This window comes from Amycolatopsis sp. NPDC005003 (assembly GCF_053600695.1).
The window spans coordinates 43,407-100,430 of sequence record NZ_JBSGAI010000002.1 but is presented as its reverse complement, the minus strand read 5'-3'; the positions used below and the strand labels follow the sequence as shown (position 1 = coordinate 100,430).

General features: G+C 72.5%; 50 protein-coding genes, 1 other RNA gene and 1 pseudogene (1 of these 52 cut by a window edge). 37 read left to right on the top strand and 15 right to left on the bottom strand.

Going from position 1 to position 57,024, the window contains the following annotated elements:
- On the top strand, nt 1-492 hold the 3' portion of the coding sequence (locus ACWED2_RS02845) for a potassium channel family protein (protein ID WP_449688726.1). The gene continues 588 nt to the left of window position 1, outside the view; only the last 492 of its 1,080 coding nucleotides appear in the window; the start codon falls outside the window, past its left edge; the stop codon is at nt 490-492.
- Nucleotides 493-573: 81 nt separating this feature from the next.
- On the top strand, nt 574-1,008 hold the full coding sequence (locus tag ACWED2_RS02840; RefSeq protein ID WP_449688994.1) for a hypothetical protein: 435 nt from the start codon (nt 574-576) through the stop codon (nt 1,006-1,008).
- On the opposite strand, the gene ACWED2_RS02835 is transcribed toward ACWED2_RS02840, so the two are convergent.
- Nucleotides 1,001-2,023 carry a neutral zinc metallopeptidase gene (locus ACWED2_RS02835; protein ID WP_449688725.1) on the bottom strand — a complete coding sequence of 341 codons (1,023 nt, stop codon included), beginning with the start codon at nt 2,021-2,023 and terminating at the stop codon, nt 1,001-1,003. The two genes, ACWED2_RS02840 and ACWED2_RS02835, sit on opposite strands and share 8 nt — an antisense overlap.
- A gap of 250 nt (nt 2,024-2,273) precedes the next feature.
- On the opposite strand from ACWED2_RS02835, the gene ACWED2_RS02830 reads away from it, so the two are divergent.
- The 5 genes from ACWED2_RS02830 to ACWED2_RS02810 all read left to right on the top strand — a co-directional run bounded on the left by ACWED2_RS02830 (nt 2,274) and on the right by ACWED2_RS02810 (nt 7,599).
- A complete protein-coding gene (locus tag ACWED2_RS02830) occupies nt 2,274-3,458 on the top strand; it encodes a hypothetical protein (protein WP_449688724.1) in 1,185 nt (394 codons plus the stop codon).
- A complete protein-coding gene (locus ACWED2_RS02825) occupies nt 3,452-4,093 on the top strand; it encodes a DUF4129 domain-containing protein (protein WP_449688723.1) in 642 nt (213 codons plus the stop codon). Before ACWED2_RS02830 ends, ACWED2_RS02825 begins: the two co-directional genes overlap by 7 nt.
- A 113-nt stretch (nt 4,094-4,206) precedes the next feature.
- Nucleotides 4,207-5,343: a DUF4350 domain-containing protein gene (locus ACWED2_RS02820; RefSeq protein WP_449688722.1), complete on the top strand. Its 1,137-nt coding sequence runs from the start codon at nt 4,207-4,209 to the stop codon at nt 5,341-5,343.
- A complete protein-coding gene (locus tag ACWED2_RS02815) occupies nt 5,340-6,305 on the top strand; it encodes an AAA family ATPase (RefSeq protein WP_449688721.1) in 966 nt (321 codons plus the stop codon). The genes ACWED2_RS02820 and ACWED2_RS02815 overlap by 4 nt, the downstream gene beginning before the upstream one ends.
- A 1-nt stretch (nt 6,306) precedes the next feature.
- Nucleotides 6,307-7,599 carry a DUF58 domain-containing protein gene (locus ACWED2_RS02810; RefSeq protein WP_449688720.1) on the top strand — a complete coding sequence of 431 codons (1,293 nt, stop codon included), beginning with the start codon at nt 6,307-6,309 and terminating at the stop codon, nt 7,597-7,599.
- On the opposite strand, the gene ACWED2_RS02805 is transcribed toward ACWED2_RS02810, so the two are convergent.
- Nucleotides 7,596-8,603, bottom strand: a complete 1,008-nt coding sequence (locus ACWED2_RS02805) for a stage II sporulation protein M (RefSeq protein ID WP_449688719.1) — start codon at nt 8,601-8,603, stop codon at nt 7,596-7,598. The two genes, ACWED2_RS02810 and ACWED2_RS02805, sit on opposite strands and share 4 nt — an antisense overlap.
- 33 nt (nt 8,604-8,636) lie before the next feature.
- Here ACWED2_RS02805 and ACWED2_RS02800 point away from each other — a divergent pair, with 33 nt between their 5' ends.
- Nucleotides 8,637-9,629, top strand: coding sequence for an RDD family protein (locus ACWED2_RS02800; protein ID WP_449688718.1), 993 nt, complete (start codon nt 8,637-8,639; stop codon nt 9,627-9,629).
- Between the two features lie 6 nt (nt 9,630-9,635).
- Here the strand turns inward: ACWED2_RS02800 and ACWED2_RS02795 are convergent, their stop codons facing one another.
- On the bottom strand, nt 9,636-10,838 hold the full coding sequence (locus ACWED2_RS02795; protein WP_449688717.1) for a neutral zinc metallopeptidase: 1,203 nt from the start codon (nt 10,836-10,838) through the stop codon (nt 9,636-9,638).
- Nucleotides 10,839-11,242: 404 nt separating this feature from the next.
- Here ACWED2_RS02795 and ACWED2_RS02790 point away from each other — a divergent pair, with 404 nt between their 5' ends.
- From ACWED2_RS02790 to ACWED2_RS02740, 11 genes are all read left to right on the top strand, one after another.
- A complete protein-coding gene (locus ACWED2_RS02790) occupies nt 11,243-12,955 on the top strand; it encodes a DUF2207 family protein (RefSeq protein WP_449688716.1) in 1,713 nt (570 codons plus the stop codon).
- A gap of 14 nt (nt 12,956-12,969) precedes the next feature.
- Entirely contained in the window at nt 12,970-14,478 is a 1,509-nt protein-coding gene (locus tag ACWED2_RS02785) for a DUF2207 family protein (protein WP_449688715.1), read from the top strand.
- 63 nt (nt 14,479-14,541) lie between these two features.
- The gene (locus ACWED2_RS02780) at nt 14,542-15,834 is read left to right on the top strand and encodes a M16 family metallopeptidase (protein ID WP_449688714.1); all 1,293 of its coding nucleotides are present in this window, start codon (nt 14,542-14,544) and stop codon (nt 15,832-15,834) included.
- On the top strand, nt 15,831-17,210 hold the full coding sequence (locus ACWED2_RS02775; RefSeq protein WP_449688713.1) for a M16 family metallopeptidase: 1,380 nt from the start codon (nt 15,831-15,833) through the stop codon (nt 17,208-17,210). Before ACWED2_RS02780 ends, ACWED2_RS02775 begins: the two co-directional genes overlap by 4 nt.
- Nucleotides 17,210-18,229: an NAD(+) diphosphatase gene (gene nudC / locus ACWED2_RS02770; RefSeq protein ID WP_449688712.1), complete on the top strand. Its 1,020-nt coding sequence runs from the start codon at nt 17,210-17,212 to the stop codon at nt 18,227-18,229. The genes ACWED2_RS02775 and nudC overlap by 1 nt, the downstream gene beginning before the upstream one ends.
- Before the next feature lie 250 nt (nt 18,230-18,479).
- Nucleotides 18,480-19,685, top strand: coding sequence for an ROK family transcriptional regulator (locus tag ACWED2_RS02765; protein WP_449688993.1), 1,206 nt, complete (start codon nt 18,480-18,482; stop codon nt 19,683-19,685).
- Between the two features lie 11 nt (nt 19,686-19,696).
- A complete protein-coding gene (locus tag ACWED2_RS02760; protein ID WP_449688711.1) occupies nt 19,697-21,055 on the top strand; it encodes an extracellular solute-binding protein in 1,359 nt (452 codons plus the stop codon).
- Nucleotides 21,052-22,083 carry a carbohydrate ABC transporter permease gene (locus tag ACWED2_RS02755; protein WP_449688710.1) on the top strand — a complete coding sequence of 344 codons (1,032 nt, stop codon included), beginning with the start codon at nt 21,052-21,054 and terminating at the stop codon, nt 22,081-22,083. Before ACWED2_RS02760 ends, ACWED2_RS02755 begins: the two co-directional genes overlap by 4 nt.
- Entirely contained in the window at nt 22,080-22,970 is an 891-nt protein-coding gene (locus tag ACWED2_RS02750) for a carbohydrate ABC transporter permease (protein ID WP_449688709.1), read from the top strand. Before ACWED2_RS02755 ends, ACWED2_RS02750 begins: the two co-directional genes overlap by 4 nt.
- Nucleotides 22,967-24,232 carry a 6-phospho-beta-glucosidase gene (locus ACWED2_RS02745; RefSeq protein ID WP_449688708.1) on the top strand — a complete coding sequence of 422 codons (1,266 nt, stop codon included), beginning with the start codon at nt 22,967-22,969 and terminating at the stop codon, nt 24,230-24,232. Before ACWED2_RS02750 ends, ACWED2_RS02745 begins: the two co-directional genes overlap by 4 nt.
- On the top strand, nt 24,229-25,197 hold the full coding sequence (locus ACWED2_RS02740) for an N-acetylglucosamine kinase (RefSeq protein WP_449688707.1): 969 nt from the start codon (nt 24,229-24,231) through the stop codon (nt 25,195-25,197). Before ACWED2_RS02745 ends, ACWED2_RS02740 begins: the two co-directional genes overlap by 4 nt.
- 79 nt (nt 25,198-25,276) lie before the next feature.
- Here the strand turns inward: ACWED2_RS02740 and ACWED2_RS02735 are convergent, their stop codons facing one another.
- From ACWED2_RS02735 to ACWED2_RS02720, 4 genes are all read right to left on the bottom strand, one after another.
- Nucleotides 25,277-25,783, bottom strand: coding sequence for an SRPBCC domain-containing protein (locus ACWED2_RS02735; RefSeq protein ID WP_449688706.1), 507 nt, complete (start codon nt 25,781-25,783; stop codon nt 25,277-25,279).
- Nucleotides 25,780-26,103, bottom strand: coding sequence for an ArsR/SmtB family transcription factor (locus tag ACWED2_RS02730; protein ID WP_093948599.1), 324 nt, complete (start codon nt 26,101-26,103; stop codon nt 25,780-25,782). Before ACWED2_RS02730 ends, ACWED2_RS02735 begins: the two co-directional genes overlap by 4 nt.
- Nucleotides 26,104-26,188: 85 nt before the next feature.
- On the bottom strand, nt 26,189-27,556 hold the full coding sequence (locus tag ACWED2_RS02725) for a GntT/GntP/DsdX family permease (protein WP_449688705.1): 1,368 nt from the start codon (nt 27,554-27,556) through the stop codon (nt 26,189-26,191).
- A complete protein-coding gene (locus tag ACWED2_RS02720; RefSeq protein ID WP_449688704.1) occupies nt 27,553-28,050 on the bottom strand; it encodes a gluconokinase in 498 nt (165 codons plus the stop codon). The genes ACWED2_RS02725 and ACWED2_RS02720 overlap by 4 nt, the downstream gene beginning before the upstream one ends.
- 103 nt (nt 28,051-28,153) lie before the next feature.
- On the opposite strand from ACWED2_RS02720, the gene ACWED2_RS02715 reads away from it, so the two are divergent.
- Together ACWED2_RS02715 and ACWED2_RS02710 are read left to right on the top strand one after the other, a co-directional pair.
- Nucleotides 28,154-28,858, top strand: a complete 705-nt coding sequence (locus tag ACWED2_RS02715; protein WP_449688703.1) for a FadR/GntR family transcriptional regulator — start codon at nt 28,154-28,156, stop codon at nt 28,856-28,858.
- Between the two features lie 42 nt (nt 28,859-28,900).
- Nucleotides 28,901-29,791, top strand: coding sequence for a cobalamin biosynthesis protein CobD/CbiB (locus ACWED2_RS02710; protein WP_449688702.1), 891 nt, complete (start codon nt 28,901-28,903; stop codon nt 29,789-29,791).
- A gap of 1 nt (nt 29,792) precedes the next feature.
- Here ACWED2_RS02710 and ACWED2_RS02705 read toward each other — a convergent pair whose 3' ends face one another.
- From ACWED2_RS02705 to ACWED2_RS02690, 4 genes are all read right to left on the bottom strand, one after another.
- A complete protein-coding gene (locus tag ACWED2_RS02705) occupies nt 29,793-30,410 on the bottom strand; it encodes an FMN-binding negative transcriptional regulator (protein WP_449688701.1) in 618 nt (205 codons plus the stop codon).
- A gap of 50 nt (nt 30,411-30,460) precedes the next feature.
- Nucleotides 30,461-31,312, bottom strand: a complete 852-nt coding sequence (locus tag ACWED2_RS02700; RefSeq protein WP_449688700.1) for an SURF1 family cytochrome oxidase biogenesis protein — start codon at nt 31,310-31,312, stop codon at nt 30,461-30,463.
- Nucleotides 31,313-31,361: 49 nt separating this feature from the next.
- Complete coding sequence (locus ACWED2_RS02695; RefSeq protein ID WP_449688699.1) at nt 31,362-31,823, bottom strand: low molecular weight protein-tyrosine-phosphatase; 462 nt, start codon at nt 31,821-31,823, stop codon at nt 31,362-31,364.
- A gap of 222 nt (nt 31,824-32,045) precedes the next feature.
- Nucleotides 32,046-32,612: a chorismate mutase gene (locus ACWED2_RS02690; protein ID WP_449688698.1), complete on the bottom strand. Its 567-nt coding sequence runs from the start codon at nt 32,610-32,612 to the stop codon at nt 32,046-32,048.
- Between the two features lie 31 nt (nt 32,613-32,643).
- Here ACWED2_RS02690 and ACWED2_RS02685 point away from each other — a divergent pair, with 31 nt between their 5' ends.
- The 4 genes from ACWED2_RS02685 (at nt 32,644) to ACWED2_RS02670 (ending at nt 37,309) form a co-directional block, all read left to right on the top strand.
- Nucleotides 32,644-33,474 (top strand): Nif3-like dinuclear metal center hexameric protein, encoded by an 831-nt coding sequence (locus ACWED2_RS02685; protein WP_449688697.1) that lies wholly within the window; start codon nt 32,644-32,646, stop codon nt 33,472-33,474.
- Between the two features lie 10 nt (nt 33,475-33,484).
- Nucleotides 33,485-34,222, top strand: a complete 738-nt coding sequence (locus tag ACWED2_RS02680) for a zinc ribbon domain-containing protein (RefSeq protein ID WP_449688696.1) — start codon at nt 33,485-33,487, stop codon at nt 34,220-34,222.
- Nucleotides 34,219-35,382: a bifunctional RNase H/acid phosphatase gene (locus ACWED2_RS02675; RefSeq protein WP_449688695.1), complete on the top strand. Its 1,164-nt coding sequence runs from the start codon at nt 34,219-34,221 to the stop codon at nt 35,380-35,382. Before ACWED2_RS02680 ends, ACWED2_RS02675 begins: the two co-directional genes overlap by 4 nt.
- A 184-nt stretch (nt 35,383-35,566) precedes the next feature.
- On the top strand, nt 35,567-37,309 hold the full coding sequence (locus ACWED2_RS02670) for a hypothetical protein (protein ID WP_449688694.1): 1,743 nt from the start codon (nt 35,567-35,569) through the stop codon (nt 37,307-37,309).
- On the opposite strand, the gene ACWED2_RS02665 is transcribed toward ACWED2_RS02670, so the two are convergent.
- From ACWED2_RS02665 to ACWED2_RS02650, 4 genes are all read right to left on the bottom strand, one after another.
- Nucleotides 37,293-38,534 carry an SLC13 family permease gene (locus tag ACWED2_RS02665; RefSeq protein WP_449688693.1) on the bottom strand — a complete coding sequence of 414 codons (1,242 nt, stop codon included), beginning with the start codon at nt 38,532-38,534 and terminating at the stop codon, nt 37,293-37,295. The two genes, ACWED2_RS02670 and ACWED2_RS02665, sit on opposite strands and share 17 nt — an antisense overlap.
- Nucleotides 38,535-38,868: 334 nt before the next feature.
- A complete protein-coding gene (locus ACWED2_RS02660) occupies nt 38,869-41,706 on the bottom strand; it encodes an AAA family ATPase (protein WP_449688692.1) in 2,838 nt (945 codons plus the stop codon).
- A 31-nt stretch (nt 41,707-41,737) separates the two neighbouring features.
- The gene (locus ACWED2_RS02655; protein ID WP_449688691.1) at nt 41,738-42,265 is read right to left on the bottom strand and encodes a hypothetical protein; all 528 of its coding nucleotides are present in this window, start codon (nt 42,263-42,265) and stop codon (nt 41,738-41,740) included.
- A complete protein-coding gene (locus ACWED2_RS02650) occupies nt 42,262-42,840 on the bottom strand; it encodes a sigma-70 family RNA polymerase sigma factor (protein ID WP_449688690.1) in 579 nt (192 codons plus the stop codon). Before ACWED2_RS02650 ends, ACWED2_RS02655 begins: the two co-directional genes overlap by 4 nt.
- A gap of 248 nt (nt 42,841-43,088) precedes the next feature.
- On the opposite strand from ACWED2_RS02650, the gene ACWED2_RS02645 reads away from it, so the two are divergent.
- From ACWED2_RS02645 to ACWED2_RS02590, 12 genes and pseudogenes are all read left to right on the top strand, one after another.
- Nucleotides 43,089-43,757, top strand: coding sequence for a DUF4142 domain-containing protein (locus ACWED2_RS02645; protein WP_449688689.1), 669 nt, complete (start codon nt 43,089-43,091; stop codon nt 43,755-43,757).
- A gap of 8 nt (nt 43,758-43,765) precedes the next feature.
- A complete protein-coding gene (locus ACWED2_RS02640) occupies nt 43,766-44,578 on the top strand; it encodes a ferredoxin (protein ID WP_449688688.1) in 813 nt (270 codons plus the stop codon).
- A complete protein-coding gene (locus ACWED2_RS02635; protein ID WP_449688687.1) occupies nt 44,575-45,810 on the top strand; it encodes an NAD(P)/FAD-dependent oxidoreductase in 1,236 nt (411 codons plus the stop codon). Before ACWED2_RS02640 ends, ACWED2_RS02635 begins: the two co-directional genes overlap by 4 nt.
- A 19-nt stretch (nt 45,811-45,829) precedes the next feature.
- Nucleotides 45,830-46,225: RNase P RNA component class A (gene rnpB / locus ACWED2_RS02630), an RNA gene on the top strand.
- 242 nt (nt 46,226-46,467) lie between these two features.
- Nucleotides 46,468-47,322, top strand: a complete 855-nt coding sequence (locus ACWED2_RS02625) for an SCO6745 family protein (RefSeq protein ID WP_449688686.1) — start codon at nt 46,468-46,470, stop codon at nt 47,320-47,322.
- Nucleotides 47,323-47,777: 455 nt separating this feature from the next.
- Nucleotides 47,778-48,044 (top strand): hypothetical protein, encoded by a 267-nt coding sequence (locus ACWED2_RS02620; RefSeq protein WP_449665586.1) that lies wholly within the window; start codon nt 47,778-47,780, stop codon nt 48,042-48,044.
- Nucleotides 48,045-48,054: 10 nt separating this feature from the next.
- Nucleotides 48,055-48,618, top strand: coding sequence for a hypothetical protein (locus ACWED2_RS02615; RefSeq protein ID WP_449688685.1), 564 nt, complete (start codon nt 48,055-48,057; stop codon nt 48,616-48,618).
- A gap of 3 nt (nt 48,619-48,621) precedes the next feature.
- Nucleotides 48,622-51,573 (top strand): ATP-binding protein, encoded by a 2,952-nt coding sequence (locus ACWED2_RS02610; RefSeq protein ID WP_449688684.1) that lies wholly within the window; start codon nt 48,622-48,624, stop codon nt 51,571-51,573.
- 94 nt (nt 51,574-51,667) lie between these two features.
- Nucleotides 51,668-53,731, top strand: coding sequence for a magnesium transporter (locus ACWED2_RS02605; RefSeq protein WP_449688683.1), 2,064 nt, complete (start codon nt 51,668-51,670; stop codon nt 53,729-53,731).
- Between the two features lie 3 nt (nt 53,732-53,734).
- Complete coding sequence (locus ACWED2_RS02600) at nt 53,735-54,337, top strand: hypothetical protein (protein ID WP_449688682.1); 603 nt, start codon at nt 53,735-53,737, stop codon at nt 54,335-54,337.
- A 2-nt stretch (nt 54,338-54,339) separates the two neighbouring features.
- Nucleotides 54,340-55,341: a C40 family peptidase gene (locus ACWED2_RS02595; protein ID WP_449688681.1), complete on the top strand. Its 1,002-nt coding sequence runs from the start codon at nt 54,340-54,342 to the stop codon at nt 55,339-55,341.
- A 97-nt stretch (nt 55,342-55,438) separates the two neighbouring features.
- A pseudogene (locus tag ACWED2_RS02590) lies at nt 55,439-57,024 on the top strand (hypothetical protein); the annotation flags it as partial.

Genomic DNA, 57,024 nt, shown 5'->3' with positions numbered 1-57,024 from the left:
TCGGCCACCCGGTCGGACGTCCTGCGCGTCGCCGCGGTGCAGCACGCGCGCGCGGTCGTGGTCGCCCCGAACCGCGACGACACGGCGGTGCTCGTCACGCTCACCGCCCGCGAGCTGGCGCCCAAGGCGCACATCGTCGCGTCGGTGCGGGAGGCGGAGAACGTCCACCTGCTCAAGCAGTCCGGCGCCAACCAGGTCGTCGTCTCCAGCGAGACGGCCGGGCGGCTGCTCGGCATGGCGACGTCGACGCCGCTGGTCGTGGACATCATGGAGGACCTGCTGACCCCCGAATCGGGCCTGGCGATCGCCGAGCGGGCGGTCGAACCGTCCGAAGAGGGCGGATCGCCGCGGCACCTGTCCGACCTCGTCCTCGGCCTGGTGCGCGACGGCGTGCTCTACCGCGTCGACGCCCCGCAGGCCGACGCCATCGAGCCGGGCGACAAGCTGCTGTACGTCAAGAAGGTGACGCAGGCGGAGAAGATCGAGCGCTGACCAGGGCACCTGGGTTTCTCCCGCGGGATCTGGAACCATGACCAGGTGCCCCCGCGACCCCTCGCCCTCACGTGGCCCACGGTGGCGATCCCCGCCGCGGCGGGCGTGCTCGTCGTGCTGCTCGCCTGGCTGGCCGGGCCCGGGCTGCTGGGTATCGGCAGCGAAGTCCTGGGCGCGCCCGTGCAGGCGGAGGTCACCAAGCCGGCTCCGTGCGACAAGCCGGACGCCAAGGAGACCGTGAAGTTCACCGTCGCCGGGAAGGCCCACGAAGGCACCCTCGACGGCTGCGGGCACGGCCAGGGCGAACGCGTCGAGGTCGCCGTCCCGGACGTGCTGCCGGACCAGGGCCCGGCCGTCGTCCACGCCGCCGACACGTCGATGGGGGCGTCCGACGCCCGCCGCCCGCTCGGCCTGGCGCTGCTGGTGTTCGCGTGCTTCTCCGGCGGGATGTTCGTCTACCTCTGGCTGAGCATCCCGCTGCGACGCGGAACAGCCGGCCCCAAAACCGCTAGCTGACCTCGGACGACGGCGCCGCGAAGGTGTTGCAGTCGGCGATCCGGTTGCTCGTCGCGCCCGCCCGCCACCAGGACGCGTAGTGCGCGTTCGTCCCGTGGTCGTGGCTGCGGGAGGTGTTGTCGCCGCGGGTCTCCTGGTCGTTCCAGGCCTTGTTGTACATGTCGCGGCTGATCGTGCCGCCCTGGTCGACGTGGGCGCCGAGGAACATCCCCGAGAAGCACTGGGCCTGCAGCTCCTTGCGCCGCGACATCTCCAGCCCGGCCGGGCTGTTCTGGCCCGCCTCGTAGATCTTCTGCCAGGCCGCGTCCATCAGGCCGGCGACCTCCTGCACGTGGTGGCCGTACTCGTGGGCGAAAAGAGCCAGGTAGACGCCGGGGTTGTTGCCGTACTGGTCGGTCTGCAGGCCGCGGAACGGGACGTACAGGTTGTTTTCGCAGTAGTACGCGGCCGTCGCGATGCCGACCTGGATGGTGCCGCACTCGGTTTCGAAGCTCGCGCCGGTCGGGAAGTGCAGCGACGGCGGGGTGAACGGCAGGTGGTAGGCCTCGAGGAACGGGCCCCACGCGGCGTCGAGGCACTTGCTGGCGGCGGTGAAGAACGCTTCCGCGCCCGCTTGCGTGCTCTGCCAGGCCGGCAGCGTGCAGACGCGGTTCTGCAGGCCGGCGTTCGGGTCCTGCAGGATCGGGTGGTCGGCCAGCTTGAGGACCTTCTGCGGGCCGGTCGCGCTGGGCGCCGACGGCTCGGTCGCCGGGTTCGACGCCGAGGCCGGGGCACCCGCGCCGCCGGGCGGCAGCTGCTGCGGGGGGACGTCCTGCGACGACGGGACGTCACGCAGGTTCGGGTTGGCCAGCGGGGTGTCGTCGCGGTTGAGGGCGACGATCGCGACCAGTCCGAGCACCAGCACGGCCACCGCGCCGAGGCAGACGCCGACCACCGCCGCCGGCGAACGGCGCTTCGGTGCGGACACGGTGTGCGGACGGCCCAGCCACGGGAGATCCGGTTGCGCATCCGGCACCGGCGGCGGCTGGACGGTTCCGCGGGGCGGTACCTGGCCGGGGGGCGGTTGCGTCACTAGGCAGTCCCGAAGGGTCTCGGTACGGACCGGGGGTACCCGATCCCGCCATTCAGCATATCGGGGGAATGGGTCGTCTCGCACCCGTCCGTGCGCACCGCGTCACGACGCACCGACGTCACCCCAGGTCTGGCCGGGTGCAAGTGGCTCTGGAAGAGTGTTGCCGACCAGGTACTGCAGGCGAGGGGCTTCGATGACAGACACCGGTGGCGCGCCCGGCGGCGAGGGCGCCGACACGCCGACTCCGAGCCAGGGCGTGCCCCAGGCTCCCGCCCCCGGATCGGGTGAGCCCAAGCGGCCCGAAGATCACGCCGCGTCACCGGCGACGCCGCCGCGGGGCTGGCAGGCGCCGGACGCGCAGCCCGTTCCGCCGACCCCGCCGCCGGGCTGGCAGCACGGGCCGTCCTACCGGCCGGACGCGCTGCCGCCGTTCACCGGCCAGCCGCCGCAGCCGCAGTACCAGCCGCGCTGGAACCCGAACGGCCTGGGCCGGCCCGGCGTGATCGCGCTGCGGCCGCTCAACATCGGCGACATCCTCGACGGCGCCATCACCGCGATCCGGCGGCACGCGCTGCTGGTGCTCGGCATCGGCGTGGTGGTGTCGGTGGTCACCGCCGCGATCACGTTCGTCATGCAGAAGTACCTGTATGCGAACCTGGCGGGCCTCGCCACCACGGCTCAGTTCGGCCCCGCCGCGACCGACGAGGAGGTCCGCAACGCCGTCTTGGGCACGTTCGGCGACACCTTCCTCGTGCTGATCTCCTCGTCGCTGCTCTCGACGTTCCTGCTGACCGTCACCGCGGGCCTGATGGCCGCGGTGATGAGCCGTGCCGCGCTGGGCCGCGAGGTCACCTTCGGCATCGCCTGGCGCGAGGTGCAGCCGCGGCTGCTGCCGCTGCTGGGCGTGGCGTTCGTCTACGCGCTCCTCAGCACCATCGGCGTCATGCTCTGCATCGTCCCCGGGGTGCTCGCCTGGGTGTTCTGGGCGCTGGCCGCCCCGGCGCTGGTGCTCGAGCGCGGGACGTTCAAGGACGCGTTCTCCCGGTCGGTCAAGCTGGTCAGTGGTGCCTTCTGGCGGGTGCTCGGCGTGCTGCTGCTGGCCCGGATCATCGAGTCGTTCTTCGAGAGCATCATCCAGCTGCCGTTCACCCTCGGCAGCGGCATGTTCAGCCAGATGTTCAACCCGGCCAAGGTGACCGTGCCGAACACCGGCGACCTGCTGCTGGCGTCGGCCGGGCAGATCATCGCCGGCACCATCTCGATCCCGTTCGTCGCGCTGGTCACCGTGATCGTCTACCTCGACCAGCGGATGCGCCGCGAAGGCATGGACATCGAGCTGGCCCGCGCCGCCGGGGTGCAGCCGCCCCAGGCATGGTGACGTTCCGGCTGAGTGACGTCCCGGTCGACATCGACCGGGACGCGGCCCGCCGTGCCGCCGAGCAGGAGTTGTCGGACCCGAAGTACCGGGACGCGCGGCCGGGCTTCCTGCAGCAGATCGGCCAGTGGCTGGGCGAGCAGCTGGAGAAGCTGCTGAACAGCCTGTCCTCGGGTTTTCCCGGCGGGATCTTCGGGGTGGTGCTGCTCGTCGCGCTGCTGATCGTCCTCGTCGTGGTGATCCGGCTGCGCACGGGTAAAGTCGCCCGCTCGGCGCGGGCCGGCCGCGTCGTCTTCGGCGGGCAGCGCAAGAGCGCGGCCGACTACCGCCGCGCGGCCGCGGAAGCCGCCGCCGCGGGCCGGTTCGACGACGCCGTCCGCGACCGGTTCCGCGCCGTCGTGCGCGGCCTGGAGGAACGCGCGCTGCTCGACACCCGCTCCGGCCGGACCGCGGACGAGGCCGCCGCCGAAGCCGGGGTGCTGCTGCCGAACGTCGCGGACGAGCTGCGGCGGGGCGCCCGGCTCTTCGACGACGTCCACTACGGCGGTCGCGAAGGCACCGAAGCGGCGTACCAGGCTCTGTCCGAACTGGACGAACGCTGCCGCCGGGAGCGGCCGGTCGCCATGGCGGCCCCGTGAGCACCACCGCCGACGTGCTCTTTCCCGCGGAGGCGGCATGACCACCGCCGACGTGCTCTTTCCCGCGGAGGCGGCATGACCACCGCCGACGTGCTCTTTCCCGCGGAGGCGGCATGACAACAGTCTCGCCCGACCTGCGCCGGATCTGGCGCGGTGCCCGGATTCCTCTGGCCCTCCTCGTCCTGGTCTTCGTCGCCGGTGCCCTGCTCCTGCTGGGCCGCGGCGAGCAGGCCTACGGCGCTCTCGAACCCGGGTCGTACGAACCCGGTGGCGCGCATGCCCTCGTCCAGCTGCTCAAGGCCCAGGGCATCGACGTCCGGACCGTGCACACGATCGCCGAAGCGGACGCCGAAGTCGGCGAAGACAGCACGCTGCTGGTGACCGCCCCGGACGTGGCTCCGGCGAAGCGGTTCGACGCGCTGCGGGAGCGGGCCGCCGACGTCGTCCTGGTGACGCCGGGGGAGGTGACGCTGCGCGATTCGCTGCCGCTGGTGCACCAGGCCGGCCGCAGCGACGTCGGGACGTTGCCGCCGCAGTGCACGGTCGCCGCGGCGGTCGCGGCGGGCGAAGCGACGCTCGGCGGCATCGGCTACGCCTCGCCCGGCGCGCGCTCGTGCTACCCCGGCGAGGACGGCGGCGGAACGCTGCTGCAGCTCGCCGAGGGCGACCGCACGACGACGCTGCTCGGCACGGCGGCGCCGCTGACCAACGCGCGGCTCGCCGAACAGGGCAACGCCGCCCTGTCACTGCGCCTGCTGGGCGGGCACGCGAAGCTCGTCTGGTACCTGCCGACGGCGTCGGACCCGGCACTGGACGACTCCCGCCGGTCGATCTTCGACCTGATCCCGGACGGCTGGTACTTCGGGACCGCGCAGGCGTTCGTCGCCGTGGCCCTGCTGGCGTTGTGGCGGGCCCGCCGGCTCGGTCCGGTGGTGACCGAGCCGCTGCCGATCGTCGTCCGCGCGGCCGAAACGGCGGAGGGCCGCGCCCGGCTGTACCGGCGGGCCAAGGCGGCCGGGCACGCGGGTGAGACGCTGCGGGAAGCCGCACGCGGCCGGCTGCGGGCCACGCTGGGCCTGCCGCGCGACGCCGATCCGGCGGCGCTGGTGGAGTCCGTGAGCACGCGGACCGGCCGGCCGCCGAACGGCGTCGGCGCGGTCCTCTACGGCCCGCCGGTGCCGGACGACCCCGCGCTGGTCCGGCTGGCGGGCGAATTGGACGACGTGGAACGAGAGGTGGGGCGAACTTGACCAGCGAGAACGCGACGGGGGCCCGGGAGGCGCTGATCGCGCTGCGCGCCGAGGTCGGCAAGGCCGTCGTCGGCCACGACGCCGCCGTCACCGGGCTGATCCTGGCGCTGCTCTGCCGGGGGCACGTGCTGCTCGAAGGCGTCCCCGGGGTGGCGAAGACGCTGCTGGTGCGGGCCCTGGCCGCGGCGCTGGACCTGGAGACCACGCGCGTCCAGTTCACCCCGGACCTGATGCCCGGCGACGTCACCGGCTCGATCGTCTACGACGCGCACAGCGGCGAATTCTCCTTCCGCGAAGGGCCGGTGTTCACGAACCTGCTGCTCGCCGACGAGATCAACCGGACGCCGCCGAAGACGCAGTCGTCGCTGCTGGAGGCGATGGAGGAGCGGCAGGTTTCGATCGACGGCAAGTCCCGGCCGCTGCCGGACCCGTTCATCGTGATCGCCACCCAGAACCCGGTGGAGTACGAGGGCACCTACCCGCTGCCGGAGGCGCAGCTGGACCGGTTCCTGCTCAAGCTGACCATGCCGGCGCCCTCGCGCGAGGACGAGATCGGCATCCTGTGGCGGCACGCGCAGGGCTTCGACCCGCGGAACCTCGCGGCAGCGGGCCTGAAGGCGGTCGCCGGTGCCCCGGAACTCGCGGCCGCGCGCGAAGCCGTGGCGCGGGTGACGGTCGGGCCCGAGGTGATCGGGTACGTCGTCGACCTGTGCCGGGCGACGCGGTCGCTGCCGTCGGTGCGGATCGGCGTCTCGCCCCGTGGTGCCACGGCGCTGCTCGCGGTGACCCGGGCCTGGGCGTGGCTCGCCGGGCGCGACTACGCGACTCCCGACGACGTCAAGGCCCTCGCCCGGCCCGCCCTGCGGCACCGCCTGGACGTCCGGCCGGAAGCCGAGCTCGAGGGCGTCACCGCCGACGGCGTGCTGGACCGCGTGCTCGCGTCCGTGCCCGTGCCGCGCTGACATGGCCGTCACCGGAAGGCTCGGGCTGCTGGCGCTGTTCGGCGCACTGGTGGTCGGGCTGGTCCTGCCGTCGGCCACCGGGCTGCTGGTGGTCGGCGCGGTGCTGCTGGTGCTCGTCGTCGTCGACCTGGTGCTGGCGGGCAGCGTGCGGGCGCTGACGTTCGCGCGCTCGGGCGACACCTCGGTCCGGCTCGGCGAGCCGTGCGAGGTGACGCTGGTGGTCGCCAATCCCGGCGGGCGGACCGTGCGCGGGCAGCTGCGCGACGCGTGGCCGCCGAGCGCGGGCGCGGCCGACCGGCACGCCGTGGCCGTGCCGCCGGGGGAGCGGCGGGCGCTGGTGACCGCGCTGCGGCCGACGCGGCGGGGCGACCGGACGGCGGCGCGGGTGACGGTCCGGTCGGTCGGGCCGCTGGGCCTGGCCGCGCGGCAGGGGTCGCACGCGGTGCCGTGGACGGTCCGGGTGCTGCCGCCGTTCCACAGCCGCAAGCACCTGCCGTCGCGGCTGGCGCGGCTGCAGCAGCTCGACGGCCGCAACGCGGTGCTGATCCGGGGCCAGGGCACGGAATTCGACTCGCTGCGCGAGTACGTCATCGGCGACGACGTCCGGTCGATCGACTGGCGGGCGACCGCACGGGCGGCCGACGTCATGGTCCGGACCTGGCGGCCGGAGCGCGACCGGCACGTGGTGCTGGTCCTCGACACGGGCCGCGTCTCGGCGGGCCGGGTCGGCGACGCGCCCCGCCTGGACGCCGCGATGGACGCGGCGTTGCTGCTGGCCGCACTGGCTTCCCGCGCCGGCGACCGCGTCGATCTCCTGGCCTACGACCGGCGCCTGCGGGCGGCGGTGCAGGGATCGTCGGGAGCGTCTTTGCTGACGTCGCTGGTGAACGCGATGGCGCCGCTCGAGCCGTCACTGGTCGAGACGGACGCGCGAGGCATGGTCGCGGAGGTGCTGCAGCGGACCCGCCGCCGGGCGCTGGTCGTGCTGCTGACCGGGCTGGACGCGGCGCCGCTGGAGGAGGGCCTGTTCCCGGTGCTGAGCTCGCTGACCGGGCGGCACGAGCTGGTGGTGGCCTCGGTGGCGGACCCGAGGGTGGCGGAGATGCTGGCGGGCCGCGGCGACGCCGAGGCGGTCTACGACGCGGCGGCGGCCGCCCGGGCGACGGCCGAGCGCCAGCGGGTGACCGAGCGCCTGGTGCGGCATGGGGTGAACGTGGTGGACGCGGTCCCGGAGGAACTGCCGCCGGCGTTGGCGGACCGCTACCTGGCGCTCAAAGCCGCCGGGCGGCTCTAGGCCGCTTCGGGGAGGGTGTCGCCGGTGTCGCGGGCGTCGAGGTCGCCGACCTCGCCGTCCTTCGCCGCGCGACGGCCGAGCGTGAAAACGTAGGCCAGGAACGCGATTTCCACCACCACGCCGATGCCGACGCGCAGCCACGTCGGCCAGCCCGACGGCGTCACGAACGCCTCGATGACGCCGGACACGAACAGCACGCACGTCAGCCCGAGCGCGATCACCACCACCGACCGGCCCTGCTCGGCGAGCGCCACCGTGCGGGAGCGGCGGCCCGGGTCGACCACCGTCCAGCCGAGCCGCAGGCCGGTGCCCGCCGCGACGAACACCGCCGTCAGTTCCAGGAGGCCGTGGGGGAGCAGGAGGCCGATCATCACGTCGCCGCGGCCGGCCGCGCTCATCGCGCCGATGATCAGCCCGGCGTTGAGCGAGTTCAGCCAGAGCGCGGCGATCACCGGCAGGCCCAGCGCGACGCCGAGGAACAGGCAGGTCGCCGCCACCCACGCGTTGTTCGTCCACACGTGCGCCGCGAAGGACGCCGCCGGGCCGGTCGAGTAGTAGGTCTCCGCCTCGCCACCGGGCTTGGTCAGCTCGTTCAGCTCCGCCGGGGTCCCCAGCGCCGCGCGGACGACCGGGTCGCGCGCGACCCAGACGGCGATCACCGCCATCACCGCGATCGACACCAGCGCGGCCGGGATCCACCAGCGCCGCGACAGGTAGACCGCGGCGGGGAACCGGCGGGTGAAGAACAGGGCGACCTCGCGCCAGGCCGGGCTGTGCGACCCGGAGATCGCCGACCGGCCGCGCGCCACCAGATCCGACAGCCTGCCGAGCAGCGCCGGGTCCGGCGCGACCGACCGCACGATCGACAGGTGCGTCGCGGTGCGCTGGTAGAGCGTCACCAGCTCGTCGGCTTCCGGCCCGGTCAGCTTGCCGCCGCGCCGGCTCAGCTCGCCGAGCCGGGTCCACTCCGCCGCGTGCGCGGCGACGAAGACGTCCACATCCACCCGGCCACCCTATCCGTCGATACGCTGGACCTCGTGCACGAGGAATCGGAGCTGGTCACCGGCGAAGCGGTCGTCCTGGACCTGCGCGTGGCCAAGCTCGCCAGCCGGGCGCTGGCGATGGCGCTGGACGTCCTCGTGCAGTTCTCGCTGCTGGTCGGCGTGGCCATGGTGCTTTCGATCGCGTTGCCGGTCGGGGACGAGTCGCTTTTCCTGGCGCTGCTGCTGGTGTTGACGGTGCTGACCACGGTCGGCTACCCGGTCGTGTTCGAGACGCTTTCGCGCGGCCGCTCGCTGGGCAAGATGGCGGTGGGGCTGCGGGTGGTGCGCGTCGACGGCGGCCCGATCCGGTTCCGGCACGCGCTGGTGCGCGGGCTCGCCGGCTTCGTCGTGGACTTCTGGGCGCTCGGGTTGTTCGGCGCGGTCGCGGTGATCGTGTCGCTGTGCTCGTCGGACGGCCGCCGCGTGGGCGACTTCCTGGCCGGGACGCTGGTGATCCGCGACCGGGTCCCGGACGGCGGCGCGTCCGCGGCGGTGATCGCCATGCCGCCGGGGCTCGAGGGCTGGGCGTCCCAGCTCGACCTGACGCGGCTCCCGGACGGCCTCGCGCTGTCGAGCCGCCAGTTCCTCGCCCGGTTCCGGGAGCTGAGCCCGGAAGCGTCGCACGCGCTGGGCTGGGGGCTCGCGCAGGAGGTCGGGGACGCGCTGGGCACGCCGGTGCCGCCCGGGGTGCCGCCGTGGGCGTTCCTGGCGGCGGTGCTGGCGGAGCGGCGCAACCGCGACCACGCCCGGGCGGTCCGGGCGTACGCGGCCCAGGTCGAAGCGGCGCGGGGACGGCTGCCGCAGGCACCGCCGCCGGGGCCGGACCAGCCGGGGTACCTGCGGGCGGGCTACGCGGCGACTGCGCAGCCGGCCTTCGTCGCGTCTCCCCGCTCGGGGAGCGTCCCGGCCGTGGCACAGCCGGATCCGCCGACGCCGCCTTCGGGCACGCCGGTACCCGTGGAGAACCCGTTCACCCCGCCGAGCTGAGCGGCGCTACGAGACGTCGCCCGAGGGCGAGAGCCACGTGTTGCACTGCTGGTTGCGGTTCTTGGTAGCTCCGTGCTGCCACCAGCTGATGTTGTGCTTCGCGCTGCCGTGGTCGCGTTTGCCGTTGCGGGCGTAGTCGTCGCCGCGGTCCTGGGCGTTCCAGGCTTCGTTGTAGACGTTCTTGTCGACCGAGCCGCCGGAGACCGACGCCGAGCCGAGGAACATGCCGGAGAAGCACTGCGCCTCGAGTTCCATCCGCCGCGACAGTTCCAGGCCGGCCGCCGAGTCGGCGCCCGCGTCGTACCGCTGGTTGCCGTACGCGTCGGAGATGCCGGACAGGTTCTGCACGTGGTGGCCGTATTCGTGGGCCAGGATCGACAGGTACGGGCCCGGGTGGTTGCCCCACACGTCGAGCTCGATGCGGTCCATCGGCATGTAGATCGTGTTGTTCGACGGGCAGTAGAAGGGGGTGACACCGGTGGTGGTGCCGCCGCTGCCACACGGTGTCGACGATTCCGAAAGCGACCGCGGCACCGACAGGTTCGGCGTCCGGAACGGCAGGTCGACGGCGCCGAGCATGCGTGACCACATCGCGTCGAGGCAGCCGATGCCGGACTGGAAGAACCGCTGCACGCTGCTCTGGTCGGCCGCCCAGCGGCTCAGCGAGCACGGGACGTTCTGCAGGCCGTAGTCCGGGCTGCCGAACAGCGGGTTGGTCCCGGTGGCCGCGACCGAGCGCGGGCCGGTGGGGGTTTGCGACGTCGGGGTCCGGCGTTCGGTGGTGCGGGCGGTCGTCGTTTCCTCGGCCGACGTGGTGGCCGACGTGGCCGAGGTGGTCGCTTCGGTGGTGGTTTCCTCGGTGGTGGTGCTCGGGTAGGTGCTGGCGTAGCCGGCGTCGGCGACGTGCCGCTTGTGGTTCCCGGACAGCGCGACGGCGGCGATGAGCCCACCCGCGACGGCGACGACCGCCAAGAGGGCGACGGCGACGATCACGCCGGTGTTCGACTTCTTGGCGACATAGGGGGTGTAGCCGGGCGCGAACCGCGGACCGAAGCCGGGCGGCCCGGCATGGCCGGGGGCGAAGACGGGCGGCGGCGCGGCAGCCGGCGGCGGCAGCGGAGCCCGCGCGGGCGGCGGCAGAGGGCGACCGAACGGCCCGCTGGGCGGCGGGCCGCCACGCCCGGCGCCGTGGGGCTGCTGCGGAGGCATGCCGAACGGGGTCGGCGGCCCACCCGGCCCGGGTGCGCCGGGGAGCGGCGGGTGTGCGGGAATCGGCAGCCCGCCTTGCCCGGTGGGGCCTTGGGATGGTTGCTGCGGGGGCATGCCTGCCGGATTCGGCGGTCCGCCCTGCCCGGGTGCGCCGGCGGGACCTCCGCTTCGTCCCGGCTGCGGCCGGCCCGGCGGCAGCGGCCGCACCCCCGGCGGCGGCAGCGGCCGCGCTCCCGGGGGCGGCAGCGGCCGGCGCGGGTCGTGCGAATGCGGGCCAGGACCCTGCGGGCCGTGCGTCATCGAGCGGAACCCCCCGTGCGATTTCCCCGTCGGAAGCGGCGTACCTGCGGTGATCGAGCCGTTCCGGCCGTCAGCATAGATCGAGTGCTCTAGGGTGTGGTGCTGTGTCGAAGAAATGGGGGACCGCCGCCGCGATCGCCGTCGCGGGCGTGCTGCTGAGCGCCGTTCCGGCCGCCGCGCAGGGTCCGTCGGCCGGGCCCGTGCTGCCGAACCTGCCCGACGACCAGTCCAAGAAACCCCAGCTCCTCACCGGGCAGGATGTCCGGACGCCCGAGGGTGCCGTCGCCGACGTCGCCCTCAAGGTCCTGCGCGACGGCACGCTCTCCGTCACCGAACACGTCACCGTCCCCGGCGGGCAGCGGCTCGTCTCGCGCGTTCCCCTCAAGGTCCCCGCGAGCGACGACCAGGACCGCGTCTTCGCCGTCCGTGACGTCAAGACCGACGGCGCCACCAGCGAACTCACCGGCGACCAGCTCGTCCTCACCTTCCCGGCCGGCGCCGGCGACGTCACGTACACCGTCGACGGCGCCATCGCCGACCTGAACGGCCGCCAGCAGGCCCGGTGGCAGATCGCCAGCGGCTTCGACACCCCGCTGGCCAAGCTCACCGCGTCACTGATCGCCCCGTCGACCCAATTGTCCCCTGTGGACTGTTTCGCCGGCCCGGTCGGCTCCAGCCAGCGCTGCACCCTCGCCGAGCTCGACCACACCGGCGTCGTCCGGCTCGAACAGAACGACGTGCGCCCCGGCGACCGCGTCGACCTCCTCGTCGGCCTGCCCGCGGGCACCACCCCGGCGAACGCGGAGTTCGCCGCCATCGGCCTGCTCGCCAACGCCTTCGCTCTGACACCCCTGACCGGGATCGCCTTCGCCGTCCTGCTCGCCTTCCTCGTGGCCGCCGCGCTCTTCGTGTGGCGACGCCGCAAGCAGGACGCCGGCGCGCTGCGCACCGCCACCGGCCCGGTCGAGGTCCTCCTGCGCGACGGCGACCGCGTCTTCTTCGCCAGCCCGGACGGCGTGCTGCCCGGTCAGGTCGGCACGGTCGTCGACGAGACCGTCGACGTCGTCGACATCTCCGCCACCGTGGTCGACCTGGCCGTCCGCAACTACCTGTGGCTGGCCGAGGTCCCCGGGAACGACTGGCAGATCGCCCGCCGCAACCCGCCGGACGAGCACCTCCACGACTTCGAGCGCGCGGTCTGCGAAACCCTGCTGCCACCGGGCACCGACACCGTGCTGGTGTCGCAGCTGCGTGCCCGCGGCGGCCTGGACCTGCGCCGGATCAGCGACGCGATGTACGCCGACGTCGTCGGCAAGCGCTGGTTCTCCCGCCGCCCCGACACCGCCCGCGGCCGGCTGACCTGGCTCGGCGCCGGGATCTTCACCCTCGGCCTGGTCACCACGGCGGTCCTCACCTTCACCGCCGGGTACGCGCTGCTCGGCGTCGCCCTCGCGCTCGCCGGGCTCGCCGTCGTCGCGGTGGCCGCCCTGCTGCCGTCCCGCACCGCCCGCGGCCGGGCGCTGGCCGGGCAGGTCCGCGGCCTGCTCGACTACCTGCACTCCGCGAAGGCCGACGACATCCCGCCCGCGGACCGCGAGCTGGTGTTCTCCCGTTCGCTGCCGTACGCCGTCGTCCTGGGCGACACCGAACGCTGGCTCGGCACCTTCGCCGGGCTCAACCCGTCGGCGGACGGCTCGGCCGGGCTGTACTGGTACGGCGGCATGGAGGCCGAACCCGACCTGCGCCGCTTCGGCGCGCGCTTCCCGTCGTTCCTGACCGCGCTCGACGGCGTGCTCACCGCCGCCGCGGCCCGCTGACCGTGCTCGCGGGGGTGCTCCTGGCGCTCGCACTGGCCGCCGGCCCCGCGGACCAGCCGCCCCTGCCCACCGTGCCGCAGAGCGCGGAAATCCAGCTCAAGGTGCAGCGCGACGGCTCGCTTTCGGTCGCCGAGGCGATCTCGGTCCCCGACGGCGTGACGATGGACCGCCGGGTCGCCCTGCGGGTGCCGGCACCCCACCACCGGGACCGCGTCTACGGCGTCCGCGACGTCGTCCTGGAAGGCAGCGGGACGGCGAGCGTCGACGACGACGCGTTCACCGTCCACCTCACGCCCGGCACGTCGGTCCTCCGGTACACAGTGGACGGTGCGGTCGCCGTCGACCGGGTCACCTGGGAGCTCGCCGGTGGCTGGAACACCGAGCTGAAGTTCCTCCGCGCGTCCTTCGCGGCGCCGAAGATCCCCACCGCCGTCGACTGCGTCGTCGGCGACCTCCCCTGCGCGGCCGCGCAGATCGACCACGCCGGGCTGACCCGGTTCAGCCAGCAGAACCTCGCCGCGGGGCAGCGGATGACGGCGACCGTCGAGCTGCCCGCCGGCACCGTTCCGGCGAACGAAGTCCTGGTCCCGGCGAAGACGATCGCCGGCGCCTTCGTCCTCACCGCCCCGGTCGGCTGGGCCTGGGTGGCCTTCGGCGCGCTGCTCCTGATCGCGGCCGCGCTGGTCGGGGCGGCCCGCCGTCGTGACACCCGCGAAGGCGAACCGGACAAGGTGAGCCTGCTCGCCGCGAACGGCGAGTTCGCGTCCCCGGCCGGGGTACTGCCGGGCCACGCCGGTGCCCTCCTGCGCGGCCGGGCCGGGCCGCTCGACCTGGCCGCGACCGTGCTCGACCTCGCCGTCCGCAACTACCTCTGGGTGAGCGAAGACGGGTCCCGGCTGACCCGCCGCAACCCCGCCGACGAGCACCTGTCGCCCTTCGAGCGCGCCGTCTTCGAAACCGTCCTGCCCCAGGACACGGTGACGCTCGCCGAACTGCGGCAGCGACGCGTCGAAATCCCCCGCGCCGAGCTGGACGCCGACCTCGTCCGGCGAGGCTGGTTCGCGGCGCGGCGGCTTCGCCGGACCGGGATCCGGATCGTCTGCTACGGCGTGTTCCTCACCGTCCTGCTGGCCCTGACCGTCGGGTACGCCCAGCTCGGCGTGATCCTCGCGCTGGCCGGGGTCGCCGCCGTCGCCGGCTCGGCCGCCCTGCCCGCGCGGCGGCGAGCGGGCGCCGAGGTCGCTCGCCGGCTCCGCGGCGTCACCGCCGTCCGGGCGAAGGACTTCGACAAGACCCAGCGCGAGCTGGTCTTCTCCCGCGGGTTGCCGTACGCGCTCGCTCTGGGCGAACTGGCCACCTGGGTGGCCGCGTTCGACGGCCTCAAGCAAGCGCCGCGGAGCTACTGGCACGACGGTGACATCACCCCTGACCAGGCCGGATCCTTCGCGACGGCGTTGTCCGGGACGTTCGCCGCCGCCCGCCGCGGCCGCCTCCGAAGCCTCGTGAGTGGTAATTCGGGTTAGAACCCCAATTACCACTCACGAGCCGGGACGCCGGGAAGGGCGAGGTCGTCGTAGGGTGGGGCCATGGCCGATCCCGAGCTCGTCCGATACACCCTCGACAACGGTCTGCGGGTGGTTCTCGCCCCCGACGCGACCGCGCCGGTGGTCGGCGTCAGCGTGCACTACGACGTGGGTTTCCGCTCCGAGCCGGAGGGGCGCACCGGTTTCGCGCATCTCTTCGAGCACCTGATGTTCCAGGGCTCGGAGAGCCTGGAGAAACTCGCGCACTTCCGGCACGTGCAGTCCAGCGGCGGGACCTTCAACGGGTCCACCCACCCGGACTACACCGACTACTTCGAGGTGCTCCCCAGCGCCGCGCTCGAGCGCGCGCTGTTCCTCGAAGCCGACCGGATGCGCGCGCCCAAGCTGACGGCGGAGAACCTGGCGAACCAGATCGACGTCGTCAAGGAGGAGATCCGGCTCAACGTGCTGAACCGGCCGTACGGCGGGTTCCCGTGGATCACCCTGCCGCCGGTGCTGTACTCGACGTTCCCCAACGCGCACAACGGCTACGGCGGCTTCGAGGACCTCGAAAGCGCCACGGTCGACGACTGCGCGGCGTTCTTCGACACCTACTACTCCCCGGCGAACGCCGTGCTCACGGTGGCGGGCGACTTCGAGGTGGAGAACGCCAAGAAGCTGATCGAGGACCACTTCGGCGACGTCCCGCACCGGCCGGCGCCGGAGCGGCCGTCGTTCGCCGAGCCGCTGCCGACCACCGAGCTGCGCGGCGAGGTCGAAGACGCGCACGCCCCGCTGCCCGCGCTGGGCATCGGCTACCGGATGCCGGACCCGATCAACGACGTCGACGCCTACCTGGCCTACCTCGTGCTGGCCGGCGTGCTCACCGACGGCGACGGCTCCCGCCTGCAGCAGCGGCTCGTGCACAAGGAGCCCCTGGTCGTCGACATCGGGGCGGGCGCCGGGCTGTTCGGCCCGTTCGAGGCCCGCGACCCGGACACGTTCACCATCACCCTGATCCACCCGCACGAGGTGCCCCGCGAGCGCGTGCTCGCCGCGCTCGACGACGAGCTGGAGAAGCTCGCCGAGACCCCGCCGAGCGAGGAAGAGCTGCGCAAGGTCACCGCCCGCTGGACGGCGAGCCTGCACTCGGAGCACGACAGGCTGGTGTCCCGGACCCTGGCGCTGGGCTCGTTCGAACTGCTCTACGGCGACGCGTCGCTGGTGTACCGGCTCGCGGACCGGATGTCCGCCGTCACCGCGGAGGCCGTGTCGGCGGCGGCGAAGGCGCTGCGCCCGGACGCGCGCGCCGTACTGGTGGTCAAGCCCGCTTCGGAAGGGAACAACGAGCAGTGACTTCTGCAACGCACCGCAGTGCGGAGGAAATCGGCCGCACCGCGCGGGGGCCGCGCCCGCTGCCCCCGCTGGGCGAGCAGCGGGCCGCCGCCGATCTGTCCCATGTGGACACCACGCTGGCGAACGGCCTGCGCGTGCTCGCCGTGCGCAAGGCGACCGTGCCGATGGTCGAGGCGCGCCTGTGGATCCCGTTCGCGGGCGACGACGCGCTGCACCCGGCCACGGCCGAGGTGCTCGCCGAGACGATCCTGACCGGCACGGCGCGGCGCAACCGCATCGAGATCGACGCCGAGCTGGCGCTGATCGGCGGCGACATCGGCGCCGGCGTCGACCCGGAGCGCCTGGTGCTCACCGGGTCCGCGCTCGCCGACAAGCTGCCGACGTTCCTCGACGTGCTCGGCGACGTCCTCACCGGGGCGACGTACGCCGACGAGGAGATCGCGCGCGAGAAGGAGCGGCTGGTCGAGCGGATCGCCGTCTCGCGCACCCAGCCGCGCACGATCGCGCGGGAGGCCCTGCAGAAGCAGCGATACGGCGACCACCCGGCCACGCGCGAGGTCCCGCGCGCCGAAGACGTCGCCGTGGTGACGCCCGAGCAGGTGCGGGCGCTGCACCAGGCGTCGGTGCTGCCGCGGGGCTCGGTCATGGTGCTGGTCGGCGACCTCGACCCGTCGGGTGTCATCGGCGAGCTCGAGAAGGTGCTCGGCGGCTGGGCGTCGGACCGCTCCGCCGTCCGGCTGCCGCCGCTGCCCGACCTCACCGGGCCGAGCGTGCTGCTGGTGCCGCGCGCGGGTGCGGTGCAGTCGCAGATCCGGCTGTCGGCGCAGACGATCCCGCGCACCGACCCGGGCTACGCGGCGCTGCAGCTGGCGAACCTGGCCTTCGGCGGGTACTTCTCGTCGCGGCTGGTGGAGAACATCCGCGAGAACAAGGGGTACACGTACTCCGCGCACTCGGGCTTCGAGTTCACCGACGGCACGGCGGTGGTCAACGTCGACGCGGACACCGCGACCGACGCGACGGCCCCGGCGCTGCTGGAGACCCGCTACGAGCTGGGCCGCCTCGGCCAGGTCCCGCCGTCCGGTGACGAGCTGGAGTCGGTGCGGCAGTACGCGATCGGCTCGCTGCTGACCTCGACGTCGTCGCAGGCCGGGCTGGCCGGCCAGGTGCTGGCGCTGGCCTCGACCGGGCTGGGCCTGGAGTGGCTGAACGAGCACCCGGCGCGGGTGGCGGCGGTGACGGCCGACGAGGTGGCGGAAGCGGCGTTGAAGTACTTCGCGCCCAAGCGGTTCACGGGCGTGGTGGTCGGCGACGCGGCGGTGCTGGAGCGCAAGCTCCTGGCGCTCGGCGACGTCGTCGTGGGCGAGCCCGCCTGATGTCCGTCCCGTTCGCCCTCGGTGCCCTGCCGACCCTGTCCAGGTCCACAGTGGACCGGCAGGAAGACTTGCGCACCAACCCGGCCCGGCTGGTGTCGCGCTGGGCCGACGCCCGGGTCGTCCTCCTGGACGACACCGGGCGCACCCCGGTGGCCGAGGGGGCGTCGGCACTGGCGTTCCGGAAGGCCGTCGACTTCGGTGCTTCGCCGCCCGAGGACGCGGTGTTCCTCGGCGAGTGGCAGGACGTCGACTACTGGTCGCTGCCGGGCGGCCCGTCGGACTCGGCCGACACGGTGAAGATGGCCGGCAGCTGGGGTTTCGTGGAGGAGGTCCCGCGCGCGGACGGCGAGGTCTGGGTCGAGCTGCGCGGGTACGGCGACCTCCTGGACGACACGTCGGCCGGGCTGTTCACGACGGCGCAGGCGTTGCGCTTCTGGCGTCGCCAGGCGCAGTTCTGCGCGCGCTGCGGCAGCGCGACGGAGCTGGTCCAGTTCGGCTGGGCGAGCAAGTGCACCGGCTGCGGCCGCGAGGAGTACCCCCGGACGGACCCGGCGGTGATCTGCCTGGTCCATTCCCAGGAGGGTGTCAACGGGTCGCACGTACTGCTGGCACGCCAGCCGATCTGGCCGGCGGGGCGGTATTCGGTGCTGGCCGGGTTCGTCGAGGCGGGGGAGTCGCTCGAGGCGTGCGTGGTCCGCGAGATCCACGAAGAGGTCGGCGCGGTCGTCTCGGACGTCCGGTACCTGGGCAGCCAGCCGTGGCCGTTCCCGCGGTCGATCATGCTGGGGTTCACGGCCCGTGCGGACCGGTCGCTGCCGCTGACCCCGGCGGACGGCGAGATCGAAGAGGCACTGTGGGTGTCGCGGGCCGAGGTGCGCGCGGCGTTCGAGAACAGTTCGGTCCGGGGCGAGGGTTCCAAGCCGACGCCGATCGCCGATGGGGCGGCGGAGATCATCCTGCCGGGGAACTCGTCCATTGCCCGCGTGATGCTCAAGGCCTGGGCGGACGCGGAGGAGTAACCACCCGCCACAGAGTGCGACCACGAACGGCCCCGGCTACCCGCCGGGGCCGTTTTTGTTGCGCTCCGTGGCAGGGAGGCCGCCGCCACCGGCAGGTTTCGGCCAGGTGGCCTACCGCGACCCCAAGCGTTACCTGGCCGTTTCGCGGGACCGTTGACGGCTGTGCCGCGGCTCACTACAGTCCCCGGAAACCGTCTGTAAAGTATCCTAATTAAGTCCGGAGGAACGAGTGCGAGCCGGTAGCCCGCGGATGCTGCGCGAGATCAACGATCGCGCCGCCATCGAGGTCCTCCTGCGGGAGGGGCCGCTCACGCGGGCCGAACTCGAGCTGGCCATCGGCCTCTCGAAACCCGCCACCGCGCAGCTGCTCACCCGGCTCGAGCAGGACAACCTCGTCATGAAGGCCGGCGTCAGAGGCGGTGGCAGGGGGCCGCGCGCCCAGCTCTGGGCGGCCAACGGCGCCCTCGCCTTCGTCGCCGCCGTCGATCTGACGCCGCACGTGGCCGACTTCGTCGTCGCCGACGTCGCCGGGGTGGTGCTCGCCGAATACCGGACGCCGCTGCCCGTGCACGCCGGGGCCGATGTCGTCGGGACCTTCGGCGAAGCACTCCAGAAGGTCGCCGAGGAAGCGGGGATCGAGAGAACGGACCTGGCCCACGTCGTTATCGGCGCGCAGGGGGCGTTCGATCCGCGTACCGGCCTGCTCTCCTCCGCCCCGCACATCCCCGGCTGGCTCGGCTTCGACGTCCCGCAGAAGCTGTCCGACGAACTCGGTGTCGACGTCCTCATCGAAAACGACGTCAACCTGGTCGCGGTCGAGGAGATGACCGTCGGGATGGCCCAGGACGTCGACGACTTCGTCATGGTCTGGCTGTCCGAGGGCGTCGGCGGTGCCGTCGTCATCGGACGGCGGCTGCTGCGCGGGGCCACCGGCGGGGGCGGCGAGATCGACTGGATGCGGGTGCCGGATCCGGCCACCGTGGACACCGGCGACGTCTGGCCCGAGGCCGGCGCCCGGTTCGGCAACCTCGTCGACTCGCCCGCCATCTGCCGGCTCGCCGCCGCGCACGGCATCGAAGCCGCAACTGCCTGGGAAGCCGTGGAGAACGCCGGGAAAGGCCACCCCTTCCTCGACGATCTCGCCAGGAGGGTCGCCGGCGGGGTCGCCAACCTCGTCGCCGTCGCCGACCCGCAGCTCGTGCTCCTCTGCGGCGACACCAGCCGGGCCGGCGGAGCGGACTTCGCCGCGCTCGTGCAGGAAAAGCTGCACGAACTCGTCCTGCCGCGCACGCCCGTCGGCTGCGCTTCCGTGCAGGGCAACGCCGTTCGCGCGGGCGCGCTGCAGTCGGCGCTCGCCACCACCCGTGAGGACGTCTTCGGCGTCGTCACCCCCACGCTCCTCGGGTCGCGCAGGCCCGAGGGCGACAGCACCCGTCCCCCCAGCCCCGACCGATGAGGAGGAGGGCCATGCCCCCGACCACCCGGACCCGCCGTGGCGCCCTGCTGGTGGCCGCCGCCGCGGCGTCCGTCCTGCTGACCAGCGCCTGTTCCGGCGCCGCCGCGCCGTCCACGAAGGACGCCGCGGCCGCGCCCGGCAAGGACGACAAGCTCACGCTCACCGTGTACTCCAAGTTCACCGACCGCGAGTACGGCGTGGTCACGGCCGGCCTCAACAAGCTCAAGGCGAAGTTCCCGAACATCGAGATCAAGCACGAGGGCAACCAGGACGACGACAAGCTCACCCAGTCGATCCGCGGTGGCAATCCACCGGACGTCGCGATCTCGTTCTACACCGACAACCTCGGCGCCTGGTGCTCCACCGGCAGCTTCCAGGACCTCAAGCCCTACATCGAGCGCGACAAGATCGACCTGAACCAGATCCCGGACGCGGTCCGCAACTACACCGAGTACCAGGGCAAGCGGTGCGCGATGCCGATGCTCGCGGACGTCTACGGGCTCTACTACAACAAGGACATGTTCGCGGCGAAGGGCGTCACCTCGCCGCCGAAGACCACCACGGAACTGTTCGAGGCCGCCAAGAAGCTGACCGAGTTCAACCCGGACGGCTCGATCAAGGTCGCCGGCTTCCTGCCCTCGATGCCGTTCTACGCCAACCAGGCCCAGTACTGGGCGCCGAACTTCGGCGCGCCCTTCCTCGGCCCGGACGGCAAGTCCGACCTCGCCACCAACCCCGGCTGGAAGGCGATGTTCGAGTTCCAGAAGCAGCTCATCGACTTCTACGGCGGCCACGACAAGGTCGAGCAGTTCAAGGCCGGCCTCGGCGACGAGTACTCCGCCGACCACGGCTTCCACAAGGGCAAGCTGGCGATGATCTACGACGGCGAGTTCCGCACCGCGTTCCTCAAGGACCAGGCGCCGAACGTCAACTACGGCACCGCCCCGGCCCCGGTGCTCGACAGCATGGCCGACCACTACGGCGGTGGGTTCACCACCGGCACGATCATCGCGATCCCCAAGGGCGCCAAGAACCCCGGCGCCGCGTGGGAGCTCATCAAGCAGGTCACCCTGGACACCGACACCCTGGTGGACATGGCCAACGGCCTGAAGAACGTGCCCAGCACGAAGGCGTCGCTGACCTCGCCGAAGCTGGACCTGCAGCCGCAGTTCAAGACGTTCCTCGACATCTACGACAGCGGCAAGCTGGTCGCCAACCAGACCACCCCGATCGGCGACGCGCACCTCAAGGCGGTCAACGACTTCGCCGAGAAGTGGCAGGCCGGTTCGGTGCCGGACCTGACCGCGGGCCTGGCCAAGGTCGACGCCCAGATCGACGACGAACTGAAGCAGAAGGGCGCGGGCGGATGACTCTGTCCGATGGGGTCTCGGCGGTAACGAGTACCTCGCCCCGCACGCTCGCTGTCGAAACCGACGGAACCCCGTCCGCGCCGAGCAAGGCGCGGGCGGGGGCCCGCCGGGCCAAGCGCCGCCGGACCGTCCTGTTCTTCATGGCCCCGGCGTTCCTCGGGTTCCTGATCTTCTTCGGCTACCCGCTGATCGCCACGGTGTACTACTCCTTCACCCGCTACGACCTGATCAACCCGCCGCAGTTCATCGGCTTCGACAACTACGTCCGGATGTTCACCACCGAGCCCCTGGTCGGCACGGCCGCGTACAACACGCTGTGGCTGGTGGTCGTCCTGACGGTCTGCCGCGTGGTGTTCTCCCTCGGCATCGCGTCGGTGATCTCGCGGCTCAAGTCGGGCGTCGGCCTGGTCCGGACGCTCTGCTACCTGCCGACGCTCGCCCCGCCCGCGGCGGCCACCCTGGCGTTCGTCTTCGTGTTCAACCCGGAGTTCGGCCCGGTCAACCGGTTCCTGCGGCTGGTCGGCATCGACGGCGGGCTCTGGTTCAACAGCCCGGCGATGTCGAAGCCCGCGCTGACGCTGCTCGCGCTGTGGGGCTCCGGCGAGCTGATGATCATCATCCTGGCCGCGCTGCTGGACGTCCCGACCGAGCAGTACGAGGCCGCCGAGCTCGACGGCGCCGGCCCGATCCGCCGGTTCTGGCACGTCACGCTGCCCTCGATCTCGCCGGTGCTGCTGTTCGGCGTGGTCAACTCGATCATCTACGCCCTGCAGTTCTTCACCCAGGCGATCGTGGCGGCCTCGGCGAGCGCGGGCACGGCGGACGTGGCCGGAAACTCGAAGCTCATCGGCGCGCCGCAGAACTCGACGCTGACGTACCCGATCTGGCTGTACGTCCAGGGCTTCCGCTACTTCAACATGGGCTACGCGGCGGCGATGGCCGTCCTGTTGTTCATCGTGAGCTCCGGCTTCACGTGGATCCTCGTGCGGCAGCTCCGGAAGTCCCAGCACCAGGAGGAGGGCGCATGACCGCGCTGGCCGAAGCGCCGCAGCGCGCGGCGGGTGTACCGCCGAAGGTGCGGTTCAAGCGCAACTGGGACAAGCGGCTGTCCTACATCGCCACCCACGCGATCGGGATCGCCCTCGGCGTGATCTTCATGCTGCCGATCCTGTTCGTCTTCCTCACCGCGGTGATGAAGAGCGACCAGGCGATGACGGCGAGCCTGTGGCCGACCGAATGGCACTTCGAGAACTTCGTCAAGGTCTTCCAGAAGGCGCCGCTGCTCGAATACTTCGGCAACAGCCTGCTGTATTCGGCCCTGGCCACGGTGGGTGCGCTGCTTTCGGCGATCCCGGCGGCGTACGCGCTGTCGAAGCTCAAGTGGCGCGGGCAGAACCTGTTCTTCATGCTCACGGTGGCGGCGATGCTGCTGCCGCCGCAGGTCACCGTCGTGCCGCTGTACGACCTGTGGGTGCGGCTGGGGCTCACCGGCACGCTGGTGCCGCTGATCGTGCCGTACTTCTTCTTCGACGCGTTCTCGATCTTCCTGCTCCGGCAGTTCTTCCTCACCATTCCGAAGGACTACCTCGAAGCGGCGAAGATCGACGGCTGCAACGAGTTCCAGGCGATGTACCGCGTGCTCATCCCGATGGCCAAGCCCGGGATCGCGGCCACCGCCATGTTCTGCTTCCTGTTCACCTGGAACGACTACTTCGGGCCGCTGCTCTACACCGGCGAGAACCAGGACCACTGGCCGCTGTCGCTGGCCATCGCCTCCTTCCGCGGCATGCACCACGTCGAGTGGAACATGACGATGGCGGCGACCGCGCTGATCATGGCGCCGGTGATCGTGCTGTTCGTGTTCGCGCAGAAGTCGTTCGTCAAGGGCATCACGTTCACGGGGGTCAAGGGATGAAGCTGGCAGTCGTCGGTGGCGGGTCCACCTACACGCCGGAGCTGATCGACGGGATCGCCGGCCGCCGGTCCACTTTGGACGTCGACGAGATCGTGCTGGTCGACCCGGACGCCTACCGCGTCGAGGCGGTCGGCGGGTTCAGCCAGCGGCTCCTCTCGCATGCGGGCCACCCGGCGAAGGTGCGGACGACGCAGTCGCTGGAAGAAGGTGTCGACGGCGCTTCCGCGGTGCTGATCCAGCTGCGCGTCGGCGGGCAGCGGGCGCGGCGCTCGGACGAGACGTTCCCGCACGCCTGCGGCTGCGTCGGCCAGGAGACGACCGGCGCGGGCGGGCTGGCGAAGGCGCTGCGCACGGTCCCGGTGGTGCTCGACATCGCCGAGCGCGTGCGCAAGATCGCGGGCGACGACACGTGGATCGTCAACTTCACCAACCCGGTCGGCATCGTCACGCGTGCCCTGTTGAACGAGGGCCACCGCGCGGTCGGGCTGTGCAACGTCGCCATCAACCTGCAGCGGCAGTTCGGGAAGCTGCTGGGCGTCGGCGCGGACGACGTCCAGCTCGTCCACACCGGGCTCAACCACCTGAGCTGGGAGCGCGGCGCGCTCGTCGACGGCGTCGACCGGCTGCCCGAGCTCCTCGAACAGCACCTGGACTACCTCTCGAACGAAGTCAGCGTGCCGGAGAAATGGCTGCGGCGGATGAACGTCGTGCCGTCGTACTACCTGAAGTACTTCTACGCGCACGACGAGCAGGTCACCAAGCAGCGCACGGAGCGCCCGCGCGCGGACGTCGTCTCCGACGTCGAGGAGGAACTGCTGAAGATCTACCTCGACCCGGAGCGGAACACGAAACCGGAGTCCCTCGAGAAGCGCGGCGGCGCGTACTACTCCGAGGCCGCCGTGCAGCTGGTGCACGCGCTGACCGCGGGCGGCCCGGCCGAGGAGCACGTGGTGAACGTCCGCAACGACGGCACCTTCCCGTTCCTGCCGGACGACGCCGTCATCGAGGCGCGATCCACTGTGGACTCCTCCGGCGCCACGCCGATCCCGCAGCCGCCGGTCGAGCCGCGGTTCTCCGGGCTGATCGCGGCGACCACGGCGTACGAGTACCTCGCGCTGGAGGCGGCGCTGAAGGGCGGCCGCGACCGTGTGGCCGACGCCCTGCTCGCGCACCCGCTGGTCGGTCAGTACAGCAAGGCCGACACGCTCGCCGATTCGCTGGTGCAGATCAACCGCGAGTACCTGCCGTGGGCGCGCGGATGAAGCCTGCAGTCATCGCGATCGACGGCGGCAACAGCAAGACCGAGGTCCTGGTGATCTCGGAAGACGGCGTGGTGCTGGGGAAGTCCAGGGGCCCCGGCGCGTCGCCGCAGAACATCGGCGTCGCGGGTTGTGTGGCGGCGCTGGAGGAACTGGTGCTCGAGGCGTACCCCGCGTTCGGCACGCGGCCGGAAGCGGTGCACACCTCCGCGTACCTGGCCGGGCTCGACTTCCCCCGGGAAGAAGAGGTGCTGCACGCGGCGCTGGCGGCCCGCGGCTGGAGCGACACCCTGACCGTCGGCAACGACACCCTCGCGCTGCTGCGGGCGGGCAGCGCGGGGGTGGGCGTCGCGGTCGTCTGCGGCGCCGGGATCAACGGCGCCGGCGTCGGGCCCGACGGCCGCGTGCACCGCTTTCCCGCGCTGGGCAAGATCTCCGGCGACTGGGGCGGCGGCTACCGGCTCGGTGAGGAGGCCCTGTGGTGGGCCGTCCGGGCCGAGGACGGCCGCGGCCCACGGACGGCGTTGATGCCCGCGGTGGCGGCGTACTTCGGGAAGCCGACACTGCTGGACGTCGTGCAGGGCCTGCACTTCGAGGAGATCGATCCCGTGTCGATCCACGGCCTCTGCCCGCTGCTGTTCGAAGTCGCGGCGGCCGGGGACGAGGTCGCGCAGGACATCGTGACGCGGTTCGTCGAGGAGGTCAGCGTGTTCGCGGCGGTGATCCTCCGCGAGCTGGACCTGACCGAGGACGCGCCGGAGATCGTGCTCGGCGGCGGCGTGCTGACCGGCGTCGGCGCGCCGGTGATCGCGGAGATCGAGAAGCGGTGCCTGAAGGTGGCGCCGCGCGCGGTGGTCCGCGTCGTCGACGTGAACCCCGTGGTGGGGGCCGCCTTGTTCGGCCTCGACACGCTGGGCGCGCCCGAGGCCGCGAAGGCGGCGCTCAAGGCGGCGACCCAGCGCGAGTAAGAGGGTGGTCACCTTGTCGTGAGTGGTAAGTCGGGTTCTAACCCGACTTACCACTCACGACCGGCCGCGGCAGACCTCCCTAGGCCGGGACGATGACCTCGCCGGTCTCCAGCAGCGACTTGAGGTCCGAGAGCACCCAGGCCCAGCCGCCGCCGGCGTTCTCGCCCGGCCCGGCGTCGATGTCCTCCATCTGCCCGCTGACCAGCGCGGCGGTGTTCGGGGCGCCGGTGACGTCGTGGGTGATGGTGAGCCGGGTGCCCGCCGTCTTCGTTTCTTCGATGTCGTAGGTGAGGGTCGTGTACGGCTCCTCGACGAGTTCCGGGCTCATCAGCAGTTTCCAGGTGATGACGAGCTTGCGCGGCGGATCGACTTCGAGGACTTCGCCGTCGACGAGGTCGCCGGTGAACCCGGCGTCGATGAACTCCTGCGTCGGGCGGGTGCGGTGCTTGCCGCCGACCTTGAGGTCGAAGTCGGCGAGGCCGGTGTAGCCGTACTTCCGCGTCCACTCGGGCTTGGTGATGGCCTCCCAGATGCGCTCCGGGGTGGCCTTGATGTAGACGCGGTGGACCTGCACGGTGTTCGTCATGGTTCTTCGCCTTCCAGCTCGTTCTTGAGATCGAGGAGCGCGGTGACCTGGCGCTCGGTGTACTTGTCGATCCACCGGTCGTGGATCTGGCGGATCGGGACCGGGTTGAGGAAGTGCCGCTTCTCGCGGCCTTCCTTCCGGGCGACGACGAGGCCGGCCTCCTCGAGGAGCTTCAGGTGCTTCATGACGCCGAAGCGGGTCATCTCCACCTGGGTCTCCAGCTCGGTGAGCGTGCGGCCGTCACGCTCGAAGAGCAGGTCGAGCAGGAACCGGCGGGTCGGATCCGCCAGCGCCTTGAACACCAGGTCGTCGTCGGGCACGTCAGCGAGAATAGGTGACCAAAAGGTCACATGTCAACGTGCGACGAAGGCCGCCCCCTTTCCCGGGGACGGCCTTCGGACGCGGCTAGACGACCAGCGACAGCGGCAGGATCAGCGCGATCGCCACCACGGAGATCAGCGTCTCCATCACCGACCAGCTCTTCAGCGTCTGACCGACCGAGAGCCCGAAGTACTCCTTGACCAGCCAGAACCCGGCGTCGTTGACGTGCGAGAAGAACAGTGACCCGGCACCGATCGCCAGCACCAGCAGCGCGCTGTGCGACGGGTCCATGGTCGCCGCGAGCGGCGCCACGATGCCCGCCGCGGAGACGGTCGCGACCGTGGCCGAGCCGGTCGCCAGCCGGATCGCCACCGCGACCAGCCAGCCGAGCAGCAGCGGCGACAGGTTCGCGTCCTTGGCCAGGCCGGTGATGACGTCGCCGACACCGGCGTCGACCAGGGTCTGCTTGAACCCGCCGCCCGCGCCGACGATGAGGATGATCCCGGCGATCGGGCCCAGCGACTCACCGACCACAGTGGACAGCTTTTCGCGGCCGAGCCCGGCCGGGCGGCCGAGCAGGACCATGCCCACCAGAACGGCCGCGAGCAGCGCGATCAGCGGGTCGCCGACGAAGTCGAGGATCTTGCGGACCTGGCTGTCCTTGGCCAGCAGGATGTCCGAGAGCGCTTTCGCCAGCATGAGCACGACCGGCAGCAGCACCGTCGTGAGCGTCGCGGCGAAGCTCGGGCGCGGCTTGTCCGTGCCGGCGCGTTCCGGGATCAGCCGCTCGGGGGCGACGGCGTCCGGCACCAGCCGCGCCGCGACCTTGCCGAACAGCGGGCCCGCGACGACCAGCGTCGGGATGCCGACGAGCAGGCCGAACGCCAGCGTCACCCCGACGTTCGCGTTCAACGCCCCGGCCGCGGCGAGCGGGCCGGGGTGCGGCGGGACCAGGCCGTGCAGCACCGAAAGCCCGGCCACCGCGGGAATTCCCAGCAGCATCAACGGTTTCCCGGTGCGCTTGACCGCGAGCAGCACCACCGGGATGAGCATGACGAGCCCGATCTCGAAGAACATCGGCAGCCCGATCAGCGCCGCCACCAGCGCCATCGCCCACGGGAGCGCGCCGCCGCGGGCCTTGCCGAGCACGGTGTCGACGATCTGGTCGGCGCCGCCGGAGTCGGCCAGCAGCTTGCCGAGCATCGCGCCGAGGGCGATCAGGATGCCGACGGAGGCGACCGTGCTGCCGACTCCGGTCGTGAAGCTCTTGAGCAGCTTGTCGACCGGCATCCCGGCGGCCAGCCCGAGCGCGAGCGAACCGAGCACCAGTGACAGGAACGGGTGCAGCTTCACCTTCGTGATCAGCACGACGATGACCGCGATGGCGACGACGGTCGCGACGATCAGCCGGGTGGAGTGGCCGGTCCAGCCGGCGGCGAGGACGGCGTTCACGCGTGCTCCCGGAAGGCGGTCAACACGGCCTCGGTGATCTCTTCCGGCGTGCCGCCGGTGTTGTCGAAGACGGCGCCTGCCTCGTCCGGCTCGAGGGGTTCGAGGTCGGCGAGCTGCGAGTCCAGCAGCGACACCGGCATGAAGTGGCCCTTCCGGGTCTTCATCCGCTCGGCCAGCTGCGCCCGGTCGCCGTGCAGGTGGGCGAACCAGACGTCGCCGCCGCCGCGCAGGACGTCGCGGTACCGGCGCTTGAGCGCGGACGACGTCACGACACCGCCGGTGGCCTGGTGGTCCCGGATCCAGCCGGCGATGGCTTCGAGCCAGGGCGCGCGGTCGGAGTCGGTCAGCGGCGTGCCGGCGGTCATCTTGTCGATGTTGGCCTTCGGATGGAACGTGTCCGCTTCCGCGTACTCGACGCCCAGCGCCTCGGCGACTGCCGTGCCGATCGTCGTCTTCCCGGAGCCTGACACCCCCATCACCACGATGACGGTCATCCGCACCTCCCACTTCGTTGTGCCCAGGTGAGTGAAACTCAAAAGTACTACTTATTCAAGATGAAGTACTACTTAATCGAGCCAGATCGTTAGCCTCGGCGGGGTGAAGCACGAGGAAGTCCTGGACAAGCTGGGTGCGGAGATCGCGAACGGCTCGCTGCCGCCGGGCACGGTACTGCGTTCCGAAGAGCTGCAAGAACGCTTCGGCGCCTCGCGGACCGTGGCCCGCGAAGTCGTCCGTGTGCTGGAGACGATGCAGCTGACCACCAGCAAACGCCGGGTCGGCGTGATCGTCCGGGAGCCTGCGGAGTGGAACCACTACGACCCGCGGCTGATCCGCTGGCAGCTCGACGGCCCGGCCCGCCCGGCGGCGCTGGCCACGCTGAACGAACTCCGGTCGGCGATCGAGCCGTGCGCGGCGCGGTTCGCGGCGCTGCGCGCGACGCCGGAGGAACGCGGCCGCCTGGGCGCGCTGGGGGAGCGGCTGGCGCGCACGGCCCGGGCGCGGGATCTGCGGGCGTTCCTCGGGTTCGACATCGCTTTCCACGACCTGCTGCTCTCGGCGTCCCGCAACCCGATGTTCGGGCAGCTGTCGGAGGTCGTCGCGGAGGTCCTCACCGGCCGGACCGGGCACGGCCTGATGCCGCCGGAACCCCAGCCCGAGGCCGTGGCGCTGCACGCGGCGGTGGCCGCGGCGGTGGCCGCCGGGGACGCGGACCGGGCGGAACGCGCGATGCGCGACATCGTCGTCCAGGCCCGGGAGGAGATCGCCGCCCTGGTGGCGGAGGGCGGTTCCGAGGCCGAGTAGCCTCCTCGGCGGTACTGGACTTTTCTCCGCCGGGGGGCCTGGGTGAGCGCGGCACGCGCGATCGGACTGGTGTTGGGCGTGGCGGCCGACGGCGTCCTCGGCGACTCCCGCCGTCGTCTTCCGGTGACGGTGTTCCGCCGGCTCCCGCACCGCTCGGGTGCCGTGGTCGCGGGTGCGCTCGTCGCGGGCGGGTCGGTGCTGGAGCGGGCGAGCCGAGGCCGCCCGCTGCTGCAGGCGTCGGCGACGGCGGTGACGACGTGGGCGGTCCTGGGCGCGGCGGGCTTGGCCCAGCAGGGCACCGAACTGGCCCGCGACCTGGAGGAGTGCCGCTTCGAGCCGGCCCGGGCCACGCTGTCCGAGCTGGACCCCCGGGTCGCGGACGGCCTGGGCGCGATCGCGCTGTCCCGGGCATCGGTGGAGACGCTGGCGGAGAACACGTCCGACGCGGTGGTGGCGCCGTTGGTGTGGGGAGCGCTGGCGGGCGTGCCGGGCCTGCTGGGCGCCCGGGCGGTGAGCCTGCTGCGCCGCTCGCGCGCGGGTCGCCGCGGCCACTGGGCGGTGGACCGCGCGGACGAGCTGGTCCACCTGGTGCCGACCCGCGTGGCGGCGGCGTTGACGGTGCTGGCGGCGCCGGTGGTGGGCGGGTCCGCGGGCGGGGCGTGGCGCGCGTGGCGCCGGGACACGATCGCCCACCCGAGCCCCAACGCGGGCCGGGTGGAGGCGGCCTTCGCCGGAGCGCTGGAGATCCGCGTCGGCGGGCGGACGGTGTATCCGCACGGGGTGCTGGAGCTGCCGGTGCTCGGCGTGGGCCGGAACCCGGACGCGGGCCACGTGACGAGGGCGGTGGAGCTGTCCCGAGTGGTCGGCTGGCTGGCCGCGGCGACCTCGGTGGGGGTCGCCCTGGTGACGGCACTGTGGCGGCGTTCGAGCTGACTCAGCCCCGCCGCCGCAGCTGGGCCAGCGCCTCCTCGTCCAGCGGCCCACCCCGCTCGGCCAGCCGGGCCCCGATCCGCGCCCGGTCCTCCGCCGTCCGGTTCCCCCCGAACTTGAACTTCGCCCGCACCCCGGTGATCGTGAACTCGATCCCCCGGATCCCCGGCAGCAACCGCCGGTCCGCGGACTCCGGTGCGGCGCTCACCGGCGCCCGGGCGCCGTCCGGCTCGAAGTGGCGCAGCTGCCGGTCGAGCAGCGCCGCCTTCTCCGCCGCGTCGTCGACCAGGCGCACGTCCCCCTCGAGCTGCACCGTCGCGTAATACGACGTCGGCACGCCGAGTGCCGGGTCGCCGGTCGCGTTCCAGTCGGCGCGGATGTAGGTGTAGTCGCCGATCGCCGTCAGCAATGCTCGCGGGTGCTCCTCCAGCAGCGGCCAGATCGGGTTGGGCCGGGCCAGGTGCGTGACGATCGTGCGGTCGCCGTCGAAGGCGAAGTGCGCCGGCGTCACCACCGGGAGGTCGCGGCCCCGGCCGCCGGCGATGAGCTGGCCGAAGTCGTGCGCGGACAGCCACTCCCGCCACTCGGCATCGGAAGAAGCGTCCCACGGGTGGATCAGCATGGCTCGAGTATCGCCGCCGCAAGTGGCCTCGTCAGAGGGCCATTTGCGGCCTACTTCTGATGGCCACTTTCGGCGCGTTCGTCTTCCGCCAGGATCTCCGCGACGGACTTCCGCCGCGCAGGCACGGAAGACCCGGACGACTCGGGAGAACCGGAGGACAGCGCCCCGCCCGGCTTCAGCTCACGCACGGTGAAGTACAGCCAGCCGAGCAGCGCCATCGCGCCGAACGCGATCCACTGCAGCGCGTACGACAGGAACGGCCCCGAGTCCGTCTGCGGCAGCGGCAACGCGCCGAGCACGCCGGGCTGGCCGACGTCGAGCTGGAAGTAGCCCGGCCGGATGTCGAGCCCGCCCGCCCGCGCGACGACGCGAGAGTCGACGACGTAGCTCTGCAGCCGTCCGCCGGTGGAGGCGTCGGCGAAGGCGTCCCGGTTCTTGGGGTCGGTCTCGTCGGCGCGCACCCGGGCCGTCACGGAAACGGTCCCGGCCGGCGGCGGCGCGAACGGCAGCGCGCCCGACTTGCTGTCCAGCCGGACGTAGCCCCGGTCGATCAGCACGATCGTGCCGTCCGTGGTCCGCATCGGCGTCAGCACCTCGAAGGCGCCCTCGCCCTGGACCGTCCGCAGCCGCGCGATGACTTCCTTGCCCGGTAGGTACTGGCCGGTGATGGAGACGAGGTGCCATTCGGTGTGCTCACCGGGCACGCTCCCCGGCGGCAGCAGCTGCGCGAGCGGCACCGGCGCCGCGGTGAACGACGTCTCCAGCGCGGCGTTCTGCTGCTCGCGCTCGGTGTTGCGGCTGAACTGCCACGGCGAAAGCAGCGTGAAGCAGCAGACGGCGAAGGTGAACACCACCGCCGTCAGAGCCAGCCACCCGGGCCGGAGCAGGAACCGCAACCGCACCCCACCACGGTAGCCCGTGCCGCCGGCCGGCCCGCGCGGGCTGTGACCTCTACCGCGGCGAACGCACCCAATCCAGCAAACCGGGCACCGCGCGCTCGATCATGCCGAGGACGTCTTCGAAGCCGTCGTCACCGCCGTAGTAGGGGTCCGGCACCTCGGCGCCCTCGGGGGCCGACGGGTCGAACGACCGCAGCAGCCGCACCTTCGCCGGGTCCTCGACCCGCGCGCGCAGGAATTCGAGGTGTCCCTCGTCGGCGGCCAGCAGCAGGTCGGCGGCCAGGTCCTCATCGGACACTTCGGACGCGACGTGGGCGGAGGGGTAGCCGTGCGCCTTCAGCGTCGCGCGGGCGCGCTTGTCGGCGGGCTCCCCGGCGTGCCACGGACCGGTGCCCGCGCTGGTCACGCGGACGGCGTCGGCGAGACCGGCGTCGGCGAGCTTGGCCCGGAACACCAGCTCGGCCATCGGCGAGCGGCAGATGTTGCCGGAGCAGACGAAGACGATGTGCGTCACACCCCGAGCGTAACCACCGGGTTCACCCGGTCACCCGCCCGCTCGGCGGTATCCGCGGCCCGCGACCCGCACTTAGCGTCGATCGGGCGAGGACGCGAACCGGAAGGAGAGCGATCATGCACGGGTGCTGCTCGAAGTGCACCGGCCAGGGCTGCGGCTGCTGCGGCAACTGCAACTGATCCCACCCGGCGCCGCGGCGGCCCTGACGCCGCCGGGGCGCCGCTAGCCCGCCGTGCAAATCGCCGACGTCGCTTCGCCGAGGGCGCGGGCGTGCAGGGCGTCGAACCGGTGCCGGAGATCCACCACGTCCGCCGTCACCAGCTGCCGGACCGGACAAGACCGCGCCGCCCGGGCCGGCACCGTCGCCGCCAGCTCCGTCAGCAGGCCCGTGTTGAGCCCGTCGATCACCGGGCGGATCTGCCCGAGGTCCGGGCGGGTCGTCGGCGCCTCCGCGGGGTGGGCGTCCCAGCGGGCGTAGAGGCCGCGCTGCACCAGCTTGTTCGCCTCGATCTGGGCGTGGAAGAACCGCACCGCGTCCGCCGGGTCGAGGCCGAGGCCCGGGGCGCGCGACGCCACCGAGTCGTAGATCTGCTGTTCCCGCACCGGGTCGTCGATCGGTGCCGGCGTGCCGTACTTGGCCGCCGCCACCCGGTCGGCGATCGCGACGCGCTGGGCGGCGAGGTCGGTGAGCCGCCACAGGGCCGGGCCCGAAGCCGAAGCGGGGGCGGAGAAGAGGAGGGACGCGGCGAGGACCGCCGTCACCGTGACGAGCAGGGACCGAAGGCGCATGGCTCCGGACGGTACATGCGAAAATCACCGCGTGTCCGCGCCCTCCGCCATTGCCGAAGTCATCTCCGTGCTGGAACGGGCTTACCCGCCCGAGCTCGCCGAGTCGTGGGACGCCGTCGGCCTCGTCTGCGGCGACCCCGCCGAACCCGTGCGCCGGGTGCTGTTCTGCGTCGACCCCGTCGCCGAGACCGTCGACGAAGCCGCCGAGCTCGGCGCGCAGCTGATCGTCGCGCACCACCCGCTGCTGCTGCGCGGGGTGCACGGCGTGCCCGCCGACACCGCCAAGGGCTCGCTGGTGCACCGGATGATCCGCGAAGGCATCGCCCTCTACTGCGCGCACACCAACGCCGATTCCGCCGACCCCGGCGTCTCCGACGCGCTCGCGCGGGCGATCGGGCTGCGCGTGACCGGGCCGCTCGAGCCCAAGGCGGACGGCGTCACCGGCATCGGCCGGATCGGCGAACTGCCCGAGCCCGAGCCGTTCGCGGCGTTCGTCCAGCGCGTCGCCGACGCCCTGCCCTCGACCGTGCCCGGCGTGCTCGGCGCGGGCGACGCCGGCCGCCCGATCCGCACCGTCGCCGTGTCCGGCGGCGCCGGGGACTCCTACCTGAAGCAGGCCACCGAGGCTCGTGTCGACGCCTACGTCACCGCCGACCTGCGGCATCACCCCGCCGGCGAGCACCTCGCGGGCCGGGGCCCGGTGCCCGCGCTGGTCGGGCTGACCCACTGGGCCAGCGAGTGGCCCTGGTGCGGGCAAGCCTCGGCGCTCGTGGCGCAGGCGTTTGCGGGTAACGTCGACGTTCACGTGTCCACGCGGTGCACCGACCCGTGGAACGTCCGCGCCGAGCGCACATCTAGCTAAGAGGAGCACCGTGAAGGCCGAACCCGCCGTGCAGCGCCAGTTGCTCGAGCTCGCCAAGGTGGACGCCGAGCTCTCGCGCACCGCGCACCGCCGCCGCACCCTGCCCGAGCTGGCCGAGATCGACGCGGGGGAGAAGACCGTCCGCGAGCGCCGCGACGCGCTCGTGTCGGTGGAGACCGCCGCCTCCGACCTCGACCGCGAGATCGCCCGGCAGGAGAAGGAGATCGAGTCGGTGCGCGCCCGCGAGGACCGCGACCGCAAGCTCCTGGCGTCCGGCACGGTCAACTCCAAGCAGATGACCGACATCGAGCACGAGCTGCAGTCGCTGGAGCGCCGCCAGACGGCGTTGGAGGACGACCTGCTGGAGCTGATGGAGCAGCGCGAGGCCCTCGGCCTGGACGCGCAGCGCACCGGCGCCGAGGTCGACAAGGCCGAGGCCGAGGTCGCCGCCGCGATCGCCCGCCGCGACGAGGCGTTCAAGGACCTCGACACCACCCGCGCGCGCCGCGCCGAAGACCGCGAGAAGCTGGTGCCGCGCTTCCCGGAGCCGCTGCTCAAGCTGTACGAGCGCGTCCGCGAGCACAAGGGCATCGGCGCCGCGCTGCTGCGGGCCCGCCGGTGCGGCGCCTGCCAGCTGGAGCTGGACCGCAACACGGTGAACGAGATCAAGGCCGCGCCGGAGGACGACGTCATCCAGTGCGAGAACTGCGGCGCGATCCTGGTCCGGACCCTGGAGTCGGGTCTGTGACGTCACACGTCATCGTCGAGGCCGACGGCGGCTCCCGGGGCAACCCCGGGCCCGCCGGGTACGGCGCCGTGGTGAAGGACAGCGACGGCCAGGTGCTCGCCGAGCGCAAGGAAAGCCTCGGTGTGGTCACCAACAACGTCGCCGAGTACCAGGGCCTGATCGCCGGCCTGGCCGCCGCGGCCGAGCTGGGTGCGTCCACTGTGGACGTCCGGATGGACTCGAAGCTCGTCGTCGAGCAGATGTCCGGACGCTGGAAGATCAAGCACCCGGACATGCAGCCGCTGGCCGAGCGGGCCAAGGAGCTGGCCGCGGGCTTCTCGCGCGTCAAGTACGAGTGGATCCCGCGGGCGCAGAACTCCCACGCCGACCGGCTCGCCAACGAGGCCATGGACGCGGCGACCGGCAAGCCCGCCGCCGGCCGGCCCGGCACCGCGGCGGCCGCGGACCGGGCCACCACCCTGCCCAAGCTGCCGACCCGCAAGCCCGACCGCGCGGCGGTGGCCTGGACCGGCGCGAAAGGCACGCCGACCCGGCTGCTCCTGCTGCGCCACGGCCAGACCGAGATGTCGGCGTTGCGCCGCTACTCCGGCCGCGGCGACGTCCCGCTGACCGAACTGGGCCGCACGCAGGCCGCCGCGGCGGCGAAGCGGCTGGCCGGGATGGACGGCCTGGTCGGCAGTGGCGTGGCCGGCGCGGCGGTCCCGATCATCTCCTCGCCGCTCACCCGCACGAAGCAGACCGCGCAGGCCGTCGCCGACGCGCTCGGCGGCCGCGTCGAGACCCACCCCGGCCTGATCGAGACCGACTTCGGCGCGTGGGAGGGCCTGACGTTCGCCGAAGCCGCCGACCGCGACCCCGAACTGCACCGGTCGTGGCTCGGTGACAGCTCGGTGCCGCCGCCCGGCGGGGAGAGCTTCGACGTCGTCCACCGGCGCGTCCGGAAGGTCCGCGACGAGCTCATCGCCGAGCACGGCGGCAGGACGTTGGTGCTGGTCAGCCACGTGACGCCGATCAAGACGCTGCTCCGGATGGGCCTCGACGCCGGGCCGCAGCTGCTGTTCCGGCTGCACCTGGACCTGGCGTCGCTGTCGATCGTCGAGTTCTACCCGGACGGGAACGCCTCCGTCCGGCTCGTCAACGACACCTCGCACCTGGCCTGACCCGCTGAAATGTGGGGTGGATCACGCTCAAGCCCGACGCGTGGCCGACCCCGGATGGGGTATTGGCTACAGTGTCTCGACCGCGTCGCCGCGGTGGCGGACCCGGCTCCCGGGTCCACTAAGGGGGCGCCAGCTCGCGCGTATCCCACCGGCAGAAGCCTGCGGGCGGAACAGTGACGAGGACATGACGGCTAGCGCACTCACCGAGACCTCCCCGAGCGACGTGCCCGAGGACCCGGCCACCACCACGGCCACCCGCGGCTGGGGCGCGCGCCTGGCGCCGGTGCTGGCCGTGCTCGCCGGCGTCGCGGCCGTCGCCGTCCACGCGACCCGCTACGGCCACTGGATCGTCGACGACGCCGCCATCACCTTCTCCTACGCCCGCAGCTTCGCCGACGGCCTCGGCCCGGTGCTGCAGCCGGGCGCGCCGCCGGTCGAGGGCTTCTCCGACCCGACCTGGATGGTGCTGCTCGGCCTCGGCAAGCTCGTCGGCCTCTTCGACCACGGCGCCCTCTTCGGCATCCCGGACTACGTCCTGTTCCCGAAGGCGCTGGGCCTGCTGTTCACCGGTGGCGTCCTGACGGCCTGCCACATCGCCGCCAAGCAGATCTTCACCCGCTTCGCCTGGCTGGCGACGCTGATCGCCGGACTGACCCTGGCGACGATCCCGTCGTACGTCATCTGGGTCGTCTCCGGCCTGGAGAACTCGCTGTTCGCGTTCGCCGTGGTCACCCTGGCCGTGACGCTGTTCGTGTCGGTGCAGCGGGACAAGCTGCTGACGCCGAAGGTCGCGCTCTGGGCCGGGGTCATGGTCGCGTTCGCCGCGCTGACCCGCCCGGAAGGCCTGATCTACGCGGGCGCGTACCCGCTCGCGGCGCTGTTCCTGCTGCGGTCCGGGCTGTTCTGGAAGAGCTTCCGGCTCGCGCTGCTGTCGGTGGCGGCGTTCGCGGTGCCGTTCGGCGCGTACGTCGTCTGGCGGCACGCGGAGTTCGGGCGGCTGCTGGCCAACCCCTCGGTGGCGAAGCAGCAGGGCCTGCCCGGGTTCGACGCCGTCAAGCGGCCGTTCGAGCTGGTCGGGTACGCGGGCTGGGCCGGTGTGGTCGTGCTCGCGCTGGTCATCGTGTTCGCGCTGGTCAAGGCGCCGTGGCGGCGTTCGCTGATCGCGCTGCTGGTGCCGCTGGGGCTGGGGATCGTCGCGTACGGCGTGATGGTCGCCGACTGGATGTACCAGCACCGGTTCGCCAGCCCGATCTGGCCGCTGGCGGTCATCGCGGGCACGCTTGCGGCCGGTGAGCTGCTGCGCCACCGGCAGGCGCTGCTGCGCGTCGGCGTCGTCGTGGTGCTGGTGGGCGCGTTCGTCCCGTCGGCCGTCGGCTTCGCGGCCGCGGCGAACAAGTTCGCGAAGAACCCGAACATCACGGCGTGCCTGGTGGCCGACCGCTTCGGCCGCGGCTTCAACACCTACGCGGACATCCTGGGCCTGCAGAAGGCTTCGCTGCTGCTGCCGGACCTCGGCGGCTCGTCGATGACCAGCCGGCTCGAGCTCGTCGACATGGCGGGCCTGGTCAACAAGCCGATCGCGGACCTGGTGCACGACAACGACCTGGCCGGCCTGCGCGACTACGTGTTCGACACGGTCAAGCCGACCTTCATCCACTCGTGGGGCCCCTGGGCGGCGGGCAACGGCATCGCCCTCGACCCGCGCTTGGACCGCGACTACGTGCTGATCTATTCGTCGCCGATCGAAGGCCTCCGCAACGGCGACTGGGTGCGCCGCGACGTGGCCACGGACCCGGCCAAGCTCAAGGCGGCCCAGGACTACGCGGCGAAGACGATCCCCGAGGTGGCGGCGGACCGGTTCGGTGGCCCGCTGGACGACTGCGGCGCGACGATGAAGCCGGGCCAGACGATCACGATGCCCAGCTGAGGCCCAGCCAGAGCGCGACGGTCGCCGCGGCCAGGCTCAGCGGGGTCGTGAGCGCCCCGAGGACGTGGAACGTCCGGAAGGAAGGCGGCTTCGGGAGCGTCCGGCGCCACAGCAGGGTCGCCAGCGAGCCGAGGTAGCTCGCGTTCGGGCCGATGTTGACGCCGAGCAGCACCGCCAGCAGCACGCCCGGCGCGGGGTGCGGGCCGAGCACCGACAGCAGGATGAGCGTGGCGGGCAGGTTGTTGACCAGGTTGGCCAGCAGCGCCGCCACCCCGGCCGCCACCAGCAGCTCGACCAGGCCCGTCGAGGTCGGCAGGACCTCGCGGAGAACGCCACCGAGGACGTGCTCCGACACCGCCTCGACCACCACCGCCAGGCCCAGGACGAACAGGCACAGCTGCGGTGCCGCCTCGGTGACCAGCTGCCACGGCCGGATCTTGCCCTGCGCGATGGCCCGCACGCCGAGGATGAGCGCGGCCAGCGCGGCGATCCAGACCGGCTCGACGTGCCCGAGCTGCCCGACCGCGAACCCGGCGAGCGTCAGGCCGAGGATGACGAGGGCGAACGTCGGCGTCTCGAGGTGCTGCCGCGGTTCGGGCGTCTCGCGCGGCCGCAGTTCGGTCTTGAAGAACCACAGGAACACGACCAGCTCGATGCCGATCGTGACGAGCCACGGCAGGGCCATCAGCGCGGTGAACCCGGCGAAGGTCAGCCCGGACGCGGCGAAGGCCAGCAGGTTCGTCAGGTTCGACACCGGCAGCAGCGTCGACGCCGAGTTGGCCAGGTGCGCGCAGGCGTAGACGTGCGGCCGCGCGGGCAGCTCGAGGCTGGTGGCGGTGGCCAGGACGACCGGCGTGAGCAGCACGACGGTGGCATCGAGGCTGAGGATCGCGGTGACCCCGGCCGCGGCGGCGAAGGTGAGGACGAGCAGCCGCCGCGGCCGCCCGTGACACGCCTCGGCGAGCCGGTTGCCGAGCCAGGCGAAGACGCCGTCCACACTGGCCAAAAAGGACAAAAGCAGAATGGCGGCCAGAAAGCCCAGCGTGGGCAGGATTTCGACGGCCCGCGCCCCGGCCGCGGCGGGGTGCACGAGCCCGAGCACCAGCGCGATCCCGGCGGCGGGCACCGCGGCGACGGCTTCGGGCCACCCCCGCGGCCGCACGATGGCGAAGACGAGCACACCGGCCAGGAGCAGCAGGCTGGCCGCGCCCGCGAGGAGATTCACGCGTTCACGCTAACCGCGCCCGGTTTTTGTCGGTGCCACCGGGTAGCGTGGAAAACGGGGGGCGCCCCCGCGGGCGGGAGTCCAAACCGGACTGACCGCCTGAAGGTGAGGTCCGGATCACCGGCTCGGCGGTTGTCCCGCCCGGCCCATGCAGGCCTGGCCAAGCTGCGCTGCCCGAGCTCGCGCCACCCCGGAACGGCTCAGCGGTCGGCCGCGCGCTGTGCTGCCCGCCGGTGCCGCCCCGCCCGAGCGTCCGCGACCCCGGGCTCGGCGATCGGCCGCGCGCGAGGCTGCCCACGAGCGCCGCCCCGCCCAAGCGTCCGCGCCCCCCGGCTCAGCGACCATCCACCCGCTGCGAAGACTTCGCCAGCGCCCCACCGAGCTCCGCCCGCCCGGGGATCCCCAGCTTCCGGTACGCACCCGACAAGTGCAGCTCCACCGTCCGCCGCGTCAGATGCAGGGCGGTTGCGATCTCGCGGTTCGTCAGGCCCTGCGCCGCCATCACCGCGATGCGGTTCTCCTGCCGGGTCAACCCGTGCTCGTTGTCCTTCGCCGGCGTCAGCGCGCGGCGGGCCGAGCGCAGCTCCTCCGCCGCCCGGCGGGCCAGTGGCCGGGCTCCGCACTGCTCGCTCAGCTCCACCGCCTGCCGCAGCGTCTCGATGGCCTTTTCGGACTGGCCGTGCCGGGCCTGCAGCGTCCCCAGCTCCGTCAGCGCCGTCGCCAGCTGCAGCCGCGCCGGCGACGAACGCAGCGTCGTGATCGCCTTCTGCAGCGCCCGCTCGGCTTCGTCGTCCTCGCGCACCAGCCCGAGCGTCGTCAGCGCCGTGCCCAGCGGCCGGGCCGCGCCCCAGCGAGCCGAGGCGTTGATGTCCTCTTCGGCCAGGCGGGCGGCGTCGTCGGTCTGGCCGAGGGCCAGCGCCGCCCGGGCCGCGTGCGCCCGCCACGGCACGAACCCCGGGAACCGCATGCCGTGGTGCGCCAGCCGCCGTCCGCAGCTCAGCAGGTCCTCGAACCCGAAACGCGTGTACCCCGTCGCGACGCGCAGACGCCCCCGCGCGTACAGGAGGTACGTGTGGGTGAACAGGCCCTGGCTGGCGACGAAGTCCATCCGGTCCAGCAGCGACGTCGCCGCCTCGAACCGGCCGAGGTCCACCCAGCACTCGACCAGCTTCGCCGCGCACAGCACGCCGACCGGGCAGATCGTCGTCGCACCGCGCTCGTCGAACCGGCGCAGCAGCGACTCGAAGTGGACGCTCGCGCGCTGCAGGTCGCCGCTGGCCTGCAGGGCGATCCCGCGGGCCAGGGTGGGCAGCGCGCCGTGCGGCACGTGCACGTCCCACGGCTCACGTTCGACGTCGAGGACCCGGCACAGCCGGTCGACGTGCGCCGGCTCGTCCGCGAGCACCGCCGTCGCCAGCGTGAAGAAGTAGTGCTGCTCGAACAGCTCGCCGCCGTCGCTGGTCCGCTCCGGGACGCTCCGGGCCGGGGGCTGGGCTCCCGCTTGGCTCAGCGCGTCCGCGAAGTGGCCGACGGCGTCCTGCGCCGACTCGCCGCTGCGGACGGCGTCCAGCGCCAGCAGCGCCGAGCGGCTCCGCTGGGCCGCCGGGTCGGTCAGCGGCGCCCACTGCTCCTCGAAGTCGCGGAACTCCGGGGGCGGGCCGAGCCGGCTGCCGGCTTCGGCGAGGTAGGTCATGCACAGCAGCGGCCAGACGGCGTCCGGGCCGCCCGCGTCGAGCCGCGCCGCGATCTGGCCCGCCGCGCTGATCCCGAGCCGGGCGTCCTGGCCGCCGCAGAGCGAGAGCAGCATCGCGGTGGCGATGTACGCGGCCGTCTCGCGGTTGCCGACCGTGTCGACCGCTTCCCGCACCCGCTTCGCCGCGCCGGGCGGGTCGAACTGGAACTCCGCGTGCGCGAGCTGCAGCAGCACGGCCATCCGGCGCCCGGACGTCAGCCGCTCGTCCAGCGCCCGGCGCAGGTGCCGGGCGGCCAGCTCGGGCCGCGCGGAGAACACGGCGTCGCGCGCGCTCAGCCGCAGCACGTCCACCGCCCACGGGATCCGGATCGACGTCGCTTCCAGCAGGTGGGCGGCCACGCGCTCGGGCGGCGCCCCGGCCTCCGTCAGCAGCTTCGCCGCCCGGGAGTGGTTGACCGCCCGCGTGGTCTGCGGCATGTCCTTCAGCAGCGAGTTGCGGACGAACGAGTAGGTCAGCGTCGGCTGGTCGCTGTTGTTCAGCACGTGCAGCCGGACCAGCGTGTCGATCGCCTGCAGCGCGTCGAGCTCGTCGACGCCGGCCAGCCGGGCCAGCAGGTCGAAGCCGGCGTCCTCGCCGAGGATCGCCGCCGCGTGCAGGATGGCCGGGGCGTGCGGGAACTCCTGGACCCGCGTGGTGAGCACCTGCCCGATCAGCGACGAGCCGAGCTCGTGCGGGTCCGCGCCGGGCAGCAGCCGCGGCCGCAGCGCCTGCAGCAGCACCGGGTTGCCGCCGGTCGCCTCGCGGCAGGCGGAGGCCAGCTCGCCGGGGGCGAGGCCGAGGATCTCCGCCGCGGCCGCGTCGCCGAGGCCGTTCAGCGTGATCGTGAGCGGCGTGCTCCCGACCATGTCCAGCAACGCGACCTCGCGGTGCTGGGGGTAGCCGATGACGGACGTCAGCACGAGCAGCACCGGCCGGTCGAGCACGCGGTTGCGGAGGTAGGCCAGGCACCGCATGGACCAGGCGTCGGCCAGGTGGATGTTGTCGATCCCGACGAACAGCGGCCCGCGGTCGGTCGCGTCGCGGACGATCCGGAAGAAGAGGTCGAGCGCCTCGCTCTCGCCGGCGGCCCCGCACAGCTCGGCGACGGGCGGGCGCGGCGGTGCCCCCGGCTCCTCCAGCGCGTCGGCCAGCTGGCGGACGAGCCCGCCGGCCAGGTGGCTCTCCAGCCGCGATCCGGTGGCCGTCGCGACGGTGAAGCCGGCGTCGGCGGCGAGCGCCGCGGCGGTCCGCAGGGTGGCGCTCTTGCCCATGCCGAACTCACCGGCCAGCACCGCACTGGCGGCCGTGCCGCCCAGCACGACCGGGAAGAGACCGGTCAGGCGGCCGAGCTCGGGCTCGCGGCCGGGGAGCCGCGGGGCGGGACGCTTCGGTACCGAAGCCCCGCTGGCGGGGTGCTCGGGATTTACTTCGGTATCCACCGTAAGGACTTTCATGTTGGGTTGGGGCAGACTACTGGAAACCGGCCGACCACGGGAGACACCGCGGAGTGCGGCCGGTACCGGCCACGACCTGACCAGGGGAGACGATGGACGCAGCGGATGCGAACCGGATCTTCCCCGTAGCCGGCCGCGCCCCGCAGAGGGTCGTGACATCCGCGGCTTCGCCGCGGGCCGGGGGCTCCGCCACCCGGACCCCCGCAAGTGTCGTGACATCCGCGGCTTCGCCGCGGGCCGGGGGCTCCGCCACCCGGACCCCCGCAATAGTCGTCGTGGCCACCCCGAGCGCGAGCAGCAGGAGCGGCCCGGCCGCCGGCCCCCGCAGGGCCGCCGCCCCGGCCGACTTCCGGCGCCGGGCCGCACCGTCGCCCGGCGGCAGGTAGCCGAGCCGCACCGCGTCCGCCAGCGCGCCGGCCACCGGGGTGAACCCCGCGACCCGGCCCCGGCAGCGGGCGCAGCCGAGCAGGTGGGCCTCGAACTCGTCCGGATCGTCGTGGACGCCGAGCCCGTAGGCCGCGGCGTCCCCCTTCCGCCCGCTCATCGGATCGTCACTTCCCCGAGCGCCTTCCGCAATTGCCGCATCGCCGTGTACAACCGCGATTTGACGGTTCCCTCCGGAATTCCGAGAATTTCCGCCGCCTGCCGAACGGTGTTTCCGGCGAGATAAGTCTCGTAGATGACAGACTGATATTTGGCGTCCAGTTCCCGCAATGCCCTGGTAATCGTTAGCGCGGCTAACGAGCTGTCCGTGCGGTCCGTGGACTCGGCGTTTTCCGGGATCTCCAGAGCGACCTCCTGCGGGCGGACGCGGCGATTCCTCCAGCCGTCGATGACGATCCGCCGGGCCACCGTGAGCAGCCATCCGCGCAGCATTCCGGGCTCGCGCTCGAGGGTGTCGGAGTGCTGCCAGGCACGGATCATGGTCTCCTGCACCACGTCTTCCGTCCACTGCCGGTCATGGTTGGTCAGGCTCAGGACCTGCGCAAACAGGGTTGCGCGGAAGTCCTTGTAGAGCAGTGGGACGAAGTCGTCCCCGGTGGCGGGGCCGGTGTCGACCGCGGTCGCGGACGACGCGTAGCCGACCTGGCCGCGACTTTCTCTGCCCGGTGCTTCCATAAAGCTCGCAACCTCACCTGACTGGCGGACCGTGGGGTCATCGGAGCGTAGCGCAAAATCACTTAATAGGCCATATGTATTAGTTTCCCGACCCAATTCGACGGAGCATCGACGACGCACGCGGCGGACCGGTTCACAATGTGTCTTGTGATACACGTCACAGGTCACTAAAAGGTGACGGCGAGAACCGGACCACACCTTCGCCCCGTAACAGGAGGTGAGGACTCCTTTGCGAAGGGACAACGGGGATGCCGCTCCGATTCGTGGCGTTGCTGGCCGCCGCGACCGCGCTCGTGCTGGGCTGCGCGGTGCCGGCGTCGGCCGGGGAACTGCAGCAGACCGACCGCGCCCTGCTGACCCGGCTCAAGCAGCACACGCTGTGGGCCGTGCCGTCGAGCAGGCTCGCCGTCGACCGGGCCACCAACCGGCGCGTGCGCGCGGTCGCCGTCCGCATCGCCGACGACCAGGCCCGCCTCGACGTCGCCCTGCGCGCGGTCGCCGACCGGCTCGCCGTCACCCTCCCGGGGGAGCCGACCGACCAGGAACGCGCCTGGGCCGACGAGATCGCCGCCGACTCCGGCGACGCGTTCGACCGCGCCTACGTGAACCGCCTCCGCGCCGAGTACGGCACGCTCTTCGGGCTCGCCTCCGACGTCCGCGCGGGCACCCGCGACGACGACGTCCGCGCGTTCGCCCAGACCGCCGTCGACACTTCGCTCGGGCACCTGACGCTGCTCGAGAGCACCGGCCTCGCCGAGACCACGTCCCTGCTCGTCTCCGCCACCGAGGACGACACCCTCGGCGGCGGTGCCATCGCCGCCGGTGCCGTTCTCGTGGCCCTCGCCGCCGTCGCCACGTTCGGCCTGCTCCGCCTGCTCGGAACCCCCGGCAGGCCCTCGCCGCGCACCCGGAGGTAAGCCGCCCCATGTCCCCATCAGCCGCGCTGATCCCGGTGTCGCCGCACGACACCGGGATCGCCGAGGCCGCCACGCTGTCCGGCCGCCTCACCTACCTCTGCATGTGCCTGACGCTGTGCTGGGGCGTCCTCGCCGCCACCGGCTGGGTCCGCCGGTTCAGCGGCCAGGACGCGATCCGCACCGGGCACGTCGTGCTCGCCGCGTTCACCCTCGCCACCGGCACCCTGCACGGGCTGACCTTCCTCTTCCTGGAGGACGACCCGTTCGGCGTCGCCGATCTGCTCGTCCCCTTCTACGACGGCACCCCGCGGCACGCGCTGGGCATCGCCGGCCTCGAGCTCGTCATCGCCGTGTCCGTGACGGCGGGGCTGCGCCGCGGCGCCCGCGAAGGCCGCTGGCTGCGCTTCCACCAGGTGGGGTACCTCGCCATCGGCCTGCTCGCCGGGCACGCCTGGCTCGGCGCCATCTCGAGCGGGCACCTCGCCGTCGTCTGGCTCGCCGGCATCACCCTGCTCGTCCCGCCGGTGCTGCTGTCGGTGCTGCGCGTGCTGCCGGCCTCGGTGCTGGCCCGCCTGGGGCTGGTCGCGCCGCCGCCCGCCGGGGACGACCCGGAACCGGCCACCGTGCGCGTCGACGTCGACAGCCAGCGCTGCCACGCCTACGGGGTGTGCCAGTCGGAGGCGCCCCAGGTCTTCCAGCTCGGCCTGGACGGGCAGCTCGCCTACGAGAAGCGCCCGGGCGCCCAGCTGGTCCCGCACGTCCAGGCCGCCGCGCGCGCCTGCCCCATGAGAGCCATCCACCTGTTGGGAGCCACCCGATGAGCGAACGCATCGTCATCGCCGGAGCCGGTCTCGCCGGCCTTCGCGCGGCCGAACGGCTGCGCGAACTCGGGTTCGACGGCGAAGTCGTCGTCCTCGGCGCCGAACCCGACATCGCCTACCACCGCCCGGCGCTGTCCAAGCAGCTGCTCACCGGCGCGGTCAGCCGCGCCGACACGCTGCTCGCCGACCCCCTCGAAGTCGACGCCGAATGGCGGTTCGACACGCCGGTCACCGCGCTCTCGCCGCAGCGGCAGGTCGTCCACCTCCGCGACGAGGAGCTGCCCTACGACGGCCTGATCATCGCCACCGGCGTGGAACCGCGCCGGATGCCCGGCGCGCCGCACGGCCACCCGCGCGTGGTCGTCGTCCGCACCCTCGCCGACACCATCGCCCTCCAGCGCGCCCTCGCCTCGAACCCCGGCCCGGTCGCCGTCATCGGTGACGGCTTCATCGGCTGCGAAGTCGCCTCCAGCCTGCGCGAGATGAACCGCGAGGTCGTCCTCTTCGGACGCGCGAGATCGCTGCTGGCCGACGTCCTCGGGCCCGACATCGGCGACTGGCTCACGGCCCTGCACACCGCCCGCGGCGTCCGCCTCGAACTCGGCACCACGATCCGCCGCTGGCGGCCCGCACCCACGCACGTCGGCCTGGAGTTCGCCGACGGCCGCGCGCTCGAGGTCGCCTGCGTCGTCGTCGCCGTGGGCAGCGTCCCGGCGGTGTCCTGGCTGCGCGGCGCCAAGCTGCCGCTCGACGACGGCGTCGTCTGCGGACCCACCTGCCACGTCGTCGGCTCGTCGACGATCGTCGCGGCCGGCGACGTCGCCCGCTGGCCCAACCTCCGCTTCGACCCCACACCCCAGCGCGAGGAGCACTGGCTCAACGCCGTCGAGATGAGCCGCGCCGCGGCCCAGAACCTGCTCGCCGGCCCCCAGGGCTCCCCGGCCTACACGCCGGTGCCCCGCTACTGGTCCGAACAGCACGGCGTCCGGATCCAGGTCGCCGGGCGGCCGTCGCTGGCGACCGACACCGTGCTGCTCGAATCGCCGGTCCCCGGCACCCGGCCGATCACCGGCTTCGTCCGCAACGGCCGGCTCGTCGGCCTGATCGGCCTCGACAGCCCCGCCGCCGTCCTCCACTGGACGGCCGAACTGGCCCGTCAGCACCCGGCGCCCGCCGAGCCGCCGCCCGAGGTCCGGCCACGCCACCACACCGAGGCGGTGGCGGGCCACTGAGCTACGATCCAGCTGCGGACGAGCTGGCAGGGCGGTCGCGGGCCGGGGTGACCCGGCCCGAGGAAAGTCCGGACTCCGCAGGGCAGGGTGGTTGCTAACGGCAACCCGGGGTGACCCGCGGGAAAGTGCCACAGAAAACAGACCGCTCTCGCCTTCGGGCGAGGGTAAGGGTGAAACGGTGGTGTAAGAGACCACCAGCGTCCCGGGCGACCGGGACGGCTAGGTAAACCCCACCCGGAGCAAGGCCAAGAGGGAGCCCACGGGCTCCTGCGCAGGCGTTCGAGGACGGCCCGTCCGAGCCTGCGGGTAGGCCGCTGGAGCCTGCCGGCGACGGCAGGCCGAGATGGATGGCCGCCGCCCCGCGAGCCGCAAGGCGACCGGGGAACAGGATCCGGCTTACATGCCCGCTCGTCCGCCCCACCCCGTGTCCCCAGGGGCATCACCCGTGATCAGCGGGGCATCACGTGTGATCGAGCGGGCATCTCGCGTGCTTGGAAGGGCATCGGCGTGATGCCCGCCGGATCACGCCTGAAGCCCGCCCAGTCACGCATGAAGCCCGCCGGATCACGGGTGATGCCCCTCGGCGCACGCGTGCGGCCTCCTCCGGGCCGGGCGAGGTTCGTTCCTTGCATGGTTACTCGGTAGTAGGGTGCGGGTATGGCGGGTGACGAGCAGCGGTTCAAGTCGGCTTTCGATTCCTTGCACGCCTTCGTGTACTTCGTGCCCGAAGTCGACGCCGCGCTCACCGGGATCGGGCTCCGGCCGGGCCGGATGCCCTACTTCGCGAGCCGGTCGGCGGCCATGGGCGCCGTCGGGGCCGAGGTCGTCGCGGCCACCTTCTACAACTTCAACCCCGAGGTCGTCGCGCGCACGATCCCGCGGGCCTGGACGCTGGCGACTCCTGAGCAGGTCCTCGACGCGCGCCTCGAAGGCGCCGACAAGGCCCTGACCCGCCTCCTGGGCGACCACGTGAAGAGCGACGAGGTCGCCGAGGCCGCCGAACTCGCGCGCGAAGCCACCGCCGGCTGCACCGGCGAAGGACGTCCCCTCTACGCCGCGCACGCGGGGCTCGCCTGGCCGGGCGAGCCGCACCTCGTCCTCTGGCACGCGATCACGCTGCTGCGCGAGCACCGCGGCGACGGGCACATCGCCGCCCTCGTCCTCGAGGGGCTCGGCGGGCTCGAGGCCCTGGTCACCCACAGCGCCACCGGACGCGGGTTCAACGTCGCCGCCGCGAAGCTCACCCGCGGCTGGAGCGACGAGCAGTGGGCCGCCGCCGAGAGCCGGTTGACCGACCGCGGGGTCCTCGGCGCCGACGGCGCGCTGACCGACGCGGGCGCCGCGCTGCGCGACCGCGTCGAGGTGGCGACCGAAGCCGCCGCGCGCGGGCCGTGGGACCACCTGGGCCCCGAGCGGACCGCCCGGCTCGAGGAACTGTGCCGCGGCCTCAGCCGGCGCGTCGTCGAGGCCGGCGCCTTCCCGGACGGCGTCTTCGCCCTCGGGCGGCCCTGAACCCGGTCAAGATCACGCTATGTAGTGAAAAAGTTGTGAAGTGCCCGGCGCCCCGTGACGGACAGCACTCGCGGTCAAGATCGACATGGCCACCGACCGGCGGACCGTCGTCACAGAGCGGACTCGCGGGACGCGGCCGTTCGTGTCATGCAACACTGTTCCAGGCCGCACAACGGCCAGAGCGTCAGTACCCACAGTGAGCAAATCCCGGGCAATGGGGTGAGTTCGTCAGCACACTGAGAAGTATGGGTGGCCGGGGTTCAACCCGAGGGCCCTTGCCGCGATGATGGTGGGCGTGGAGATTTCGGGTGCCATCCGCGCCACGCCGGTTGACGAGCCAGCCGGTCTCCACGCTGTGCACTTTGACCACTACCCCTCGTAGCCCCCATGATGTTGTTCGAAGCACCGCCTGAGCCAGAACCGCGCGGCCCCCACCGCGCACCGGGAGTATCACGATGATGACCTTGACCACCCTCGACACGCTGGCCGCCGGCGAACTGGGCACGGGAAACGTGCGCACGTGGCTGCTCGACAACGTCATCCCCCTGGTGCTGCTGGCCGTCGCACTCCTGCTCCTGTGGCTGGGCGGCGGCAAGGGCGACAACGCCGGTGTCATGCGCCGGCTCGCCGGCGTGGTCATCGCGCTCGCCATCATCGGACTCGCGGTCAGCGGCGCGGGCGTGAACGTGGGCCAGTGGATCGCCGGCCTGTTCACCGGCTGAGGCGGCCCGCGTGCGCATCAGGACCGACGACGAGGTGTACCGGGTCGACGCCGTGTGGCTCGGCCCGCCGAAAGCGACTTTTCCCTGGAGAGCCCGGTACGTCGCCTGGCTCATCGGCATCCCGACGTTCTTCCTCGTGCTCGGCGTCGAGCGCTGGGCGGGGTGGAGCTTCGGGTTCTTCTCGACGGCGTGGGCGTTCGTCGCCACCATCGTGATCACCCGGCTGCTCACGGCCAAGATCAGCCACGAGCGCCCGCTCGGCGCCGTGGTCGCGATGGCCGGGCGCGAGCTGCAGACCCCTCGGGTACGGACCACCGGCACGGGGGGCGCGGTCAGCGCCAGCCGCGTCCGGGTGCGGGCCGAGCGCCCGCTGCCGAAGCACAAGCGCAGGCGGCGGTACCAGCACCACGGCGGCCCGCCGGGTGCCGTTCCACCTGTGCCCCACGCTTCGGCGGGGGTGTTTCGCGGCACTGCGTCAATCAACGGCACTGCGTCTAACGGCACTGGGTCGGTTCACCAGGGAGCACCACGAGCGCGCCGGAGCCGGGGCAACCCGGCTCGGGCCGGGAGGTAGTCGTTGTTCGGTCGCGGCGGTAGCCGAGGAAAACGGGGTCGGGACACCCACTCGGGCGCATGGCAACCGCCCGAGCAGGTCCGCGCGTCGCGGAACGGCTCGGGGAACAAGGCGCGCCTGCCCGGTGAGCAGGCGATTCCCGCGTATACCCCGTCGATCGCGGTGCGAAGCATCGACGGGCACCTGGTCCGCACCGGCGTCGAGGTCTACGCCTGGTACCGGCTGGCGCCGCAGCGCTGGTCGTTCCGCTCGGACTCGCAGCGGCGCGACCTGATCGCCGCCATCGCGGGCCAGTACGCCGAGCTGCAGGGCCGCTGGCTGCACCTGCGCGTGACGAACCGGCCGTACCCGATCCGGATGTGGGCCGAGGCGCACGTCTACAACGCCCACAACCGCCCCGGCGACGTCCCGGGCGCGCTGTCGTTCGACGACTACCTGATCGGCGAGCAGCAGCAGCTGATGGGCCGCTCGATGGCCGAAAAAGAGGTCTACCTGGGCGTCCAGGTGCAGACCCGGCGCATGGTCGACCGCGCGGTCGAGCGGGCCGCGCCGGTGCTGCGCAAGATCCTGCCCGAGGCCGTCGACGCCGAGCTGACCGCGCTGGACTCCGAGGTCGAGCACCTCGACCAGGTCATCGGCAGCGCCGGGCTGGAAGGCCGTCCGGTGCACGCCGAGGAGATGTCCTGGCTGATGCACCGGTCCTGCTCGCTGGGCCTGCCCGCGCCGCGGAACATGCCCGCCGTGCCGGGCGCGGCCTGGGAGCCGGAGGACCTGGCCAGCTTCACCGACGCCGCCGACTACTACGCCGAGCCGTACGCGCCGACGGTCACCGTCCGCGGCCGCACCGGCTCCAACGCCGGCGTCTCGCGGCACCTGGCGATCCTCACCGTCGGGCAGATGCACGGCCTGCAGATCCCCGAGGTCGACGACCCGTGGATCCAGCACGCCGACCGCCTGCCCGCCGCGGTCGAGGTGTCCGCGCGCATCTACGTCCGGCGCCCCGAAGAGGTGGCCGGCGAGCTGCAGCGGCAGATGAACAAGGTCCGCTCGCAGGTCAAGCACTACACCGACGAGCACGAGCTGGAGCCGCCGCAGTCGCTGTCCCGGCAGGCCGGGCGCGTGCTGGAGATCGACGACGAGATGACGTCGGGCTTCACCGCGCTGGCCACCCGCGTCCGGTCCTGGTGGCGGCTGGCGGTGTCCGGCCCGACCGAACGCGACGCGCTGCGCCTGGCCCAGCAGCTGCTCGACCTGTACAAGCCGAAGATCGCCATCGAGCACCCCGAAGCCCAGTACGCGATGGCCCGCGAGTTCATCCCGGGCGAGCCCCTCGCCTCGGCGGCGTACATGCGCCGCGGCTCGGTGGTCTGGGCGTCCTCGGCGGTCCCGACGGCGACGGCCGAGGTGGGCGACCGCCGCGGCATCCTGCTGGGCGAGACGTGCACGGCGACCCGGCGCCCGGTGGCCTGGGACCCGTGGATGGCCCAGGAGATCCGCGACGGCTCCGGCCTGACCGCGATGGTGGCGGGCCTGGGTGGTGGTAAGTCGTTCCTCGGCGGCGGCATCGTCTACAAGACGCTGCGCGCGGGCGCGAACTGGACGATCCTCGACCCTTCGGGGCCGTTGTCGCGCCTGTGCGACCTGCCGGAGCTGCGGCCGTACGCGCGGCCGATCAACCTGCTCAACGCCCAGCCGGGGATCCTGAACCCGTACCGGGTGGTCGCCGAGCCGCTGATCGAGCACTTCATGGACGAGGACGACCCCGAGCGCTCCTGGCGCCGCGAGAAAGCCCTTGCGGGTGCGACGCGACGGCGTCTCGTGCTGGACGTGCTGACCGGTGTGCTGCCGTACGAGGTGTCCCGGATGGCGCAGACGCGGATCGTGCTGCTGCGCGCGGTCCGGGCCGTCGGCGGCCGCTTCGACGCGGACCCGGGCCAGGTAATCGATGCGCTCCGGCGGGATTCTTCGGAACACCACGAGCACGCGGGCGTCGTCGCGGACTTCCTCGACGAGATGCGCGAGCGGATGGCGCTGCTGATCCCGGAGACGGACGCGGACCCGTACTCGGAGACCCGCGACGACCGGCTCACCGTTCTGACGATGGCCGGGCTGACCCTGCCGAAGGACGGCGTCCCCCGCGAGTACTGGACGGACGCGGAGTCCCTCGGTGTCGAGATGCTGAACCTGGCGGCGTGGCTGACCCAGCGGTCGGTGTACGAGAAGCCGAAGGAGATGCGCAAGGGCGTCTGGATCGACGAGGCGTTCTTCCTCTCCGAAGTGCCCACGGGCCGCGTCCTGATGAACCGCTTCGCGCGTGACTCGCGCAAGTGGAACGTCCGCGTGCTGCTGTCGTCCCAGATCCCGGCAGACTTCCTGAAGATCCAGGGTTTCGTGGCCCTCCTGGACTCGGTGTTCGTCGGCCGCCTCGACGACGACGACGCCCAGGCGGACGCCCTGCGGCTGCTGAAGGTGCCGGTCGGAGTCGGCTACGAGCAGGTCGTGGCGGCCCTCGGCCGTCGTCCGGGCGCCCAGCGCGGCCTCGAGCGTGACGTCGAGCCCCGCCAGTTCATCTTCGGCGACGGCGCCGGGGGTGTGGAGCGCATCCGCGTCGACTTCTCCGGCCCGCACCTGGACCACCTGCGGTCGGTCATGGACACGACACCGGGATCGAAGGACGCGTCGTCGGCGTCGCGGCGCCCGGGCAACGAGCTGGCGCTGCCGTCGGAGGAGAAGAAGCCGTACGTTCCCGTGCCCCCGGAGGACGACATCGAGCTGGAGCAGGACTTCGAGCTGGCGGCGGAACTGGAGGTCGGCCTGGCCGACGAAAACCTCCTGGGCGCGCCGGACCCACTGGCATCCGAGACGGGCGAGGTCGAGGGCGGCGTCCAGCCGTCGAACGGGCAGCAGCACGCCCGGACAGGCGGAAAGGGCGGCACCGGCCGGGACGCCGCATGAACGCGGCCCGGGAGCGAGGCGTGCGCGCGGATCGGGGCGCGGGCCCCGGCCACCGGCCCGAGCCGCATCCCGTTGCGGGCACGGGGGGTGCGGCATGAACACCCTGCTGACGTTGGCGGTCGTGCTGACGCTGGCCGCCGGGTGGCACGCCGTCAAACGCCGCATCAAGGAAGGTCCGCCGGCCCGGCGCGTGCCGAGCCGCAAGGCGACCATGTTCGCCGTCATGCTGGTCCTCGGCCTGCAGGCCATCGCCACGGCGCCCGCGGCCAGCGCGGCGGCGTGCGGTGAGGCGCCGAACCCGGAACGCCCGGGTGCCGGGATGGTCGGCGCGATCGACCCGCCGGAAGGGCACGGCGAGCCGAACAGCGCCTATATCGACTACGGCTACGCGGGCATGGTCTGGAACACCTTCGAGACCAACTGCTCGGCGGTGAACCTGACCCCCGCGGGGTCCACTTTGGACACCTGGGGTGGCAACCAGCTGTTCAACCTGGGCAAGAACATCGTCGGCGCGACCAACTCGCTGCACTACACGGTGCTCGAGGGCGGCCTGCTGAACCCGATCTACAACGCGGTGAAGTCCGGCGCCGAGAAGGTCTACAACAACATCTACGCCCAGCTGTTCGGCCTGGTCGCGCTGATCCTGTCGATCATGATGTTCCGCAACATCTGGCGCGGCGACCTCGCCGCGGTCAGCAAACGGGCGCTCTACGCGTTGGCGGGGGTGTGGCTGGCGGCGTCGTCACTGGCGATGCTGCGGTACTTCGACCCGATCGACAAGGCGATCGTCCAGACCACCACCAACATCCAGGCGGGGTTCGTCGACGAGAGCGGCGACCGGATCGTCCGCGACATCCTGCCCACCCAGCTCCACACGCAGATCGTCTACAACAACTGGCTGCGCGGGGAGTTCGGCACGCCGACGGCGCCGCAGGCCGAACAGTTCGGCAAGCCGCTGCTCGATGCGCAGGCATTCACCCGCAACCAGCTGGTCAACGGCGACGACGGCAACCAGTCGGTCATCGACGGCAAGAAGAACGCCTACAAGGACATCTCCACCAAGCTCGGCCCGGCCACCGGCTACTTCACCGGCGAAGCGGGCGGCCGCACCGGCGCCGGGTTCCTCTCCCTCGGCCAGGCCCTCGTCTACTCGCTCTTCCAGCTCCTGGCCAAGGCGAGCGTCCTGCTCGCGCAGGTCCTCATCCGCCTCTTCGCCCTCACCGCGCCGCTCATCGGGCTCGTCGCCCTACTGCACCCGGAGATCCTGCGCCGCGTGCTCAAGGTCGCCGGCGGGGTCGCCTTCAACCTCGTCGTGCTCTCCGTCCTCGCCGGGGTGCATGCCCTGCTGCTGCAGGCCATCTTCGACGCCGGCAACTCGCTGAACATGCTCACGCAGATGGTGCTCGCCGGGCTCATCACCGTGCTGCTGTTCATGGTCGGGCGGCCGGTGCGCCGGCTGTGGCAGATGGTCGAGATGTCGGTCAGCATGGTCGGCGCCGCCGTGCCGTCGCCCGGCGGCGGGATCTTCTCCCGCTTCCGGCGCAACAAGAACGGCCCGACGCCGCAGGACGAGTTCTGGCAGAACGTGCGTGACACCGACGACGTCGTCGACGGCGAGCAGCGCGGCCCGCTCGGCGCCACCGCCGGTGGCGGCCGGTTCCGGCCGGAAGCCACGATCTTCGCCAGCGCCCAGCGCCTCGACAACGGCTCCTCCCGCCCGGCCGCGGCCTGGTCCGGCGCGTGGCCGGGAGCCGTGGGCGGCGGAGGCTCCGCGGGCGCGCTGCCCGCGGGCGGCCGTCCCGGCGCCCCGGTGTTCGGCCAGTACAACCCGGCCAACGGCGACGGCGGCGAGTACGTCGTGGTCGGAGCCGGCGGCCGTCCGACGACGCGGGAGGAGAGCCGGCGCGTCGACACCTCGCCGGTCGCCGACCGGCGCTGGAGCGACGAGCCCGAGCCCGTCGTCGTGCCGTCCGACCTGCGTCCGCCCGAATCCACCTTCAGCGACTACGCGCCGCGCACCCCCGGTGTGCGTGCCCAGCCGCGCCGCGTGGACCCCGAAGTCGTCGCGGGCAAGCCGGTGTTCGTGCTCTACCGGCCGTCGCGGGGCATCGAGGTCCGCGAGGAGCCGCGGGACACCGACCAAGTGCTGGGGCGGTGACCGATGCCGATCCGCACCAACCGCGGCCGCGCCGCGGTCTACCGGCGCCTGTGGGGCTGGCCGCTGCGCTCGCCCCGCCACCTCGTCGGCGCGCTCGTGTTCCTGGCCATCCTCATCACCGCGCTCGGCATCGTGCTGCCCAAGGTGATCGGCAAGCCGCAGGCCAAGGCGTCGCCGGGCGGCACGGGGACGACCACCTCGGCGACGTCGACCGCCCCGGGCATCGCGGCGCCGGTCCCGACGTCGAACCTGCCGACGCGGCTGTCGACGCCGCTGGCCACCCCGACGCCGACCACGCCGAACGCCGACGCGATCCGCGTCGCCAAGGAGTGGGCCGCGGCCTGGGTGCGGCACCCGGCCGGGATCACCTCCGAGCAGTGGCTCGCGCAGCTGAAGCCGTTCACCACCGAGGAGTACCTGCCGCAGATGGCGACGGTCGACCCGGCGAACATCCCGGCGACGAAGGTCACCGGTGAGCCGGTCGTCGGCACGGCGTACCCGAGCTCGGTGCAGCTGACCATCCCGACCGACGGGCCGAAGCTGGCCATCACCGTGGTGAGCACCAACGCCGGCTGGCGGGTCGCCGACTACGACCAGGCGAGCTGACCGTGCGGCGCCTGGGGTTGTGGCTGGGGCTGGTCGTGTTCCTCGCGGTCGGTGCCCTGGTCGTGACCGCGGTCGCCGCGAAGGTCGTGATCGACAACCAGCAGGCGCAGGCCCGGGGCGTGAACCTGATGAGCTGCGACGCTTCGGTGGGGCCGACGCAGCCGGGCCAGGGCGACCGCGGCAAGGTCGACGCGTCGAAGCTGGACGACGAGCAGCGCGGCATCGTCGCGCTGATCATCTCCATCGGCAAGCAGCGGACGCTGGCGCCGCGCGCGTGGCAGGTCGCGATCCAGGCCGGGATGACCGAGTCCGGGCTGCACAACCTGACCTACGGCGACCGCGACTCCCAGGGCATCTTCCAGATGCGGCCGTCGATGGGCTGGGGCTCGGTCGCCGAGGTGACGAACCCGACGTACGCGGTCAACAAGTTCTACGACGTCCTCCTCGCGGTGCCGGACTGGGAGAACAAGCGTCCGGGCGACGCGGCCCAGGCGGTGGAGCGCTCGGGCTTCCCGGACCGCTACCACAAGTGGGAGCCGATGGCGGCGACGCTGGTGGAGACGGTCGGCCAGGTCGTCGACGTCGTCGCCTGCGGTACCGGCATGGGGGCGCTGCTGCCGCCCAGCCAGGCAGCCGCGAAGGCGATCAGTTTCGCGCTGGGCGAGCAGGGGAAGCCTTATGTGTGGGGCGCCACGGGACCGGATTCGTACGACTGTTCGGGGTTGATGCTGCGGGCGTACGAGTCGGCGGGGATCATCCTGCCGCGCGTCTCACGCGATCAGTACCACGCCGGCGCGTACCTGCCGGTGCGGGACGCACAGCCCGGTGACCTGCTGTTCCTCGCCACCGACCGCTCGGATCCCTCGTCCATTCACCACGTGATGATGTACCTGGGCGACAACAAGGTCGTCGAGGCGCAGCAGACCGGCGTCCCGGTGCACACCCGGGCCTTCTCGTTCGACGAGCGCGAACTGGTGCCGCAGGCGGTCCGCCCCGGCGTTTAGCATGGGGCGCGAGGGCCTGGACAGGATCGGTACCGACACACCCGACGTCGCGGCGCTTCCCCGAGCAGGCGGCCGCGCACTGGCAGAGGATGAGCACGTGGGACGCAAATTCGGCAGGCGGGGCAAGCCCGGGGCGGGCGAGCCCCGGGACCCGGCGGCGCTGTTCGGCGCGCCTCAGCCGCCCCGGCAGAGCGCCCGTCCCGTGTCCAGCACCCCGCTCGCCGACCAGCTCGGCCAGGGGTACCCGGGGGTGGACGCGGGGTACGTGGTGCTGCCGCGTTCGCTGGCCGAGGGCATGTCGCTGCCCTGGCAGCACCAGATGGCGGCGTTGCTGGCCCAGTTCCACGCGCAGAACGCGGGGTTGGCGTGGCCGATCTACCGGGTGGTCCCTTCGCGCTACGAGAAGCTGGCGGACCTCGACGAGGAGCAGCTCGCGGAGGCGGGCTACCTGGTGGAGATGGACGCGGACGGCGAGATGGTCTACCGCGAGCGGAGCGGCCGGAAGGTCGAGGACCCGGAGAACACGTCGGTACTGGTGTCGTGCCTGGACCCGATCCCGAAGCCGATCGCCCGCCCGGCACCCCCGGCGGCCTCACCCACCGGCCCGGCGGCGGCCGCCCCGGCCCCGATGAACATCGGCCCGGCCCCGGTGTGGCGGACGGTGCCGCACCCGCCCCCGGCGCAGTCGGTGCCGGGGACGCCGGAGCAGCACGTCCCGGGAGCATGGACACGTTCGGCGCCGGAGCGGGCCGAGCCGGCATCGGAGCCCCAGTGGGCGGTGACGGCGGAGTCGGACCTGCCGGGGCCGGTGAAGGCGCCTTCGCCTCGGCATGCGGCACCGCCGTTGCCGCCGGAGGTGCGTGGTGGGGTTCCCGAGCCGGTGGCCCGTCCGTCGGCTCGGGTCGCGCCTGAGGTGGCTTCGGCATCGCCTGTGCCTGCGCCGGTCCAGCCTGAGCAGCGGGCGAGCGAGTTTGAGCCTGCGCCGGTCCAGCCTGAGCAGCGGGCGAGCGAGTTTGAGCCTGCGCCGGTCCAGCCCGAGCAGCGGGCGAGCGAGTTTGAGCCTGTGCCGGTCCAGCCTCAGCAGCGGGTGAGCGAGCTTGAGCCGGAGGAGCCGGCTGCTGCAGCGGTGCCGCGGGTAATCGATCGGCTGGATGCTGCAGCGGAGCCTGGTGAGGCTGCGGTGTCTGCTTCGCGCGAACCTGCGGAACGCCCGGAGGTCGCTGCACCGGCATCGGCCGAGCCTCTGGAAGTCGCGGAACCGGCGGCGCGGGAGGCGGGCCACCCGGAGGAGGCCGAATCGGCTACCGCCGGACCGGCACCGGGGGAGGCCGCTCGCCCGGAGGCGATCGAACCCGCGGTGGCGGAGCCTGCGGCGGCTGAGCCTGCGGCGGCGGAACGTGCGGTGGTCGAGCCCGCGGTGGTCGAATCTGCGGCGGCGGAACCCGCGGTGGTCGAGCCTGCGGCGGCGGAACCTGTGGCGGCCGAGCCTGCGGTGGTCGAGTCCGCGGTGGTGGAACGTGCGGCAGCCGAATCTGCGCCGACGGAACCTGCAGCGGCCGAGGCGGCGGTGACCGAGCCTGCGGCGGCTGAGCCTGCGGTGGTCGAGTCCGCGGTGGTGGAACGTGCGGCAGCCGAATCTGCGCCGACGGAACCTGCAGCGGCCGAGGCGGCGGTGACCGAGCC

What these genes read in the sequence shown, in the direction of transcription:
- ACWED2_RS02830 (WP_449688724.1), top strand. Translation starts at nt 2,274, where the DNA reads ATGACAGACACCGGTGGCGCGCCCGGCGGCGAGGGCGCCGACACGCCG.
- ACWED2_RS02825 (WP_449688723.1), top strand. Translation starts at nt 3,452, where the DNA reads ATGGTGACGTTCCGGCTGAGTGACGTCCCGGTCGACATCGACCGGGAC.
- ACWED2_RS02820 (WP_449688722.1), top strand. Translation starts at nt 4,207, where the DNA reads ATGACAACAGTCTCGCCCGACCTGCGCCGGATCTGGCGCGGTGCCCGG.
- ACWED2_RS02810 (WP_449688720.1), top strand. Translation starts at nt 6,307, where the DNA reads ATGGCCGTCACCGGAAGGCTCGGGCTGCTGGCGCTGTTCGGCGCACTG.
- ACWED2_RS02795 (WP_449688717.1), bottom strand. Translation starts at nt 10,838, where the DNA reads ATGCCTCCGCAGCAGCCCCACGGCGCCGGGCGTGGCGGCCCGCCGCCC.
- ACWED2_RS02780 (WP_449688714.1), top strand. Translation starts at nt 14,542, where the DNA reads ATGGCCGATCCCGAGCTCGTCCGATACACCCTCGACAACGGTCTGCGG.
- nudC (WP_449688712.1), top strand. Translation starts at nt 17,210, where the DNA reads ATGTCCGTCCCGTTCGCCCTCGGTGCCCTGCCGACCCTGTCCAGGTCC.
- ACWED2_RS02765 (WP_449688993.1), top strand. Translation starts at nt 18,480, where the DNA reads ATGCTGCGCGAGATCAACGATCGCGCCGCCATCGAGGTCCTCCTGCGG.
- ACWED2_RS02760 (WP_449688711.1), top strand. Translation starts at nt 19,697, where the DNA reads ATGCCCCCGACCACCCGGACCCGCCGTGGCGCCCTGCTGGTGGCCGCC.
- ACWED2_RS02755 (WP_449688710.1), top strand. Translation starts at nt 21,052, where the DNA reads ATGACTCTGTCCGATGGGGTCTCGGCGGTAACGAGTACCTCGCCCCGC.
- ACWED2_RS02750 (WP_449688709.1), top strand. Translation starts at nt 22,080, where the DNA reads ATGACCGCGCTGGCCGAAGCGCCGCAGCGCGCGGCGGGTGTACCGCCG.
- ACWED2_RS02745 (WP_449688708.1), top strand. Translation starts at nt 22,967, where the DNA reads ATGAAGCTGGCAGTCGTCGGTGGCGGGTCCACCTACACGCCGGAGCTG.
- ACWED2_RS02740 (WP_449688707.1), top strand. Translation starts at nt 24,229, where the DNA reads ATGAAGCCTGCAGTCATCGCGATCGACGGCGGCAACAGCAAGACCGAG.
- ACWED2_RS02735 (WP_449688706.1), bottom strand. Translation starts at nt 25,783, where the DNA reads ATGACGAACACCGTGCAGGTCCACCGCGTCTACATCAAGGCCACCCCG.
- ACWED2_RS02720 (WP_449688704.1), bottom strand. Translation starts at nt 28,050, where the DNA reads ATGACCGTCATCGTGGTGATGGGGGTGTCAGGCTCCGGGAAGACGACG.
- ACWED2_RS02705 (WP_449688701.1), bottom strand. Translation starts at nt 30,410, where the DNA reads ATGCTGATCCACCCGTGGGACGCTTCTTCCGATGCCGAGTGGCGGGAG.
- ACWED2_RS02690 (WP_449688698.1), bottom strand. Translation starts at nt 32,612, where the DNA reads ATGCGCCTTCGGTCCCTGCTCGTCACGGTGACGGCGGTCCTCGCCGCG.
- ACWED2_RS02670 (WP_449688694.1), top strand. Translation starts at nt 35,567, where the DNA reads ATGACGGCTAGCGCACTCACCGAGACCTCCCCGAGCGACGTGCCCGAG.
- ACWED2_RS02655 (WP_449688691.1), bottom strand. Translation starts at nt 42,265, where the DNA reads ATGAGCGGGCGGAAGGGGGACGCCGCGGCCTACGGGCTCGGCGTCCAC.
- ACWED2_RS02650 (WP_449688690.1), bottom strand. Translation starts at nt 42,840, where the DNA reads ATGGAAGCACCGGGCAGAGAAAGTCGCGGCCAGGTCGGCTACGCGTCG.
- ACWED2_RS02645 (WP_449688689.1), top strand. Translation starts at nt 43,089, where the DNA reads ATGCCGCTCCGATTCGTGGCGTTGCTGGCCGCCGCGACCGCGCTCGTG.
- ACWED2_RS02640 (WP_449688688.1), top strand. Translation starts at nt 43,766, where the DNA reads ATGTCCCCATCAGCCGCGCTGATCCCGGTGTCGCCGCACGACACCGGG.
- ACWED2_RS02635 (WP_449688687.1), top strand. Translation starts at nt 44,575, where the DNA reads ATGAGCGAACGCATCGTCATCGCCGGAGCCGGTCTCGCCGGCCTTCGC.
- ACWED2_RS02625 (WP_449688686.1), top strand. Translation starts at nt 46,468, where the DNA reads ATGGCGGGTGACGAGCAGCGGTTCAAGTCGGCTTTCGATTCCTTGCAC.
- ACWED2_RS02620 (WP_449665586.1), top strand. Translation starts at nt 47,778, where the DNA reads ATGATGACCTTGACCACCCTCGACACGCTGGCCGCCGGCGAACTGGGC.
- ACWED2_RS02605 (WP_449688683.1), top strand. Translation starts at nt 51,668, where the DNA reads ATGAACACCCTGCTGACGTTGGCGGTCGTGCTGACGCTGGCCGCCGGG.
- ACWED2_RS02600 (WP_449688682.1), top strand. Translation starts at nt 53,735, where the DNA reads ATGCCGATCCGCACCAACCGCGGCCGCGCCGCGGTCTACCGGCGCCTG.